Consider the following 56,038-nt stretch of genomic DNA (forward strand, 5'->3'; position numbering starts at 1 on the left):
AAACAATTACCGGCTCAGGAGGTTCGCATGGCGGGATATGACGATCGTGACGGTGTCATCTGGTTGGATGGCAAACTTGTACCCTGGCGCGAGGCCAATGTGCATATTCTGACCCACGCAATGCATTATGCCTCGTCCGTATTCGAAGGCGAACGGGCGTATAACGGCAAAATTTTCAAAAGTCGCGAGCATTCGAAACGTCTGATCGCCTCGGCCGAGGCGCTGGATATGCCCATGCCTTATGACGTCGATCAAATCGAAGCCGCCAAGGAAGAGGCGCTGAAAGCCAGCGGTCTTCAGGATGCCTATGTACGCGCACTGGTCTGGCGCGGTTCGGGTGACGATATGGGTGTGGCTTCGGCCAGAAACCCGGTGCGGATGGCTGTCGCGGTCTGGCCCTGGGGCGCATATTATGGTGACGCCAAGATGCAGGGCGCCAAGCTGGACATCGCCGAATGGAAGCGGCCCAGCCCGGAAACCATACCGGTTCACGCCAAGGCGGCGGGCCTCTACATGATCTGCACGATCTCGAAACACAAAGCCGAAGCCAAAGGCTGCTCGGACGCCCTGTTCATGGATTGGCGTGGGTTTGTGGCCGAGGCAACCGGCGCCAACGTGTTCTTCGTCAAGGATGGCGAGGTCCACACTCCGTTGGCCGACTGCTTCCTGAACGGCATCACCCGCCAAACGGTCATTCAGATGCTGAAGGACAAAGGCATTACCGTGCACGAGCGCCGGATCAAACCGGAAGAGATGGCCGATTTCGAGCAATGCTGGCTGACCGGCACCGCTGCTGAGGTCACCCCGGTTGGGCAGATCGGCGACTATACGTTCGAAGTTGGCGATCTTACCCGTGAAATCGCGGCAGACTACGAAGCCCTCGTCCGCGCCTAATCCCGAGCCCGAGAACCATTGAAACCCTCGCTTTTGGCGGGAGTTTTTCTTTGCAGGTTGTCCGGATTTCCTTGCTGAACGTTCAGCCGGATGGACGATTGCGCAAGGATGTGTACAGTGCTGTCATGTTGGACCTGCTCAGCGATATCCTCACACGCCTGTCCCTGCGCGGGACGTTCTATTTCCGCACATCCTTTACGCCCCCCTTTGGAATTCAGGTTCCGGCCTTTGAAAACGTGGCTCGGTTCCATTTCGTGCAACGCGGGGAATTGAAGGTTCATGTGTCTTCAACCGGAGACACATTGCGCCTCAAACAAGGGGATCTGATCCTTGTTCCGCATGGGGCGGCCCATGCGTTGTTGTGCAACGAGGTCAGACCATTCGATGCGCTGCCACTGGAGCAGGTGCTGCAGCAGTCCGGCTATCAGGGTGACGGTGTTCTGGTCTATGGGGGCGAGGACAAGGATCGCGACACGCAGCTGATCTGCGGGCATTTCTCTTTCACCGCGCCACCGGGGCGACGCGGAACAGGACATATGCTGATTGATCGGCTGCCGCCCTATATTCTGATCGAAAATTACGGCGAAGAGGCGGGCGCCTGGATCGAGGCTACCCTGCGCATGATCGGGTCAGAAGTGAGCGGGGCCCGGATCGGGGGCGACCTGATCGCGCTGAAACTGTCCGAGGTCCTGTTTGCACAGGCAATCCGTGCCTATCTGGAACACCAAAGCCCCAGTAACGCCGCTCTGGCGGGATTTGCCGACCAGCGGGTTTCGCGCGCGCTTACCGCGTTTCACCGCGCCCCCGCACAGGAGTGGAGCGTGGAGACACTGGCCCGCGAGGCAGGAATGTCGCGCACGGCATTCGCACAGTTGTTTGCCGAGAAGATGGGAACGACACCCATGCAGTATCTGACCAACTGGCGCATGCAGATTGCCTGCCATGGCCTGACCGAAAGCCGCTGGAACGTCGCTGATGCCGCCGCCGAAGTGGGTTATGCCTCGGAGGCTGCGTTTTCCCGCGTTTTCAAAAAACAGATCGGCCTATCTCCCGCGGCCTATCGGGCGATGAACTAATACCTCGATCTGCTGAACGATCTGCAAAGAGCTGTGAACGCCAAGAGCTAATACGTCCTGAACTGCACCCTTATCTTGGGGCTACTCCAAGCAAGGAAAGGAAACATCATGTCTCTTCGTTTCGTAACGCGCACCGTGCACGCCTATCTTGATTACCCGGTCGCCCTGGCCCTTATGATCCTGCCTTTTGTTCTGGGATTGGGTCAATCAAACCCGATCGCCTTGTGGCTGTCCGTCACAACGGGCGTCGCCGCATTTGTTCTGACCGTTCTGACCGATCATCACCTTGGGATCTGGCGGGTCCTGCCCTACAAGCTCCATCTCACGGTGGACCTGATTGTCGGGATCACCTTTCTGCTGGCACCCAGCCTTTTTGGTTTCACCGGGCTGGACGCGGTCTTTTACTGGCTGAACGGTGCGGCCGTGGTTGTTGTCATTTCACTCAGCGCGCCCGAGCAAGGCGTCACCGCCTGAGTGCAAATTCAGACTTGAGTATTCCGACTAAAACAGTCAGATTATTAAGAAGCGCCGGATGCATCTGTTTCGGCATCAGGTTTCGGGGCGGTCTGCGAGCTTAGCGCAGCACAAGGTGACGGCACGCCACCGCCCCGAAAACGACTATGAGAGGTTTGGGATGTGTCGCCCGTTTGATGAACTCATGTCCAAACACGAGGCCGCGACCTCCTGCGGGTGTGGCTGCAATGAAGATTATGCCGCCTATCTCGATCAGAACGGGCCAATCAGTAAAGATACAGACACCCGAGTTTCCGAAGAAGAGTCAGCCCGTCTACGCGAGTCAGTGCGCCGTGTGTTTGAAGCCCGAGCCGCACGAAGCGGCCCGGTGAATGATTGACCAAACCGACCCCGTATCAGAAATCGACGCCGCGCTGGGCTTTGATACCGGCCTGAAACGGGTGTTTTTCCACGTTCATTTCGGTGACCAGATCGGCATAGTCCCGCAGCGCTTGAGGCGCGTCGCGACCTGTCAGAAAGACGCTGGTACGCTCTGACCGGTTCTTCAGCCCGTCGATCACCTGTTCGACCGAAAGGTACTCGTAGCGCAATGCGATGTTGATCTCGTCCAGCACGACCAGATCATAATCTCCGCTGCTCATCAGCTTGCACGCTTTGTCGAAAGCGGCGTTTGCGGCGGCGATATCGCGTTCCTTATCCTGTGTATCCCATGTAAAACCTTCGCCCATGGTGTGCCACGTCACCAGATCGCGCTCTTCGAAAAAGCGCCGTTCACCGGTTTTCCATTTGCCCTTGATGAACTGTACAACGGCAACCTGCTGACCCCAGCCCAGCGCCCTGATCACGACACCAAATGCGGCCGAGGATTTGCCTTTGCCCTTGCCTGTGTTGATCAGAACCAGGCCGCGTTCGGGATCGACCGCCTCGGAAACCTTCTTACGGTGCTCAGCCTGCACCTTTTGCATCTTTTCCTTGTGATCCTGTGCGTCACTCATCGGGAAACCTCGTTGTTTGTCGCGCCCAAACTAGGGAAAGATGGCGAAAGGTAAAGTCACGCTTTGGGGTCCGTGACAGATCTGGCCTTGCCGCGCTCCAGCCCCAGCTGATGCTCGCGCCAGATCACCACCGCATTGCCGGCGATGACCAGAACAGCCCCAAGCAAAATGGCCAGCGTTGGCAGCTCATCGAACCAGACATAGCCGATACCGATGGCAAACAACATGGTGGTATAGTCATATGGGGCCAGCATCGAGGCCTGTCCAAACCGGTACGAGGACGTCACCAGGATTTGCGCGACCCCCCCGGTCAGTCCCATCGCAATCAGTATCGCCAGCTGCTCCCATGTCGGCACGGCCCAGCCCCAGAATACCGTCAGCCCGGACAGGGCGGTCGCCGTAACCGAAAAGTAGAAAACAATCGCTGCCGGATGGTCCACCTGAACCAATTGCCGGATGTGAATCTGCACAAAGGCCCGCGCGATTGTCGCGCCCAGCACGCAAAGCGCACCAATTGTGGCCGCCAGTTCCAGTTCGGTGCTGCCAAGCCGCGGCCACAACATGATCAGAACACCCAAAAGGCCCAGAATGACGGCACCAATACGGATCAAACGGATACGTTCGCCCAACATGACCGCTGCGAGAACCAGGGTAAAAATCGGGGTCGCATAGCCAATGGCAGTCACTTCGGGCAGCGGCAGCAGGCTGAGCCCGGTGAAAGTCAAACCCATTGCGGTCGTGCCCAGAACACCGCGCCAGAAATGACCCATCGGCTTTTTGACCACGAAGCCCTGCGCCAGTTCCCCACGCGATATCAGCCAGATGATGATGACCGGAATGGCAAAGAGCGACCGGAAAAAAACCAGTTCACCCGGTGGAAAATCTTCTGACAATGCCTTGACCAGCGCCGACATCGAGGTGAACAGAAAAAGGGCGCTGAGTTTCAGCGCCACGGCCAGTACGGGTCGATGCGATGTTAAGGGTTTTGCCATCGGCGCGACCCTGCGCCTTTGCGGCGCAAAGATCAACGGCTGGAATCAGCGGTCTGTCCAGCTTGGCGGCAAGGTACTGCCGATCTCTTCCGCGAATTCTTCAAGAAAACGGATCATCCGGCCGATCCGCTGCTGCGCGATCTGTTTTCCGGTCTCGGTCAGCATGTCATTCGGCAGGCTGAGAAGCTTGACTTTCCAATGGTCGACCGAGAAGTGCAGGTCATCCAGAGGCCGGTGTTCTGCAAACGGGTCGGCCGGATCATAAAGCGACCGCCCCAATGCGCCGGAAACAGAAAAGTTGCGGGCTACGCCGATCGCGCCCAACGCATCCAGCCGGTCGGCATCCCGCAGAATACGGGCCTCATCCGTTTCAGGCGTGATGTTGGCCGAAAAGCTGTGGGATTCAATTGCGTGCTGAATGGCGCGGATCTGATCCGGGCGATAGCCCAATTCCCTCAGAACAGTCTCTGATTCCGTCGCGGACCGGCGCGAGGCCAGATGCCGGCAAGGGTCATCTTTTGGCAGGTTCACCAGATCATGCAGATAGCTTGCGGCCAGAAGCACGGCCATATCCGTTTCGCGATCCGCGATGGCCTGCGCATTCACCCAGACCCGGTCTAGGTGGGCCAGATCATGGGCAGGGTCGGTCTCCATCCGCTGCGCAACGATGCCGCGCAGGCGTGTCCGCAGATCAGCCGATCCGTCCACGGTTCTCTCCGATCTGGCCGCGGTGCAGCAGCAGGTGGTCTAGGATCACGCAAGCCATCATCGCCTCGCCTACCGGGACAGCGCGAATGCCGACGCAGGGGTCATGGCGGCCTTTGGTGATGATTTCGGTCTCTTCCCCGGATTTGGTGATCGTTTTGCGAGTGGTCAGGATGGACGAGGTCGGCTTGACCGCGAAACGGACCACAATGTCCTGTCCGGTCGAGATACCGCCGAGAATACCGCCCGCGTGGTTCGAACTGTATTGCGGGCCGTTCTGGCCCATGAAGATCTCATCTGCATTGGCCTCTCCGGTCAGTTCCGCCGCGGCCATACCCTCGCCGATCTCGACGCCCTTGACCGCATTGATCGACATCATCGCGGCGGCCAGATCAGTGTCTAATTTGGCATAAACCGGCGCACCAAGACCGGCAGGAACGCCGCGCGCGACCACTTCGACCACGGCACCAACCGAGTTTCCGGATTTGCGCAGATCGTCCAGAAAAGCCGCCCAACCCTCGGCCGCGTGCGCATCCGGGGTCCAGAACGGATTTTGTTCGATCTGGGACCAGTCGAAATTGTCGCGATTAATCTTGTGGGGTCCGATCTGCGTCATGTAACCGGTGATCTGAACATTGGGGGCAATCTGTTTGATCGCCTCACGCGCCAGACCTCCGGCCGCAACACGAGAGGCCGTTTCGCGGGCCGAACTGCGCCCACCACCGCGATAATCGCGGATGCCGTATTTCTGCCAGTAGGTGATATCGGCGTGGCCCGGGCGGAACTTGTCCATGATGTCGCCGTAATCTTTCGAGCGCTGATCGGTGTTTTCGATCATCAGCTGCACGGGGGTCCCGGTGGTCTGGCCTTCGAACACACCCGAGAGGATTTTCACCTGATCCGGTTCACGCCGCTGAGTGGTGAACTTGTTCTGCCCCGGTTTGCGCTTGTCCAGCCAGTGCTGGATCATTCCCTCGTCGATCGCGACGCCCGGCGGGCAGCCATCGACGGTCGCACCCAAAGCGGGTCCGTGGCTTTCACCCCAGGTGGTGACGCGGAAAAGATGGCCAAAGCTGTTCATCGACATGAGGCGTGCTCCTTTGCGCGATGTGATTAGCGGTCGCGGGGCCCGGCCTCAAGCGGATTTGCTGATTGGTCCGGGGGGCGCTGCCCGATGGGCAGCGCGTTTTGAGTATTTTTGAAAAGATGAAGTTCAGGCGACTTGCGCAATCTCTGCACGGGATTCGGTGATCTTGAGAGCGGCCTGTGCGGCTTCGCGCCCTTTTTTAACGAAATGCGCACGATAGATGGCGTTGTGGTGGTCGGTTTCCTGATACTGGTGCGGCGTGAGCGAGACCGAGAGGACGGGAACGCCCGTGTCCATTCCGGCGCGCATCAGCCCGTCGACCACGGCCTGTGCCACGAAGTCATGCCGGTAGATGCCGCCATCCACGACAAAGGCGGCGCAGGCAACAGCGGCGTAGCGCCCGGTTTGGGCCAGATCGCGGGCCAGCAGAGGCATCTCGAACGCGCCCGGCACGTCGAAAACATCGACCTGATCGGCAGGGATCAGTTCCAGAAACCCGTCGAGCGCCCGGTCAACGATGTCCGAATGCCAGTTGGCTTTGACGAATGCATAGCGGGTGTGTGTCATCAAGATCTCCTTTCGGTTTGGTTGCCAACTGGCTGTCGCGAGAACCGGTTCCCACTTTTCGCTGCCAGCCCGGCATGACACGTCACCCAAGGCGATCACGAGCCGCCGCGCCGTTTGGCGGCGCGCCAGCACGTTCTCTTTCATCCGGACTGTAACCGTCGGCTCTGGCCTCTCACCAGATCTGCTGACACCCCGGTCGCCGGGGCCGCTCGCGGGCTTGCGGGTCGTGACCCGCATACCGCCGGTGGGGAATTCCGCCCCGCCCTGAGAACGCGCGGACCTTGCCAAGGTGCAGGCGGTTCTGCAAGAGATTTCGCAGGAGGATAGACATGCACCCGAACCCTGCCTTCCGCGCTGAAGACACTGCGCGCCATATCGCCTTTGCCCGAGAACGGGCGTTCGGGGTTCTGACCCTTTCCACGGATCAGGCGCCGTTGCTCAGCCATGTGCCTTTCTTAATTAGCGAAGATGGGGCCGTTGCCGACCTGCATCTGGTGCGATCGAACCCGATTGTGCACGCACTGAAACAGCCGCGTGTTGCCCGGATTGCCGTGTCCGGGCCGGACGGGTACATCTCACCCGATTGGTACGGGGCCGAGGACCAGGTGCCGACATGGAACTATGTCGCCGTGCACCTGACAGGCCGGATCAGGGTACTGCCACATTCTGAATTGCGGGATTTGCTGGATCGCCAATCCGCTTTCTACGAAGAGCGCCTGCGGCCCAAGCCGCCCTGGACCGCCGGAAAGATGAACTCGGACGCGTTGGAGCGCATGATGCGGATGATTGTCCCGTGCAGACTGCAGGTGGACGACATTCAGGGCACCTGGAAGCTGAATCAGAACAAAACCGACAAGATGCGGCATTCTGCGGCCGATTACGTTGAAGCGGATGGTTTTGGCAGCGAGACCGGATTGCTGGCCACATTGATGCGGGGAACATGACCAGCCGGATCGGTCATTCGCTGAAGGTCGCCAGATAGGCCGCGATATCGTCGGCGCCCTTTTTCAGCCTGACGCTCATGTTCGGACGCGCGGTTTCGTCATTAAGGTACTCCCTGATAAAGCCAATCGGATCTTGGGAGTAGGCAGAAATGTTCTCTTCGGTCCAGACCAGCCCTTCTTCGCCCGCCCGTATCATGTCGTCAGTAAACATGCCGATCGGCAGACGCTCGCTGCCATAGCGATAATCATTTTCGGCTCCGGCAACGCGACCTACGACACCAAAGAGATTCGGACCGGTTATGCCGCCTTTGACCAAAACCTCGCCATCTTTGATGATTGCGTGGCAAGAAGAACAGCGGTTGTAGAGTTTTTCGCCTTTTTCCGGATCGCCGGCGGCAGTGGCCTGAGATGCAGCGGCCAGCGCCAGGGTCACGACGGTTGCAAAGAGCTTTGACATAGAGAACGTCCTGTTGCGGGTGAGGTTTCCCCTGCCCTTCCGGGATTCCCGTTAAAAGTGCAATCGAAAACAGCCACATCTATGCGGTTGAAAAATATGTATTTTCAACTCAAAATTTACGTGACGGTGGAGGCCCTTAAAGTGGAAATTTGTGCGGCGAAATCTGGTCAGGAGTATGCAGACCGGGGACCTTGTGGCACGTCCGGTGTCAGCATCAGGACAGGTTCCCCGTTTCGATATGTGACCCCGAATCACGTTGCGCCCGATCTGCGGTGATCGGCAAATTTCCCCGCTTAACCCCACCGCTATCTTGAAAAAATGCCCCTTCGTTGTGACATGAATGCCCAGATGCGGCGTAGTGCGCGCCTATGACCGCTGGACGAACCGTTTTCTCCCGGATAGATAGCCGCGATGAGACGCCGTATTTGATGCGGTGCTGATGCATGTTTGCCCGGTCCACCCGGGCGTCGGAATCGGAGAAAACCTCGTGTCCCACGCAGAAGACCACGAAGGCACCCGCAGAGATTTCCTCTACTACGTCGCTGGCGGCGCAGGTGTCGTTGCAACGGGGGCGGCCGTCTGGCCCCTGGTCAACCAAATGAACCCATCGGCAGACGTTCAGGCGCTGTCCTCGATCCGCGTGGATGTCAGCGGGGTTGAGCCGGGTACGCAGCTGACAGTCAAGTGGCTGGGCAAGCCCGTGTTCATCCGTCACCGCACCGGTGCCGAGATCCAGGAAGCGCAGGAGCAGGACGCCGAAGGCGTTGACGCTCTGCCGGATCCGCTGGCCCGCAACTTCAACCTGAACGCTGATGCGCCGGCAACCGACGCCAACCGCGTCATGCCTTCGCCCGAAGGCGAAGCACCGGGCGCATGGATCGTTCAGATGGGCGTCTGCACCCATCTGGGTTGCGTACCTTTGGGTGATGCCGGCGATTTTGGCGGCTGGTTCTGCCCCTGCCACGGTTCGCACTATGACCTTGCCGGTCGTATCCGCAAAGGCCCCGCGCCTGAAAACCTGCCCGTTCCGCCCGCGGAGTGGACGGATAACTCCACCATCAGACTCGGCTAAGGGAGACCCAGATGTCCGGAATTCCCCACGATCATTACGAGCCGAAGACAAACGGCGAAAAGTGGCTGAACAGCCGCCTTCCCATCGTCGGCCTGCTGTATGACACCCTCATGATCCCGACCCCCAAGAACCTGAACTGGTGGTGGATCTGGGGCATCGTTCTGGCGTTCTGCCTGGCGCTGCAAATCGTCACCGGCATCATCCTGGTGATGCACTATACTCCGCATGTCGATCTGGCCTTTGCCAGCGTCGAACACATCATGCGCAACGTGAATGGCGGCTACTTTATCCGCTATCTGCACATGAACGGCGCGTCGCTTTTCTTTGTCGCGGTCTATATTCACATGTTCCGCGGCCTGTTTTATGGCTCGTACAAAGCCCCGCGTGAGATCACGTGGATCATCGGTATGCTGATCTACCTGATGATGATGGGCACTGCCTTCATGGGCTACGTTCTGCCCTGGGGTCAGATGTCCTTCTGGGGTGCGACCGTGATCACCGGCCTGTTTGGCGCGATCCCGTTCATTGGCGATGCGATCCAGACCTGGCTGCTGGGCGGACCCGCCGTAGACAACGCCACGCTGAACCGCTTCTTCTCGCTGCACTACCTGCTGCCATTCATCATCGCGGCGCTGGTCATCGTGCACATCTGGGCCTTCCACACCACCGGAAACAACAACCCCACGGGTGTTGAGGTGCGTCGTGGCTCGAAGGCCGAGGCAGAGAAAGACACGCTGCCGTTCTGGCCCTACTTCGTGATCAAGGACCTGTTTGCGCTGGCCGTGATCCTGGTAATCTTCTGGGCGATCGTCGGTTTCATGCCGAACTACCTGGGCCACCCGGACAACTACATCGAAGCCAACCCGCTGGTTACGCCTGCGCACATCGTTCCCGAATGGTACTTCCTGCCGTTCTACGCGATCCTGCGGGCGTTCACCGGTGAGGTCTGGGTTGTTCAGTTCGCCAGCTTCATCACAGGCGGTATCGTCGACGCCAAGTTCTTTGGTGTGATTGCGATGTTCGGTGCGATCCTGGCAATGGCTCTGGCACCCTGGCTGGACACGTCGACCGTGCGTTCGGGCAAGTACCGCCCGATGTTCAAATGGTGGTTCTACCTGCTGATCATCGACTTCTTCGCCCTGATGTGGCTGGGTGCGATGCCCGCGGAAGAGCCTTACGCAACCTTCTCGCTGATCGCGTCCGCCTACTGGTTCGCCTATTTCTTCGTGATCCTGCCGATCCTGGGTGTTATCGAAAAACCCGAGGCGCAGCCGGAAACCATCGAAGAAGACTTCAACGCGCATTATGGCAAGGCAGACGCCGACGCCACGCCGGCCGAGTAAGAAGAGGGACCGGAAACATGTTCAAGAAACTTGCAATCGGTGCCGCGTTTGCCATCGCCCTTACCCCTGCTGCGTCCTTCGCGGCAGGCGGCGGCGAGCAGCACATCGAAGACTTCGACTTCTCGTTCGAAGGCCCCTTTGGCACCTGGGATCAAAACCAGCTGCAGCGTGGTCTTCAGGTCTACACTGAAGTCTGTGCGGCCTGCCACGGCCTGAGATACGTACCCCTGCGCGACCTTGAGGCGCTGGGATATTCGGAAGAAGAAGTCATCGCCTATGCGGCTGGCAACTTTGAAGTGTTCGATCCCGAGCTGGATGATTTCCGTCCGGCAATCCCGACGGACCACTTCCCGGCCAATGACGGCGTTGGCGCACCGGACCTGAGCCTGATGGCCAAGGCCCGTGCCGGCTTCCACGGCCCTTACGGGTTGGGCATCAACCAGCTGTTCAAAGGCATGGGTGGTGCGGAATACATCGCCTCGCTGCTGGATGGCTATACCGGTAAGGAAAAGGAAGAGGCAGGTGCGGTTCTGTACGAAAACACCGCCTTCCCGGGTGGCTGGATTTCGATGGCACCGCCGCTGGCCGAAGATCAGGTGGAATTCGCCGATGGCCACCCTGCCACCGTCGAAGCCATGTCCGAGGACATCGCCGCCTTCCTGATGTGGACCGCCGAACCGAAGATGATGGATCGCAAGAATGCCGGTTTCGTTGGCGTTCTGTTCCTGTCGGTGCTGTCGGTTCTGCTGTATCTGGTCAACAAGCGCCTTTGGGCACCCCACAAAGGCAAGAAGCTGCACTAAGCACTGACCCGCAAAGAACGAAGAAACCCCCGCGCCATTGGCAGCGGGGGTTTTTTGTTGTGATCGGAGTGAAGGGGCCAGCCCCTTCTTGGCCTGCGGCCAATTCAACCCCGGGATATTTCTGGCCAGATGAAAAGCGGATCAGGCTGTCAGTTGAGTGTCCGTGTTGCCCCTAATGGTGGCGGTCACGATCTTGCCTTCGGTTTGCGGTGTGGAAAACGTCACTTCGGTGAACTGCTCGGTCCGGCCCATGTTCGGGTTCTCCATCAGGATGTGATGGGTTCTGCCGATCTGGGCGGTCAGGTGTTTGGAGACCTGAACCGCTCCTGCCGCGCGTAAACGGGCGGCGCGGTCTTTGATGACATTGCCGTTGATCTGCTGCGGTATTCGGGCCGCCGGAGTGCCATCGCGTTTGGAATACGGGAAGACGTGCAGCCAGGTCAGGTCGCAATCTTTGACCAGCTTCAGCGAGTTCTCGAAATGCGCTTCGGATTCGGTTGGGAAACCCGCGATGATATCGGCGCCAAAGGTCATATCGGGGCGCAGTTTGCGGGCCTCTTCCGTGAAGCGAATTGCATCATCGCGCAGGTGGCGGCGCTTCATGCGCTTCAGGATCAGATCGTCGCCATGCTGCAACGACAGGTGCAGATGCGGCATCAGGCGCGGCTCGGTCGCGATCGCTTGCATCAGGTTTTCATCCACCTCGATGGAATCAATCGAACTTATCCGCAGGCGCGGCAGGTCCGGTACCAGCTTCAGAATGCGCATCACCAGATCACCCAGCTTGGGCTGCGCCGGCAGGTCTGCCCCCCACGAGGTCAGGTCTACACCCGTCAAGACAACTTCGTTGTACCCCCGCTCCACCAGCCGTTTGATCTGGTCGACCACAACGCCCGCCGGGACGCTACGCGAATTGCCACGGCCATAAGGGATGATGCAGAAAGTGCACCGATGGTCACAGCCATTCTGGACCTGCACATAAGCGCGCGAGCGCGTGCCGAACCCGTCGATCAGGTGCCCGGCGGTTTCGGTCACGGACATGATGTCGTCGACCTGCACGGATTCGGTCTCGCCGATGAAGTCGGCAGCCATGCTTTTCCATGTCGCGGGCTGCATTTTTTCGGTATTCCCGATCACCGCGTCGACCTCGTCCATACTGGCAAATGTCTCGGGCTCGGTCTGGGCCGCACAACCGGTGACAATCAGACGCGCATTGGGGTTTTCGCGCCGAAGCTTGCGGATTTCCTGCCGTGCCTTGCGCACCGCCTCGGCCGTGACCGCACATGTGTTCACGACAACAGCATCTGTCAGCCCTGCCTCCTGCGACAGTTCTTTCATCGCCTCGGTTTCATAGGCGTTCAGGCGGCAGCCCAGTGTGGTGAATTTGGGCGGGTTCATCCCAGCGACCCTAGGAATTCGGGCGTCAACGTACCCGAGAAGACATGGCAGGTCGGCCCGGTCATCCAGACGCCATCCTCGCGCCAGTTGATCCAGATTGTTCCGCCGTCCAGTTCGATCTGAACCTTGCGCCCGGTCAGGCCCCGGCGCGCTGCCGAAACCGCCGTCGCGCAGGAGGACGAGCCCGAAGCCAAAGTGATACCCACGCCACGCTCCCACACGCGCATACGCAAGTGATCCGGACCGATGACCTGCACCACCTGTACATTGGTGCGTTCGGGGTAAAGGGGATGATGTTCGTATCGCGCGCCGAACTCCGTCAGGGGAATCGCCTCGGCATCCTCGACAAAGAAGGTACAATGCGGGTTGCCCATACCGGTGGCGCTCGGGCTGCCCTCGATCGGCAGTTCCAGCGTATCGACCTCTTCTGCGAGCGGAATCTCATGCCAGTCCAACTGCGGAGGCCCCATGTTCACTGCAGTCAGCCCGTCGCCCACATCCCGCGCAACAAGCGTGCCGCGTTCTGTTGTCAGGGTCAGGTTGGATTTTCCGGTCTCCTCCATCAGAAACCGGGCAATGCAGCGGGTGGCATTCCCGCAAGCCGCAGACGTCGACCCATCTGCATTGTAAAACACCAGATGCGCGTCTTCTTCACCTTGCTGAATGACGGCAAGCTGGTCGAAACCCACACCCATCTGACGATGCCCGATTCCCCGCGCCAGGGCGGGCGTCATCTCCACCGACGCCGCACGTGCGTCGAGAATGACGAAGTCATTTCCCAGCCCGTGCATCTTCATGAAGGGCAATCCGGTATCGAGTCTCAGCTGCATGGCGCGCATATAACCCTGCGCAGGACATGAATCCAGTCTGACAGGGAGATTCGTAAAAAAAGGGGTTGACCCCCCTGCGCCACCTGCCTAATTAGGCCGCCTATCGGGTCGCCTGAAACACTGATTTTTCAAGCGGAACGAGGTGCAAAAAAGGTCTTGAACCCAACCGGGAACTTGCCTTAAAGAGCGCCACGGATCGACGAGATCCAAAAAAGAGTGGGCCGTTAGCTCAGTTGGTAGAGCAACTGACTTTTAATCAGTGGGTCGCAGGTTCGAATCCTGCACGGCTCACCACTGTTTTCAAAGACTTACGAGGCGATCTCATGCCTAACACTCGCTTCGGGTAAGCGCAGGGTAAGCGAAGGCCGCCATTTTTCCCTTTACATTCGCCTGATGGTTGAATGACTCTTCAGGCGAGGGAGGAACGGATGGGACACATCAGGCTTGGCACTTTGCCTCGATCCAGGAAGTGGCGCGAGGTCGTTGATCTGATCGCAACCGATGCGTCAGTCGAAGAGATCGCCGAGGCCGCAGCGGATGCATCTGAGAGCGATCTCGCACGGGCGAGTCGTGACCCCAGGTTTCAGTTTGTAAGTGATCTCCTCGTGAGGCTGCCTTTGCTTGCAAGGGCTCCTGGCTTCGAAGACGCTTTGGCTGACTTGGGCATTGCGACGTCGGAGCTCGGTTCAGTGACCGGCTTGCTGGCCGGTTTGGATCGTGCCATTGATCGCAACAGCTTCGATCTCCGAAGTTCCTCAGATGCAGGAGAATTGGCGAAGGTCGCGCTCTTGGAAAGCCTTTCCGTTCAGCTGCACGACCGGTTGCCATCCCTGTTTGAACCGACACCGCAAGAAATTCGCCAAGCACTCGCGAGCTTCGCCTCGGGTGATGCATTTGCGAGACTCTCGCGGGATTTCTTTGCCCGGCTGACATACCGCTCGCTAGACTATTATCTGAGCCGGGAACTCGCCAATCACACTGGCGAGGATCGACGCTTTTCCACCGATGCACAGCGAGTGACATTTCAAAAAGCCCTCGCCCAGCACACATTTGAAGTGTCTAGAATTGTCGAAGAATATGCAGGCGGCTGGTATGGCAAAACCGTCTGGCAGAAGCAGGCGCTTGATCGCGATGCAATAGACAAGTTCACAGCTTACGCGTTCAAAAAGATGCGCTCGGAGTTTGGGCGCCGTCGCGCCGTTGTCTGAAGTTGAAGTCAGATGGTTGCCGCCGCTGACAAAAAGCGGCGGTGATGAAGTCCTGCGTCTCGACATTGCTGGCCGCGAAGTCGCAATGACGCTGCGGATTGGACAATTGAACCGTCAATTGGTCGAGGCCCTGCAGGATCGTGCACTCGATTTGCTGGAGATTGCCGCGCTTGTCTATTGCGCGGACGCGGCAGTCAGCCGTGGTGGCCCGGCGGATCAGAAGATGGGTGAGAAGTGGCACAGACGGTTCGTAGCCACCATGCCGGTACGCGATCTGGATTTCTGGCAACGTGAGAGCGTAATACAGGCTCTGGAAGAAACGTTGATGTTTCTATCCGGCGACCGCTTTGAATTTTCTTTTTCGACCAAAGACGAACCGGATGCAGAGCGATCGCGCTTCTTCAAATTCGGCCGAAATAGTTCATGGACGCCCCACCGCGTCCTGATGTTTTCCGGCGGGCTCGATTCCTTTGCGGGTGCTGTGGAAGAAATCGTAGAACAGAAGCATCGGGTTGCTTTGGTCAGTCATGCCTCTTCCACGAAAATAGCGCCAGTCCAGAAACGGCTGATCTCAGCGTTGAGCAAACGGTACGGACCGGAAACGTGCCGTCACATTCCCATGACCGCCCAGTTGAAGAGCCGATCGACCGCGGAAAGAACGCATCGCACACGCTCATTCCTGTTTGCGGTACTTGGGTCGATCACTGCAACGGCCTTTGGACTGGACCGCGTGTCGTTCCATGAAAACGGGGTCGTGAGCCTCAACCTACCGCCGGTCGGCAACGTCGTTGGAACACGAGCGACGCGAACCACGCATCCAAAGACACTGAAGCTGTTCACCGGTCTTCTGCGGCTTGTTTTCGAGAAGGATATGCGGGTCGACAATCCATTCTTCGCGCGCACAAAAGCAGAAGTCGTGGAACGCATTGCGCAACTGGGGATAGCAGACCAGATTATCGAGACGCGTAGCTGCGTTGATGTGCATAATCAAACCCATCAATACTTCCATTGTGGGCGCTGTTCGCAGTGTATCGATCGGCGGTTCGCGATGCTTTCAAAGGGGTTGGAGCGATTTGACCCGGAAGATGCCTATCGCGTGGACCTTATGTCGGACGCTCGACCGAACGGGACCGACCGGGAGATGGCGTTGTCCTATGTGCGCAATGCAGTGTTGTTTGAAAACGCCACGCCAGATGCACTGATCCGAAATTTCCCCGTTGTGTTGGATGCGGTCAATCACCTCGACAATCCGCCAGACACAGCCATGGTGATGATCGCAGATTTGCTGAACCGCCATGGAAAGGCGGTCACATCGGTGATGCGCAGAATTCTTGAAAGCAAGTCACCCGGTGAGTTCCCTGAACAGAGTTTGCCAAGACTATATGGTGCGATGCAGAGCGCCTTGTCCTTGCCTTTCGTGCCGGCTCCCTCAGTTGATAAAAACGAGAAAGAGAAACCACCGCTGACCATAGAAATCGACAAAACCTCACGTTTGGTTTTGATCGGCGAACATATTGAGCTTAAGAAAAACGCCACAGCGGATCTGTTGATCGTTTTGGCTGAAGAGTGGCTCCGTGCGGCAGGCAAAGGTCTCGAACCTTTGGAGTATCCCTGCTTGAAGTCTGGCGACCTCGTCGAAAAATTAGGCGTTGAAACCAGCGAAGTCGTTAGGCGGAGAATACTGACCGCGCGAAGAACGATTGCAAAGAGATTCGAGTCCGCTGGTCTGTCAGTTGATAAGCCCCAAGAGTTGATCGAAAATCTCTCTTGGAACGGATACCGGCTTGCTCCCGAGCGCGTGGTCGTTCGGGTCCGTCACCGGAGTTGATCATTAATCAATAACCGCGTCCTCGTCTGGCAACGGTCCACGGCGGCGAAACCGCCCCATCAGTTCGACCTGACGGCCAAGTGAAACAGAACCATAGGAGCTGAACGTCGTCATCACGTCGTCGTGTCCCATATTCTGCGACCAGGCTTTATAGTCCTCTGGTGTCCTGCAGTGAAGTTTTGCCAGCTCTGCGATCGTATCTCGCACGCGGTGCGGCGAAAACGGTGGCAGCCCGGCGTTGACGAAAGATTGCTTGAAGATCCTGGCCGCAGACGACGGGCCGGCCCACGGCTCGCGCGCGATACCTACTGCCTCAAACCGTCTGGACGGGCCAACAGCGACGCGTGTCTTTGGGAACAGAGGATCCGTGTCCGAGAAAAGATGGTCCTGACGAAGCTCCGTGATCCAGTCTCGCAGAATCCTTTCGACATCATCACCGAAGGGAAAGAAACTGGTCGTGAAGGACTTTCCAAACTTTGTATCCACGGAACGGCCGTCAAACTGAACGCATTTATTGGCTAGATCGACATGACGCAGCCGCACGGTGATGGCGGCACCTTCACGTGATCCGGTCAGAAGCAAGAAGGCGATCAGCGCACGATCACGGCGCTGGATGACTGTTTCTATGGGCATCTCAGACAACAGGCGTTCAACCTGTTCGGGAGACGGATGCGGTTTCCAAAGGGTGCCGCGACGGGCCTGTTCCGATTTGCGATCCGGTGTGAGATAGGCAATGTCGGCGCGGGAGATCCTGGACTTGTACCCCGGTTGGTCCGCCATCCAGTCAAAGAACTTCATGACGTCGCGCAGCACGCCGTTGATCGTGGCAGGCGACAATGAAGCGCCTGTGCGGTCATTGCGTAGACCTTGCAGATGGCGTTTGAACGCGCGCGCCCTTTCTGAATGGAACGCCCTGTAATCCTTACCTTTGAGCCATCTGTCATAGATGGCAATCGACGCTGCGGCTTTGTCGATCGAAGATTGCGACAACCCCTTTGCGTCCTTCAGCCAGACAAGGTGTTTGCGCTTGATGCGCAGGTTATCCGAGGTGTGTTTTGGCATGGGTCTCGGGCTCCTCTTTCAAGGTCACTCTTGAATGGGGTTCGGTACAGGACACTAATCTTGGGGAGGCTTGTTGAAGTGTGACCTCCAGTTTGGCCTGAATGGCTTCCAGATCTGAACGGCGAATGATCTTGTTCATGACCGCACCACACGTCGGACAGAGGGCTGTTAGGCGGCCGCTGGAAGCTGTTTCCTGAACATAGTCAGCGATCTTGCCGTCGGGTTCGCGCGGACCTCTGCAGCTGAGGCAGTAGCAGTGATGCAATGCCAACTTGCACCGCGGCTTGCGTTGTCTTTGTCCGAGGAAGTCCTTGATCACATGTCCTTCGATCAACCAGGGCTTGCTGCTGGTATCAGCCGCAAGTCCGTTGTTCCCAATCCAGCGAATGACGGTCTGGCGATGACAGCTCAAAACGTCCGCCACCTCCCAGACTGTGTAGACAAGGTGCGATTTGACTTTGTGTGAGGGGAAGGACTTTGCCATTACACACCCTCCCCGGAAATCGGTCCGCATGTATTCTGGCAGACCTGCGCCTCCTCAAAGGCTTCGATCACGCCTTCATCGTATAAAACGCGCGCGCCGATCTTCAAAAACCTGGGGCCCTTTCCGAGCCAGCGCCACTGCTCCAGCGTCCGCGGCGACATGTGCCACCGCTCCGCCAGCTGATCTTGTGTCAACTTGGGCATATCAACCTCAATTGCTCACTGCGGCACGAGGAAGTTCGGTCCGCTTCTGTTGAACAAAGTGAGGGATCGGATCTCTAAAATCTGTGGCCGCCGCCAATAAAGGCGTGACACATGCCAGGGCTAAATCATTGATATTATGTGACTTGAATCAGAAAGGTGTGACCCATCCGCAAAATGCGTAACCTTGCCACCCAAATCGCAGGGAGTCAGCGGCTGCAAATGACCCGAAAGCTGACGTTAATCAAAAATGCTTGGAAGACGGCTTCGAGCCCGAAGCAGCCTTAGCCGCGCAGGGCGCCAATGGCGGCTTTCTTCGCTGCCTCTTCGGCAAAACATGGATTTGGCGGTCCCGGCATCCCGGAACCGCCCACGAGTTGACAGACCGTTTAGCCAGGCAGGTCGACAAGCCGCTCCCGGCTGGAGCCCGCTGTGCGCATCGGCTTAAACGCGGCGAGCAGAATGGCTGCGATGATGATCTCAAACGCCAGAGCGCTGATCACGCTGCCGGACGGCATGCCATCCATGACAATGCCCACGATGCGCCCGAGGGGGAAGGCGAGGAAGACCGTGAGCGCGACAGCAAGCGCGATTGGAGCCATGGCCACGCTGACGACGCCTGCCAGCATAAGTGCCCCAAATACCGCCAGTCCTGCGCCGGGTGCGCGAAGCTCGTTCAGTAGGTTGGGGTCCTGTCCAAGCGAAATGCCGTAGCCGGCATAGAAGGCATGAGGCGCCAGAGTGATCAAGGTGCCGATAGCCAGTGCCGTGAGGCCGCTGATCCCGAGAGTGATCTTCTGAAAACGTGTAAGTTGCATGTTTCTTGTTCCTTTTGGTTTGACTTCGTTAGGCCGCCTTGGCCCATTTGCCCGCTGCTGCAGCGGCTTGTGCGAATTCGGTGAAGTCGCGGGGTGCCCGACCGATGGCGCGCATCACGCCGTCGCCGATCTTGGCATTCCGACCGTCGAAGGTTTCGCGCGCGATGCTTGTGACGATATCGGCGAAGACGGTTCCGCTCGTCGCCTCAAGCTCGGCATGGAAATCCTCGAAAGAGATCGGCAGATAATCGACACGCCGCCCCATCGCACCGGACAGTATGTCGGCGACCTCAGCGAAGCTCAGCAACCTTGGACCCGTGCATTCATAAGTCTGGCCGGAGTGGCCAGCGCCCGTTAGTGCCTCGACAATGACATCAGCAAGATCATCGATATCAATAATGGGCTCTTCAAGATCACCACCGGGCATCGGGACGACACCTTCCATTGCCGGCTCCCAGAGCGACCCTTCCGAGAAGTTCTGCGCAAACCAGGCAGAGCGGACGATAGTGAAGTCCAGACCGGACTTGGCAATCACCTCTTCGCCGAGTTGCGCATGGTGTTCGCCACGGCCGGTGAGGATGACCAAGCGCTCGACACCGCACGACGCAGCGACACGGGTGAAGCGCGTCAGGTTCTCTACGGCGCCCGGGAATGCGTAGTCTGGATGATAGTTGACGTAGACCGCTCCCATGTCACGCATGGCATTCTCCCATGTTGTTGGATCGTCCCAGTCGAAGGGGGGCTGCGCTTTGCGCGACCCTAAGCGGGCATCGTGCCCCGCCGCCTTGAGCCGGGCCAGCACGCGGGACCCGGTTTTTCCGGTCGCGCCTGTAACGAGGATTGGTTTGGATGTCATGTTTGGTCTCCCTTGATTGACGTGATGACCAAGGGATAGCCGTCGCTAGGCGCGACCGTATTTGCATCGGACGCCAGTGTTTGGGCTCAAGACGCCAACGCCAATTCGATGGTTTGAGTTTAGACTTAAGCGCCGCGACGATAGTTTGCTGGCGTTTCTCCGCGCCAGCGTTTGAAGGCCCGAGTGAACGTGCTCTGATCAGAGAATCCGGTCAAAAAGGCGATCTCTGCTAAGGCATAATCCGTGCGCCGCAGCAGTTGCTCGGATAGTGATTTCCGCGCGTCTAGCACCAAGTCTTGGTAGGCCAGACCATCTGCGGACAGACGGCGCTGCAAAGTCCGGGTACTCATACCCAAACGCTCTGCCACCTCCGCAAGCGTGGGCACACCTTCGCTGAGCGTCTCACGGATCTGATCCAAAATACGCCGCTCAAGCTCGGACGTGTCATTGATCTGGCTAAGCTGGGTGTCGAGATGTGTCTCAAAAAACTTGGACATGCCATCGTCAGACAATCGGTTTACCTGGCTTGCTGCTGCCGTAGTGACTTCAAGTGCGTCGCGCCCAGCATTGAAATGAATTGGACAACGAAAGTGCTCTTGATACACGCCGTCATCCTCGGGACGGTCCGCCAAAAGATGAACGGCGACTGGGGAGAACTCATCGCTGCCGACTTCCCGGCTAAGAGACAGCGCTGCGGCTAGAGCCAGTTCATTGGTCATCCTGAGGCCAGGACGCCTGTCCCGTCCTTGAATGACTTCCATAAAGACCGACGTCCCCGACCGTTCTACGCGGAAATTGGCAATCGAGGTCACGACCTTCCCGTAGCGTTCGACACGAGCATAGGAGCCGAGAAGATTAGGGGCAGATTTGAAGGCAAGCCCAAAAGCGCCGTAGTCATCGCATCGCATTGACGCGCCCACGTATATCGGAACGGATCGACCGAGATCACCAAGGTGCGCGATGCGCTCTAGTAATCCAAAAAAGTCGCCATCCAAGATCATCGCGCTGGGATCAGCTGGAGCCGACGGGTCCAACCCAACGCTTGCGAAAAGTGCCAACCGTTCATCTGTATCGACGCATTCAAGAGCGACCGCAGCATTTAGTGCTTTGTGTACGAAGACCGTCGAAATCCATCCCATTCGGCGAGGATAACTGAAGACGCCCAAGCTGCAAATTGGCACCCATAGCACAAACTCTCGCGGTTAGTGCCTTTGCTTGCGTTCTCGCGCCTCAGCAGAATTGGATGAGACAGAAGAGAATGGTCGACATGGGCTTACTCCAGTTTGCGGGTGGTGCGGCAGGAGCGCAGAGTCTCCCGCCGATTGATCTGGGGTGGATCAGGCAGCCGCAGACCAGGCGCCTGCTTCCATGGCGGTCGCGGCGAATTCTGCGAAGTCACGCGGCTTGCGACCCAAGGCGCGCTCGACCCCGTCCGCACTATGGGCGTTGCGCCCGTCGAGCGTTTCACGCGCGATCTGTGTGAAGACGTCGGCCACGAAGTCCCCGCCAGCAGCTGCGACATTGGCGTGGAAGTCCTCGAACGCGATGGGGATATGCTGGATCGGGCGGCCCAGAGTGGTGGAAAGGATGTCAGCCATTTCGGCAAAGGTCATCAGACGCGGGCCAGTGACCTCGTACCGTTCACCCAAATGCCCCCCTTCGGTCAAAGCGGCGACAACCACATCGGCAATGTCGTCGATATCGATGATCGGCTCCGCAATGTCGCCACCTGGCATCGGCAGCACACCGCCAAGGATCGGGTCGCGCAGATAGCCTTCGGAGAAGTTCTGCGCGAACCAGGCCGCGCGCACAATGGTAAAGGGAACGCCAGAGTTGCGGATCACGTCCTCGCCCATGCTGGCGAAGTGTTCTCCTCGGCCGGACAGCAATACGATGTGTTGCAGGCCGGTCTCCAGAGCGACCTTGGCAAAAGCCTCCAACTTTTCCACCGCGCCCGGGAAGGCAAGATCGGGGAAGTAGGTGACATAGGCTTTGGATACGCCGGTCAGGATCGGGGCCCATGTGCTTTGGTCTTCCCAATCGAAGGGGGTTTCAGAGAGGCGCGTGCCACGACGAACGGGCAGGCCCTTGGCTTCAAGCTTGGTTACAACGCGCGATCCGGTTTTTCCGGTGGCGCCAATTACGAGGATGGGTTGGTTGGTCATAGTCATCTCCTATGGTGAGCTGAGAGCTCGTTGGTTGTGTTGAATTGGAATGGAGTTGGTCGGATGGCTGCTGAGGTTAAAGAAACTCAGCGGCCGCCAGTCCCATCGCGACAAAGCAAACAAGCGATGGGAGATAGATCACGTAGAACTGGACTTGCGATCCCCGGTGCAGACGCGAATTGCGGACCAGCTGCCAGCGTTGGGTTCTATGAGTTTCGCGGCGCATCGCTAAACACTCGCCCGAACTTGGCCGACTAGGATCGACCAATCCATGCCCAAGGCGCTATAGACGTCACCGGCCTGCGCGTTCGCATTATCTGCAAGAATTTCGATCATCAGGCTGGCACCATCCGCGATGACAACTCCGGCTTGTGTAAGCCGGTGCAAAGCCGTCTCACGCTTTGTCATGTTAAACGTCCCGCTGGCATCGACGGCGATGTAGGCGTCGAACCCTTCGCGCACGGCCCGCATCGCGGGAAACGCGGCGCAGACTTCCAGCGACAGCCCGGCGAAGATCAGTTTGCTTCGCCCGGTTGCGCGAATGGCCTCTTCCACCCGTGGATCGTCCCATGCGTTGACCGTTGTTCGGTCGATAAAGGTCTGATCTGGCAAGGCTTCCTGCAATTCCGGAATAGCAGGCCCCCATAAAGTCTCTGACGATGTCGTAGTCGTGACAATCGGCAGGCCGAGCGCCTTTGCGGCTTTGGCCAAGCCGACGATGTTGAGTTTGAGGTCCGCGATAGAATAGTCGCGGATTCCAGTCATCAGTCCCACCTGATTGTCGACAAATACAACGGCGGCATTGTCACGGGTAAGGGGTTCCGGGTTGTTCAGTTTCGTCACGGTCTTCTCCTTTTAAGGTTGTTGTTGGGTGGTGTTGGTTTCAGTCAATTGATCCAAGGCGACCGGCTCGGTAGTCAGCCTCGACAGCGTCAAGCTCTGCCGCGTTGCCCATGGCGAATGGACCCCGTTGAACAAAGGCTTGGCGCAGGGGGTGTCCTCGAAACAGGACGGCATGAGCGCCCTCTTCGGAGGAAAATGAGATGTCCGCGGCACCTGCAAATGCGATGGCTTTGCCAGGTTCGAGGTCGGCAGACCCTGCGTTCCAGGTCACAGTGGAGGTGCCGGTGATGGCCAAGACCCAGGCGTGTTGGTCGCTGTTGCCGTTGTGCGTGAACTGACCGCCGGGCTGCATGTTGATATCCAGGAGCGTAAGCGGAACGTCGGGCGCGACCCCACCCATGACACCGTTGCTGTCCCCAAGTATCAGCCGCGCGGTAGAGCGGTCGCCTGCAAGCTTTGGGATGTCCTTGGCTGCGAGGTGAAATGCAGATGGCGCGTCGTGCCGGTTCTCTGCGGGCAAGTTGACGAAGACCTGCAATGCGTGGGTTCTGGCATCGGGCCCCGGCGCTTCGTCATGTAGGGCGCCGCGCGCGGCCTTGAACCAATAGAGATCGCCAGGCGCCAGCTCGAGGTCATTGCCAAGGGAGTCGCGGTTGCGGAACGCGCCTTCGCTGTCCTCAAACATCACGGTCACAGCAGACAGGCCTGCGTGCGCGTGGGGCCCGAACGTGGGCTTTGTCGCGTAGAAGTGGTCCACCATGATCAGCGGGTCCATCAGCCCCTGGAAGTCCGCGTGCTGGTAGCTTTGAGCCACAAAGCCATCGCCGATGGTGATCTTGCGACCGTCGCTTTGTGCATGTGTTTCACAGGGGGCGCCTGCGAGTGTGTCGATAAGTTGCTTGGTCATGTCAGTCTCTCGCTTCTGTTGAATTTAGAATATGAGCGAGACAATCAGCGGAAAATCGGTCAATATCAGGACTTATCGTTCTACACATGGAACAATAGGATGAGGCATAGCATGGACCTTAACGACGCCTTCTACTTTGTTCATGTTGTTGAAAAGGGCGGATTTTCCGCCGCAGCCCGGTCGTTGAACATTCCCAAGTCCCGGCTCAGCCGCCGTGTGCGGCAGCTTGAGGAAGACCTTGGCGTGCGCCTTTTGCAGCGCACATCGCGCATCGTCACGACGACAGAGATCGGCGAAGACTACTACCGCCACGCGCAAAAGGCCCTCGCACAGTTCGAAGTCGCCGAAACCGCCGTCCGTCGCAAAACCAACAGGATCGAAGGCACTGTGACCGTGTCCTGTTCCGTGGGGATGGCGCAGTTCGGTCTGGACCAAATCTTACCGCGTTTTCTTCAGGACAATCCTGGAGTGACCGTTGTCCAGCGCGCCTCGAACCGGATGGAGGATTTGATCAAAGGGGGGATCGATATGGCGATCCGCGGACACATGGACACTCTGCCCGACTCGAGCCTCATCCAAGTGCGACTGGCACGGGTGAAATGGCACTTGTTCTGCTCGCCGGACTACCAGATCACACTCGATCCGTCAGATGATCCGGCCGGGCTTGCAAATCACCCGGCCCTGGTTCTTGGCAGACCCGGAGCGACGCACCAATGGCTGCTGAGCGATCGTGACGGGCAAAGCGCATCGATCCCCTGCAAGGTGCGCTTTGCAAGCGATGATATGTCAACGCTCAAAAACGCGGCGGCTTTGTCCTTGGGGCTTGTTGCCCTGCCTTCCTACGTGTGCCAACAAGAGGTTGAAGCCGGATCACTTGTGCGCGTATTGCCGGGTTGGACGGCGGGAACCCCACAAATCAGCCTCCTGATGCCTTCGCGGGAAGGATTGTTGCCTGCGTTTGAGGTGTTGCTTGATTTCTTGAAGCGTGAATTACCAACCGTTCTGGCCGGCGATGCACCAGCGGACACGTAACAGCGGCTCCAACGGGATTGAACCTCCCGCGTCCAGCTGTAGCATTTCACCTTCCTTTGCGGCTGAGCTTGGTAATTCTCGTTCAGAGAAGGAAAACAAGCAGACATTAGAGCGGGGGAGATCAATGGCAGTTTTGTCCGCACAGCAGGCATTCAGATGAAATCCGCGAATGACCGCATCGAGTCCAAAGCGGACCAGCACCAAAACCCGTAATGTTCTCGCACGGACGAAAATTTCAAACGCTGGTCAATTTTACCATAGTAGCAGGCTTGCTTTTTGCGCCTCGAAACCTTTTGGCGTCGGAAAAAGCGAGCGCATCCTGGCAACAAGTTCGATCTCACCATCCAGCATCTTTCGGACAGTGGTTAACCAGTTATTGAAGGTTTCAGATTCCCAATGATCTTGGACCGCGGCTTCGTTCCTGAACACTTCGTAGAAATAGAAACGATTTGGGTTTGTTTCATCCACCATAATATGAAACTGGAAAACTTCGGGTTCTTCACTGACAACATTTTGCGCTTGGAAGATGCTGGCGTCCAAAAAGGGCTGCCGATATTCAGGTTTTACGTTGATCACGAAGAACCCACCAAACATTGCATCGTCCATATTTGTCTCCTTCATTGACCTAAAAGCGGCGAAGGTCGCAAAACACACCTGTCCTGCTGGAAGGCGTTAACCTACAGCACTGCGATACCCATGAACCTAAGCGGGTATCCTTTCTTTATCTGCTTCACCCCATCCTAGCGCGCGTGCAAGTTCGTGTGACATTGTGGTAAGTGTATGGCCAATCTTTTCTCGCTTTGAAGGTGTAAACACCCGAAGAGACGCCGTAGCGCCGATTGAAAGCGTCGCACCAACACCTGTCTTAGTCAGTGTTGTTGCGACAGAACTGATCCCGCGCTCGAGCTCTTCAACACACATAGCATACCCTTTGGCTCGAATGACATCGAGTTCCGCGGCCAGTTCCTTAGGGTCTGTAATCGTGCGATCTGTGTACCGCTTAAGCTGTCCATCCAATCTGTCTTGAGACAGCAGCTCAGGCGACACGGCGGCGATTGCCTTGGCGCAAGAGCACGCATGCATTGGTCGTTTGCCCATACCTGGATGAAGAAAAGACACGCCCGTCTGCGGTGTCTCCACATGAATAATCTCAACCCAATGGCCCCGTAGCCGAGACAAAAAAAACGCAGCGCCATAGTCATTCGCGGCGCCAGAGAGGACAGGCGCAATCACTTGCAAAAGAGCGGGATCAGAGTGATCGCTCAACGTGATACGCTTTAGCCTGGTCCCAATCGCGAACTCACCTCGGGTTGGTGATTCAAGGAGGCCGGATGAAACAAGGTCTTGAACCAGCCTGTAGGCCGTCGGTTTAGGTATATCGGACTGGGCGCAGATATCCGCTACGGACGCACGTCCTTTTTGACCCACGATTTCCAAAATCAGCGCTAATCGTTCGAGATGCATTTTTCTCACTTTATGATAACTAAGTTTTCGATATACGATACAATTTAGGGAATCAAGGGAGGAGCACTCGATGGATGGACAATGCTGTGGACCGGGCTTCAAGAGTCCGCAAGAAGCCATTAAAGCCCCCCGAGAAAAGCTACTCTACACGATCGCTATCTACACCGGGACAGGGATCCAGAAACCTGATTACCTTGCTACAGTGGATGTCGACCCTGACAGCCCGACCTATTCTCAGGTAATCCATAGGCTGGAAATGCCGGGGATTGGGGACGAGCTTCACCACATGGGGTGGAACGCCTGTTCGTCCTGTCACGACGACGGCTCGATGTCCCGCAAATACCTGATCCTGCCGGGCGTACGCTCTAACAACCTTCACATCGTTGATACAGCCACTGACCCGCGTGCGCCGCGGTTGCATAAGATCATCAACGGGGCCGAGATCAAGGCCAAGGCAGATTTGTCGGGTCCGCATACGGTGCATTGTTTGGGCTCGGAAATCATCATTTCCTTCCTTGGAAATGCCAAGGGTGAGGCTCCTGGAGGCTATCTGCATCTCGACAAAGAGTTCAACATCGTCGGTCGCTGGGAAACCTCGATGGGCGATATCAAGTTTGGCTACGATTTCTGGTACCAACCGCGCCACAACGTGATGGTCAGTTCCGAATGGGCTGCGCCCAATACCTTCATGCCGGGCTTCGATCTGGAAGAAGTGGGACATCTGAAATATGGGCGGGAACTGCATTTTTGGAATTTCGAAAAGCGCGAACCGGTCGAAAGCTTCTATTTGGGTGAAGACGGGCTGTTGCCACTGGAAGTCAAGTTCCACCATGACCCCGACAGCACGCATGGGTTCTGTGGCGCAGCTCTTTCGACCAATGTGATCCATTGGTGGCAAGACGATGCTAAAAAGTGGCGGTGGGAAAAGATCATCGACGTGGAAAACGAGATGCACCCCGAATGGCCGATCCCGTTGCCGGGGGTTATGTCGGCGATCCTGATCTCGATGGACGACAAATACTTGTACCTGAACAATTGGCTGCATGGAGATATGCGCCAGTATGACATCACCGACCCGCATAATCCCAAGCTGACCGGCCAAGTGTTTATGGGGGGCCTTTTGGGTAAAGCTCCGATCGTTAACGATGTCGAGGTCGCGGGTGGTCCGCAGATGTTCCAGCTCTCTCTCGACGGACGAAGGCTTTATGTCACGACCTCGCTGTTCTCGACTTGGGATAACCAGTTCTATCCCGAGATCCGCGAAAAGGGCGGGGTTATGGTGATGATCGATTGTGACCCTGAAAACGGTGGTATGAAGATCAACGAGGATTTCATTGTGGACTTTGGCAAAGAACCGAATGGTCCATCGCGCTGTCACGAGAGCCGGTATCCGGGCGGTGATTGCACAAGCGACATCTGGCTATGACTATGTATACCGTGACGATCGCGAACAGAGATGGCGCGCAATACTGTGTGGATGCGCGGCGTCCACTTCTGGAAACGCTGAGAGAACAGGGCGTCGACTTGCCTTTTGGGTGCAAGTATGGCGGCTGCATTACCTGCGCGGCAAAACTACAGACTGGCGCGATCGATCAACGCCGACAGGTTGCGCTGAATAATCGGCAAATCGCGAACGGCTATGTGATCCTTTGCGTGGCACGTCCGACATCCGACATCACGCTTGAGATCGGGGTCGAGAGCCATGACAAGCTGTACCGCAATCCGTTTCTCGACCCTCTCAAACCCCACGAACTCAAGGCTGACATTGCGACGCCGAAGGAAGGTTAACCGATGCCCGAAGCAGATATCGACCGCATCTACGATTACGACCCCAAATACCTCGCCGAAATCCTGCAGTCGGTTAAAACCATTGCAATGGTGGGGGCTAGCGCGGACAAAACGAAATTCAGCTATGGCGTTCTGCGACAGCTGAGTGAAATCGGCTATGATATTCTACCGGTGAATCCTAACCCGAATATTTCGGAAATTAGAGGGCTCAAGGTCTACCACTCGCTGGAAGAGATCGAAAAACATGTTGATATGGTAGACGTTTTTCGCCCGAAGGAAGAGTTTTATGCCTTTGCCGAGAAGGCTATCGCAATCGGGGCAAAAGTTCTTTGGGGTCAAATCGGTGTGTACGACGACCAAGCAGCGCAACTCGCCGAAGCGGCGGGCCTTAAAGTCGTGATGAACCGATGCCCCAAGATTGAACTCTTCCGCCCTTTTTGGAAGCCGCGCCTGGACCTAAAGATATGATGGAAATTCGATTGGTAGCGGCCTCCTCAGCATCCAATGAGGGTGCAAATTGAGATATTGCGCTTACGGAAGATAAGACCAGTAATCCTGTCACTCTACACAACCGCCTAGTCTAAAAACAAAAATGTCCGATTTGTTCGGAGAACCAAAGGCCGCTTTGTCCGCAAAGCAGACGCCCAACGAGCTCTTTTTGATGGCTGCTTCTGACCTCACCAACGCGTATCCTACGCTCAATTTCGATTGGTTGTTAAGGCAATGCGACCGGGTTTTCATCGAGTGTCCGGAGGTAAGAAATCAAGTCTGCGCGATCCTGATCAAACCAAACTCCATCTAAGTCCATCTTTGTTCCCGGAATGTATTCTCGTGGACGCCCAAGAAACGAGTTGAGATTGTCGTAGTCCCAGACACCTGAAGTCGCTGAGAAAGCCGTCGAGTACTCGTAGCCATCGTACGAGCCAATGGTGCGCCCGAGAACCCCCCAAAGTGGCGGACCTTCATTGGCTTGAACTTGCCCATTGTTCTCCAGGCTGTGACAGGCTTTGCAGGCACCTGCCAGAGTTTCTCCTCGGCCCCTATCGGCATTACCAATCAAGTGCTTCACACTAGGGATACTTGTACTTGTAGGTACGCCAGCATCCAATAGCATGGTCACGATTTCGTCGTGCCCACGCAACGAGGCGAAATGCAGTGCTGTCCCAAGCCAAGGATCCACGACAGTTGGATCAGCACCGGCTTCCAAAAGCAATCGAACAACTTCTGTGTGTCCGTTGCTTGACGCAGCATGGATTGGGTATGCAAAAGTTTTTTCGTACTCAGCATTGGGAAGAGAGTAGTTTGGGTCGGCCCCAGCCTCCAACAGGGCCGTGACCACGTCTGTACGACCGAACCGAGATGCGACTACGAGTGGTGACGAACCTTCAAAACGAGCGCCTGTGGTGCTCGGCAGATCCACCGGCACTCCTTTTTCGATTTCTGACATAACTTTTGCGACATCGCCTTTTCGAGCCATCAAGTGGATCATTTCAGCGGAACTTGTCGACATGGTGGCGCATAGCGCAGCCACCCCCGCGAGAAATGTTTTCCAAGTTCTGTTCATTGCGGCATCCCCCCGGTTGTGGGAGCCTTAATACCACAACTAGTCGTCAATTTCATTTCTTGCAAAGAGTGGCCGCTTTGTCCGCAAAGCAGACTTTGAGCGATTTTCCCCAAATGACCGATATGCGGACGAAGCGGACCTTGATGGTCACATACTGAACGTCGGCATCTGGCATTGTTGCGTGTGATCTTCCTACAGTGCAATTTGAAACTGGCGGTCCGTTTCGAGCAAACTCACAATGCCGGACAATACTTTTATTCTATCTTCTTCTTTCCGACAAGAATTGCATGTTCCCGCTCTATAACCTTTTCCCAATCGCCTCGCGCTTTCAGACCGGTCGAGGAGTCACCCATCAGCGAAGTAACCATCAATCTTCCACGCGCTTTCGCCTCTTCTTTCGAAAACCCGGCCTGTTCAAACATCCAGGCGGCGAACTGGAATCGTTTGCCGATGGTTCTTTGATACGCCTCTCTTACTTTCTCATCGGTATTCGCCCACACTGAGACAGCGTGATCTGGCAAGGCGGCGTTCTCTTCTATGACCTTTTTCATAAGAAGAAGAATGCGGTCTTCCGGGGGACCGCCAAATGTCTTTGCCTGTGCGATCACTTTGTCAGTCAGTTCCTGCTCCCAATATCTGAGAACCTCATCCAAAAGCTCACGGACGTTCTTGAAATGCCAGTAAAAGCTGCCGCTTGTCAGGTTCAGTCGCTTTGCCAATGGCACGACCTTTATTGCGGAAACGCCGCCCTCATTGAGTACGTTGTACGCTAGCAATATCCAGTCTTCTTTGGTCGCGGCGTTTTTTGGTGAGTTGCGAGTGATAGATTCTGACATTCAGATTACAGCATTCTTTATTTGACATAGAGCAGTTTATGGACTTACCGTAGAGATGTCTATGGTGAACGAGAGACTCACGGTTTCGTGTTCTCTTACGAGGCTTCGCTTTGAAGGGGGGATCAATGAATAACTTAATGAAAACCGCAGCCGGTACATTGATGGCATTAGGCGTGACACTGGCTGGCACTGCCACGGCCCAAAACGCCTTGCCGACGGGTCGGAGTGCCACTGAAATCGAAAACGGTGTATATCCCGCGTCTTACTTTCCTAACACTGAAATCCTCGGCGAGGATGAAATGCGTATCACGGCATTGGGGACGGGTATGCCTAACCAAACCAAGGCAGCCGTTTCGATTTCGTTTTATGTTGAACTGGGGAATGGAGACGTTTTCCTGTTTGACGTGGGCACGGGTGCAACTGGAAACTTGTTTTCGTTGCGACCGGATTTTGCAAAAATCGACAAGGTCTTCTTCAGCCATTTGCATGTCGACCACGTTGGAGATTTCATGGGCCTCCACGTTGGGGGGTGGCTTTCAGGCAGATATACCCCGCTCCGCATCTTCGGCCCGTCCGGATCAGAAGATGAACTGGGCACTAAAGCCTATGTTGATGGCATGTCCAAAGCTTACGCCTGGGACTTGGCCACGCGAACGGGCGCGCTGCCGGATGACGGCGCCAAGCTTGAAGTCACTGAATTCGATTACATGCAGGAAAACGAGATCGTTTTTCAGGAGAACGACGTCACGATCCGGTCTTGGCCTGCTATCCACAGCTTAGATGGCTCGGTAAGTTATTCTCTGGAATGGAATGGACTGAAATACGTCTTTGGCGGAGATACTTACCCAAACAAATGGTATGTAGAATATGCCAAAGGTGCGGACATCGCTTCTCACGAGGCGTTTCTTCCACCTGATGCTTTGGCCCCGTATTTTGGCTGGGACATGAAACAGGCGACGTATGTAGCTACGCGCGTTCATACCGAACCTGCGGCCTTTGGCAAAGTCATGTCTGCGGTCGAGCCGCGTATGGCCCTCGGATATCACTCTGTTCTTTCACCAGAAAATTATCAGGCGATTTTGGAAGGCGTCCGTTCGACTTACGATGGGCCTCTGACGCTCGCGCTAGATCTACAGGTTATCAACGTGACCAAGGACCAGATCGTTGTTCGGGAAGCGAGTGTTGATGACTATGCGTTGCCACCCGCTGTGAGCGATGAGTACATCAATGCCCCGCGTTCAAAAGAAAAAGAGCCGTCCGACAAAGTCAACGCGGGAAAATGGGAGGGTTACACGCCACCGCCAATGCCGGATAACTAACCTTCAGGGGTGAACAAAATTCCGATCTGGCAGTATCTGTACCGAGTATTCCTGACGCTGAGCCTGATGGCCTCAGGTGCACAGGTCGTTTTGGCGGATGTCGTTCTGACAAACGGGTCAGAAGTTGCCCCCAATATTGCTGTCTTTCATGTCAAAGATGATGCCGTCTACGTCGACCTTGAGATCTATGTCGAAGATATTCCGTTGTTTGCGGATATGTTGCCAATAGGATGGTCATCAGATTTCGTCGGGGGTGAGCCGGAGGCTGAACAAGAAACCAATCAAGGTTATGCGCAAGCCGAAAGCCGTGCGCTTTCGATTGTTGGGAGCGACGAACGGACCCTAAACGCTGAAATCAGAAAGATAGAATACCGAACGCGCAAAGATAGGGCCTCGCCGCTTGCAGGTCAGCGCGATCCATTCTCGGGTCAAATAGTTCCCAGCCCGCCAAAAGATTCGCGTGTTCTCTTCGTCGAACTGTTCTTTCCGTTTCAAAACTCAGTTCCCAAGGAGCTGACTATAGTGCCTCCATCGCGGGATGGAGAACCGCTGGTGACTATTGGGATGCAGGTTTTTGACCGTGAGGTTCCGGTCACGGATTTCAGTTTTTTGTCAAAGCCGGCAGAGTTAAAGATTCACTGGCCTGATCCGTGGGATAGCCGCTTTTCTGCTGAAAGCCTGAATCGAAAAGCTCAGGACGGGACGTCCACCTTTCTTTACATCGAACCTCGTGAAGTTCGGCATGAAACGCTGATCCGCTTGCGTGAACTGGCGCCTTGGATTGGTGAAACTTTCGAAGTGGGGCAAACGCTTTCACCACAGCGTAGCGCCTTGATCGAAAACTGGGCGGCGTCCTTTTTGGCTTCTCGTAACCCGGTGTCAATTGATGGCAAATTAGTGCAACCGTCAAACGCTACAGCAAAACTCTTGGAGCTCACATCGCAGGGTTTTCAGGTTGTCCAGCCCGGAAAGCAAGTGTCCGTGAACAATGCGTTTATCGGAGCCATCCTGTCTTTCTCTTCGTCGGACCTTCCCGATCAGGTGACGGTCACATGGGATATGTTTGACGAGGAAATTTCCCGCGTTGCGACCATTTCAAACGATATCGCCGGGCCATTCTTTGGAGCTTTGACACCAGCAGACCCTCAGTTTCATTGGCAGAACCACTTGCTCAAATACGAAAGAGCATCTGTTACTCAGATTCCAGTTGAGCATCAGACACGGCAGAACCCGGCAATGACTTTGATCTCCGGGATGATCAGTGCCGCCTCACTTGGCTTTTTCCTGCTGTGCAAGGGCAAAGTTGCAAAGCGTGCCAGTTGCGTGACTATGATTGCCGCTGCTTCGGCAACGTTTGTATTTTCGGGATATTTGCCGGAATTACTCTGGAATAAGCCAGAGCCCCCTGAGCAGCAGGTTGCGGAAGACATACTGCGCTTGATGGTCGAAAACTTGACCACGGTGACGCTGGAAACTTCGCCGGCAGCAAGAAAGGCAGAGCTGGCCCACATTGTAACGGCAGCATCTCTTGGCGACATCGCAACAGAGGTAGAACGTGGCCTCGCAATCCGAACGCCAGGTGGCAGTCTTGCTACGGTTACTGATATAAGAGACCTGAGTTTAGAGCGCGTTGACCCGACCCTCAAACCGGGTGGATTTAGCACTCTGGCCAAATGGACAGTGAAAGCCCAAGGCGGTCATTGGGGGCACGCCCATATGCGCGCCGTTACGTTTCGGGTGCTGGCCGAGGTGATACCTGAGTCAGGGCAATGGAAGCTGGATGGATTGACTGTAATCGAGGCTCGCGATCCAAATGCATAGGTGTTTAAGGCCAAAGTTTTTTGCTTTCGGAGCTCTGTTTGTCGGTGTGTTTTTGTTACTGACGCCGTCAGCCTCGGCCCATTTTCTGCTTAACCTCAACGTTCGAATTTCCCATGTCGAGCATTCCGAAGATGGTCTGCGTGTCTACATCCGTACGCCTATGCCTTATCTGGTTGCAGACAAGGTCGGTGATCAGAATGGTGATGCCTTGCCGAAAGCTGCACCATTCACGACTAATGCCATGAGCGACGATCAGTTGGTCCACTTTGTCGACTTGCAGGCTGTCATGAGCGAACCTAATGGGCTGGGGCAATTCGCTGAAGGTGGGTTGCATCTGTTGGTCGACAATCAGCGCTTAAGAGGAACTGTTAAGTCCGTTCGCTTGCATCGCGTTGGAAATGAGCCCGGATTTGCAACTTTGGCCGAGGCTCAACTGGCAGTAGACACCGAAACGGCCTTAGCGCCACCGCTTTATGTAGGTGACACGATTGTTGATCTTGTCCTGTATTATGACACTATCGGCCCGGTGCAATCGTACAGCATTGCTAGCGTGCTAGACCCCGGCTTGCCGGATCAGGACCAAACGGCCAACCTTATTCTCGACTACGCGTCAGACACACCTCAGATTTTCCGATCTCGGGGTCTGATGACTGAACCATTGGTGATTCAGAAGAAGGGGTATGGAGGATTCCTCAGCTTCGTCTGGGAAGGCATACGACATATCCTCGAAGGGTTGGATCATGTTTTGTTTGTTGTGTGTTTGGTCATTGGAGCGCAGACCCTCAGGGCGCTATTGCTGCGTGCAACCGGTTTTACCGTTGGGCATAGCGTAACGCTGTCGCTGGGGTTTTTCGGGTTTATACCATCGGGCGCGTGGTTTGTTCCTGCCGTAGAAACCGGGATCGCGCTATCTATCATTTTTGCTGCCGTCGCAGCGTTTATGAGTTTTAAGGACAGCGCGCGCTCTGAGGTCACGATGGTGCTTCTGACAACGCTGATTGGCCTCTTGCACGGGCTTGGGTTTAGCTTTGTGTTGCACAAGATTTTGCAGGTTGCATCCCCAAACATCTGGCAGAGCTTGCTTGCATTCAATCTTGGCGTCGAGCTTGGCCAGGTCGCCATTATTCTTGCGCTCTGGCCTGCCTTGATAATGTGTCGACGCGTGAACTCCAGTTTGTGGATGTCCCTACGAGTGGGCTTAGCCGGTGGATGCGCGGCTATCGCCTTCTTCTGGACCTTTCAGCGAGTTGCCGAGGTTTACTCCACGCTGGCTTAAGGTCATTGCGATGGCGCGTGCCGTGATGGCCGCCTGGGAGAAAAGCGCACATTCGGCTGTTCCGTAGCATAAGACAGATTGGGCTTATACCGGTCAGTCAGTGAATTCTGCTCAAAGTCTACTTTGCAGTCAAAGCAGCCGATAGATTCACACAGCACATTGCAGACTAGTCTCCGCTAAGATTTAGGCGACCTGCATTAAGCCAAGCCGTCACATAACTCGCATTTATTTGACGTGCGATCTGTCTGCAAATTGTCGAAACGGCTCCCAACATTTGTTGGGAGCCCCAATTTTTGAAAATGGATGGAGTTGGAAAGTCAGGCGTGACCACCACCGATCAAGCCGATACCCGAAGTCAGACCGAACCAAGCTTTAACCCGTAGACCGACCGCCTTGATGATACCCATGGCCTGAATCCCGTGGGCGACAAGTGTTCCTTCCATTTCGCCTTCAAAATTGGTGGTGTAGGATTGTACAATGCAACCGCTACCTGGAACCAAAAGTTCGCGGTGCTCTGGGTGCACCAGATCGAGATGCACAACGATCTGACCCCGTTTCGCCTTTTCACTGGGCTCAATCAGGCGACCGCTAGGCGCTAGCTGACCGGAAGAAATCTGCTCCTGAATACGTACGATCCTTGCAGGAAGAACGGTATTGCGCATCGAGATGTTGAAGTTGCTTTCGCACGCCACCTCTGCGGCCATTCCCTCGTACAGTTCGGTGCGAGAAACCTGCGAGAAACCAGCAACGATGCGTCCTTTCTCTGCATCTTTCCGATCCGGTACAATCAGCATTGCGGGGCTCATCGCTGCTTGCGCTGCGCGCGAACCGACATTCAGGGTGACTTGTTCAACAACGCCGTCGACAGTGCTGTGTGTCAAAGTCTTGGACAGCTCGACCTGGGCCTGCTTCAGCGACGCGCGTGCTGATGCAAGCTGGGCCGGAAAAACGGCAGTCGCCTGCACCTGAGCCACACCAAGTTGCGTTTCCGCAGCCTCAACCTCTGCTTCCCGAGTGCTCAAGGTAGCTTGGGCGCGTTCCAACTGGCTCACTTGAAATGCTGCAGAGCCCTTTGCTTGAAGTGCCTCGTGATCCATCAGCACCAGCTCAGCCTGTTCTCTGGCGGTAACTGCGGCATCCACCACGGCCTGAGCAGTTTGGACCTGCAATTCAGCTGCCAGTTTCGCGCTTTCTATCTCCTCAACTTTACTGGTTGCAAAATCTACTGCTGCTTGTTCCGACGCATTCTCGACTGCAAACAGCGGATCGCCCGGTTCTACACGATCACCGCCCTTTACGTAGATATCTGTTACTGTTCCACCGTTCTCGGCAACGACCGGAACAGTTCTGAATGGCACAAGACCAGTGTAAGATTTGGGGTAGTAGTAGAAAACTGCGAAGAACACGATCAGTGCCAGGACGAACCACATGAAAAGCGCTCGGTGAACGTTGTACAGAGTGACCGGTAGCCCGCGCCACTTCAGATAGATCACGCGCAGTACAAACGGAAAGGATGTGACGAGCAGTTCGATCATTTCACCAACTCCTCATTCGACGGGCGCCACCACAACATAAAGTCGCGGGCGATTGCGGTCAGGATTAGGGCGCCCGGCAGTAGATTGCTGAAGTGGCTGAGGGCCGGCATCAGCTCATACGCCAAAGCTACTGTAAGCATCGTCGGAATAGTTGTACGCAGCGGAGTGCCGATTGATTTGTGTTCGGTGTAACGTTCAAAGCGCGCATAGAGGTGAACGACCAGCAGGATCGCAAGGGCGAGAACGACCAAGCCGACCCATGCATAGGTGTCGGTTTGATTGGGCGCGACCCACCATCTGGGATCGCCACCAGCGGCAAAGGCCGGAGTTGAAATGACGCCAACTAAGGGCGCCATCAGGAACGCGGGTGGTTTCATGTTTCAGGTCCTTTTGTTGCGCAGCCAAGCTGCGCGTGTAGGTTTCAAGTGTCTTGAGAACGTCAATTCTCGGTTGGTTGTTGTGTGGTTTCTGAGGGCTGTTCCTGCGGGGCGTAGGGTGGATCCCAACGACGTCCGTTCGGTGTTTTCTCGCCAAGTGGCGCACTGTGTAGACCGTGGATATTTCCCCCGGACCACTCTTGCTTGGCGGAATTTTGGATTGCCTTCAGTACGCGGTAGTACCTTGCGAAGTAGATCATGGTCGTTTCCTTTCCGATGACCGGGACCTAACCGTCATCGCGCCTGCGATCCTGAGGGTTCTGGACATTTGTTATTGGCTTCTGGACAATTCCAGTAACTGCAGGGAGTTGCGTGCAAGTCAGGGGAGGACGTAAGAATGCCACGCATCAGCGCTTACAGACTGCAAAACGTTGGGCTGCGTTATTCGCAAGAACCCGGAGCGCGCATTCCGTTTCCTGAGGTCTTGGAGATGGCTGGGGTGCCCGTTGATATCGGCAGCAGCCCAGACGCCACCGTCGAGCTGCTTCATGAGGCGGGTACAGTCGAAACTGCGTGCCGGGTTCTGGAAGACAAAACCTTTGCAGCTCGCGTGGGGCTGTCGGCACAGGGTCCTGGTACCCTTCTGGCTTACATCGTGCGGGCGGCCGAAACGGTGGAAGACGCGCTGGCTTTGACGCAGCGCTTTTATGCAATGCAAGACCCCGACCTGCGCCTGGACGTCGTAGGAGCACCTGGTGAGCCAAGGATTACGCTGGAAAGCAATGTGATCCCAGCACATCAATACCCGCGCCACCGCGAAATGCTGATCTTCGGCCTTTATAAACGCGTCAAACAGATCACCTCGGGTGGGCTTGCCCCGATCTCGATTGAACTGGAAACGGACGATACCGAGCATTGCAAGAAGTTGGCCGAACTTGCTGGCTGTCCCGTCGAAGGGCTCAAAGCCGGATATGCCCTGGCCCTGCCCCCAAACGGCATGAGTTTTCGGATCCCGACTGCGGACCCCACGTTGTTGGGGCATTTGCGTCGGCACGGGGAAGAACAGCTGAAGGCTCAACCCGGTGCCGTCCGCAGTCTGTCCGACCGCATTATGGACATGCTCGGGGAGCGTCTTCCTGGGCCGATACCAAACGGCGACGATATAGCCGGAGAGCTTGGCTTGACGCGACGCACCATGACCCGGCACCTGTCTGCCGAGGGAACAAGCTTTAAGGCTCTTCTGGAAGGTGTGCTGTGCGACCTGTCCAAACGCATGCTGCGTAGCGGTGAAGGTGTTGCCCGCGTAGCCTTCATGCTTGGATTTGCGGATCAGGCCGCCTTTTCGGTGGCGTTCAAGCGCTGGACAGGTGAAACGCCTGCCAGATTCCGAAAAGCTGGCCGCTAGAGGGACTGGCGCCGGGGGTCGAAAGATGTCCAATATCCACAAAACCTTGTCCCGCTTCCAAAAGAAAGCGTGCCATAGGGTCACCTAGTTCACTGGCACACAGCAGCCGCAGTAGTTGCTAACCCAGAACAAGGATGAACCCTATGAAGACCTCGAAAAAACTCTTTATCGCTCCGATCTCAGGCGCGCTTCTGATCACCATGGCGGCCTCAGCTCAAGCTGATTACGTCACCGACAAAGCCATCAAAGGCGCAGTTGTCGGCGCCACCGTGGCCGGTATTGCCGGTGAAAGCATCGTAGGTGGCGCGGCAGCCGGTGCTGCGGTTGGCGCCGTTGGCGGCGCGATCCAGAAGGACAATTTCGAAGATGCGCGGGACGAAGCACAAGAGCGCCGTGACGATTTCAAAGAAGACCGCAGAGACTGGAAAGACTGAAGCTCGACCGCCAACGAAACAGAAATAGGAGAAACACAGCCGAACAGACCTGACTGGTCAGCATGCGCTGCTAGCATCCAGACGCAGTTTGACTGACCATCCCGCACAGAACTCGCACAGTTTCTGATAGGTTGCCATTCGGCTCGAGAAACGAGCCGGGTGGCAACTTTGTTTTGGACCCTCAAATGTCGCACGTTTGCGGAAGCAGCGGTTCCGAACTTCAGTCGCCAATCTCGCCCCCGGTTTTGTCCAAAACCCAAAAACAACCGTCCAGAACCCAAACGAACTGAAACCGGCACCAACCCAAGTCTGGCTCACCTGAATGACATCGACGAGTCGGCAGTCTAGGTACTTCTGTTCACTGCCGCACTTTGCAACCCAATGCCAAAGGACACGGCAATGAACCTGTTGACAAACTTCGACGCAGAGACCCTGGCACGCATCCAGTTTGCCTTTACTGTGTCGTTTCATATCATCTTCCCGGCCTTTTCCATTGGCTTGGCAAGCTTCTTGGCCTTTCTCAATGGCCTCTGGCTATGGCGCAAGGACAAGGTCTACCTCAACCTTTTCAACTACTGGAAAAAGATTTTCGCCGTAGGCTTTGCCATGGGTGTCGTCTCTGGCATCGTTATGTCCTACCAGTTCGGCACGAACTGGAGCGTATTCTCGGACACCGCAGGTCCCGTAATCGGACCCTTGATGGCCTACGAGGTCATGACGGCCTTCTTTCTCGAAGCTGGGTTCCTCGGCATCATGCTCTTTGGTCGTGAACGCGTCGGTCCCGGTTTACACATGATGGCCACGGCGATGGTCGCCCTCGGCACTCTGATTTCGGCTACGTGGATCTTGTCGGTCAATTCCTGGATGCAGACCCCGGCCGGGTTCGACATCAACGAACTGGGGCAGTTCATTCCCGTCGACTGGTGGTCGATTGTCTTCAATCCGTCTTTTCCCTACCGCCTGACACACATGGTTCTTGCCGCCTATCTCACCACTGCTTTTGTGGTAGCCGGGGTTGCGGCCTGGCACCTGCTACGCCGCAATCGCACGGCGGAGGTCACCCGAATGTTCTCGATGGCAATGTGGTTGGCCGTTCTGGTTACCCCTCTGCAGATCGTCGCGGGCGACCTTCATGGTTTGAACACGCTGGAGCATCAGCCGCAGAAAGTAATGGCGATGGAGGGTCACTTTGACAGCCATCCCGAAGGTGCGCCGCTGATCCTGTTCGGTATTCCAAACGAAGATGAAAAGCGCGTGGACTATGCCATCGAAATCCCGAGACTATCATCGCTGATCCTGAAACATGATCCCAAAGCGCCGCTTGACGGGCTGGACACTATTCCTGACGACGAAGAACCCCCGGTTGCGATCGTCTTTTATAGCTTTCGCGTCATGCTCGCTATTGGCTTTGCCATGCTGAGCGTTGGCTTGTGGTCGCTTGTTCAACGGGTTCGCGGCCGCCTCAACGAAGATCGTTGGTTGCACCAGACATCCGTTCTTTTGGCACCCAGTGGGTTTGTGGCGGTGCTGGCCGGTTGGGTCACCACCGAAGTGGGGCGCCAACCCTACACGGTGTATGGGCTGATGCGGACATCGGACTCACTCTCACAAGTGGATGCACCTACAGTTGCCGCATCTCTGATAGCCTTCATCGTCGTATATTTCGCGGTTTTCGGAGCAGGCACGTTCTACATGCTGCGCCTCATAGGAAAACCACCTGTCGAAGGTTTCCAGCAAAGTCACAAACCCATTGAAATCTCTACTTTGGCGGAGGCAGCGTAATGCTTGAACTTTCGACAATCTGGGCAGGTATCATCGCCTTTGCTGTTCTGACTTATGTGATCTTGGACGGGTTCGATCTTGGAATTGGAATCCTCTTCCCATTCGCGAAAACCGACAAAGATCGCGATGTCATGATGAACTCGGTCACGCCTGTATGGGACGGGAACGAGACCTGGCTGGTCATGGGCGGCGGAGGGTTGTTTGCTGTTTTCCCGATGGCTTATTCCGTGGTGATGCCCGCTATCTATTTGCCCGCTATCGTGATGCTTCTTGCGCTTGTCTTCCGCGGTGTTGCCTTCGAATACCGCTGGCGAACCGTGCGCGGGCGCTGGCTGTGGGATGTTGCGTTTCATGGGGGGTCAACCGTAGCCGCCCTCTGCCAAGGCATCGCGCTTGGCGCTCTGGTTCAGGGTATCCCTGTCGAGGATCGGCTGTACGCAGGTGGACAGTGGGATTGGCTGACGCCGTTCTCTGTCTTGACGGGTGTGGCCTTGGTGATCGGGTATGCCTTGCTGGGCGCGACCTGGCTCAATATGAAAACAACGGGCGGAATACAGCACCAGATGCGTTCCTATGCACGTCCACTGATGCTCATGACGCTCGGGTTGATTGGCCTCGTTAGTCTTTTGACCCCGTTCCAAGATCCAATCTACCTGATCAGATGGTTTTCGTGGCCAGGTATTGTTTTCGCTGTGTGTGTGCCGGCTGTTGTTGCTCTCATTGCTTGGATGCTTGATCGCAGCCTGAGGGAACAGCGAGACTATCAACCCTTCTTCTGCGCGATTGTCTTGTTCGTCGTCTGCTTCATTGGCATTGGGATCAGTTTCTATCCCTATATGCTACCTCCAAGCCTCTCGATTGCTGAAGCCGCCGCGCCGGACAGCAGTTTGGCCTTTGCTCTGGTCGGAGCCGTCGTTCTGTTGCCCATAATCCTGGCCTACACCGCCTACACGTATTGGGTTTTCCGCGGAAAGGTCGATCCAGAGGAGAGCTACCATTGAAACTGTTAAAGCAAGTTTTCTGGTTCAGCGCGATCTGGTTCGGCAGCGTCTTTTGCCTGGGGACTGTCGCTTACGTGATCAGGTTGCTCATCACCTGAAATGGCGAAGATACCAATGCGCGCGTCGGCATGTCCAACTCGCGCAAACATTAGTCCAAGAGCCGAAAGAAACCCCGTTCCAGCTTACCAGATTCCCAATAACACGCGGCTTGCTGGGTCGTCTCATATCTAACAATTCAAAGGGGCTATGATGCTCTCTCGTCCAAAATCAATGTCCTTGCAGTGGGATCAGATCGATCCGGCTCTGCCCGCTCCACCTAAGCAAAAGAAACGTGGCGCTAGCCGCTCGTCTGGCATGTTGCCAAAGTTGCTAACTGGTCTCCTTGCTGCAGGGCTTGCGACCTTCGTTCTGATGCCCTTCACCTCAGCCCTTACAGGAACTGTCACGAAAGACCTGTCCCCCATTGTGGACATGTTACTCGTCCTGCTCTCTGCGCTTGTCGTTTTTGCTTCCACAGCCGCAATAGTACTGAAAGGATCAACGCTTCGGGCCGTCTTCGGCCGAGGATTGACCTCTCTCGGCGCAGCGCTAATAATTTCGCCTGTGGGGCTATCGGTCCTGTTCACACTATACCTTCAAGAATGGATATCTATCGTAGCAGACACATCTATCGAACAGGCGGGAAGAACAGCGATATCCCTGTTTGGCGGAGTATTCGTTGCCAATGCCCTCGCAATGGGATTGGCGTCTGGATGTTTATCTCTTCTACTTGGGACTAGGCTAATGCAAAATCGTCCAAAACCACTCTTTTCACCTTAGGCGAGTGAACTTCCGCTTTGGGCTCGAAGCGGAAGATTAACGGGAGATTCCGAAAGTCTGCTTGGGAGCGGCGAGCGGACGATCCCGCCCGCCTAAAAGGTTAAAGATCGATGCGTTCGGCAATACTAAGCGCGTCTTCAAGCTCGACGCCAAGGTAACGCACCGTACTGTCCACTTTGCTGTGACCGAGCAGAAGTTGAACGGCACGTAGGTTTCCGGTCTTTCTGTATATCAATGCCGCTTTGGTGCGCCTAAGCGAATGCGTGCCGTAGCTGGTCGGATCGAGACCAATCGCTGACACCCATTCCCGGACAAGCCTAGCGTATTGCCGGGTCGAAAGATGCGGCAAAGCATGCATACGACTTGGAAACAGATACCGTTGTCCATGCATATATTGAGAAGAGACCCATTGCGACACGACTTCACGTGTATTCTCCGTCACTTCAAATTGCACTGGCTTCGCAGTTTTACGTTGAACAACGGATACCCGATCGCGAACAGAATTGCCGACGGCGAGATCGTTAACCCTCAGGCGGACGAGATCGCACCCGCGCAACTTGCTATCGATGGCAAGATTGAACAATGCCAGGTCTCTCAGCTTGTTTGCAAGTTCGAGCCGAGCGCGAATGGCCCAGACTTGCTTTGACTGCAATGGCCGCTTCTGTCCGACTAGTCTGCCTTTGTTCCAAGGCGGACGACGCGTTGTGACAACGGGAAGTAGAGATTTGGACATCTTAGATCTCCGTCCATTCCCTTCCGTCCCAAACATCGACACTGTGCCGACAGCTGCAGTCTAATTGCCGCTCGCGTGTCTTCAGCACAGGAAATTCTCAGGTTTCAGGAACTGCCACCGCTGACCTTCTTACCCATCACATCCGCTGCCTGCCGCAACGGGTCATCTGCGAGATGCGCGTAGCGTTGCGTGGTAGACGGGTTCGTGTGTCCAAGCAATCGACCAACTATAGGCAGACTCAGACCGCTGGAAACGAGATGCGACGCATGCGTATGCCGATTGTCGTGGATACGGTAGTCTTGAAGGCCTGCTGATGTAGTGACCGAGCTCCAAAATTTCTTCAGATCTTTGTACGGTTGGTCCGGAGAGCGTCCCGGAAACAACCAACGACTTTCAGGAGATGCCCCTGCTTTCATTGCCGCAAGCAAATCACAGGTTGCTGACGAAATCGGCAGGTGCTCTCGTCGCTTTTGCTTTGTGTGGTGCGACGGCTTTGTCCAGACCGCGCGGTCCAAATCGAAGTCTTCCCATTTTGCCTTCAGCACTTCGCCGATCCGTGCGCCTGTCAGGAGCTGCAGGCGAATAGCGTTCGCTGCAACCTGATTTGGATGCTCTGACAGAGCCACCAAAAGTCTTTGCAGCTCACCGTCTGACAACCAGCGGTCCCGCTTTTCCTCGGGGAACTTTTCTATGCCGCGCGCCGGATTGTCAGAACGCTGACCCCAGCGCACAGACAGTTCAAACATTTTCGACATAAGCGCCAGAGTGCGATTGGCTTGATAGGGCGTATCACGCATTTGATTGTGAAGCTTCTGAACATGCTGATGCGTCACTTCAATGACTTTAAGATCCCCAAGCTTGGGGAGAATGTATCTGTCCAGCATTGACCGATCATTCCGAACGCTACCGGGACGTTTCTTCGGTTCCGCATGTTCGGTCATGTATTGCGTGGCAAGTGAGTTCACCGTTGGTGAATGCCTTAGGCTTTGAGCATCGGCGACAGGATCTGCGCCACGTACCACGTCAGCAAGAAGCGCGCGTGCTATTTCGCGGGCGGTGCCCAAAGACAAGGTCGGCCCATATCGCCCAAGTGTCTTGCGTTTCGACCGACCGGTTTGTTTGTTGCGATATTGAACTAAGAAGCTTTTGACGCCGGTCGTTTTCACGCGAAGTCCAAAACCCGGCAGACCGTCGTCCCAATATATCGTGTCCCGGTTTGTAGCTGAAAGGCGATCGACACTTGATTTTGTTAATCTGACGTTGGGCATATTGGTCTCGAACGGCTTGGGTAAGCACAAGGTAAGCAAAGTGCGGAGAATTGGGAAGGGTCTTATAGAAACCTATGCACGTTAAAACTTTTGTTATTTAAGAGAATATACTGTTCAATCGAATTGGCTATAATGCTATCGAAAATGGGATAATAAGACTTTTAATCAGTGGGTCGCAGGTTCGAATCCTGCTCGGCTCACCACTTTTTCAAAATCAGGCCTGCACGCAGATGGCTGAGGTGAAGTTGAAACCCGGTCGCTCCGCGTCGTGAAAGCCAGCTTCCGAAAGTTCACGCCTTTGGTCTTGATCAAGCCCTGTTTCCCAAACTCCGAACTCGTAGTGCCCAGCTTTCCTTTCGATTTGAACGGCATCCGAGCCATATAATCCGCCTCGAATTTGAATGCTGTGTGATACCTATCTTCTTCGATTGACCCTAAGTTTTTGTCATTATCCGGCGGGGGTGTGCCAGCACCTCTCTCAGAATTCAGCCATGATGACATCAGTTCAATTGGCATTTTCCCTCAGTAATGGCTCTCTGAATTTGTAAGAGTCCGCGTCAGACGGCTGTCACTGCGGGAATTCACATCTAAACATCTGAAGTTCATAGTTACTGTGACAGTGCGCTTCTGAAATTTTTCAAGATCGCCAATTATTCGTAAATTTGTTTACAAAATTTTGTTTCAAATCCAGTTATTTATTGTGAAATTTTCCACCCGCTTTCCATTATTGAAATGCACATAAGTGCGCTTTCGTCTGCTGGAAGAGGAGCCAGACGGCGAAAGAAAGGGAAATGGGAGGAATTAATGACCAACAAATCTGTCACACGCCGCGGCGTGCTGAAGTCTGGTGCCGTTGCAGGTACCGGTCTGGCCCTGCCTACGATCTTCACGGCTTCGTCGGCTGCTGCTTTTACCAACGAACCGACGGGGTCATCCGTCACTTTGGGCTTCAATGTCCCACAAACCGGGCCTTATGCCGAGGAAGGCAATGACGAACTGCTGGCGCAACAGCTTGCGGTCGAGCATCTGAACGGTGAGGGTGATGGCGGCTGCCTGAACACCTTTACGTCCAAGGCACTGAAAGGGAACGGCATCCTGGGCAAGAAGGTCGAGTTCGTCACCGGCGACACGCAGACCAAGTCAGACGCCGCACGCGCATCGGCAAAGTCGATGATCGAAAAAGACGGCGCGATCATGATTAACGGTGGTTCGTCCTCGGGCGTGGCCGTTGCCGTTCAGGGTCTGTGCCAGGAGGCAGGCGTGATTTTCATGGCGGGTCTGACCCACGCCAACGACACGACAGGCAAGGACAAGAAAGCCAACGGTTTCCGCCATTTCTTCAACGCATACATGTCGGGCGCAGCACTTGCACCCGTGCTGGCAGCGGAAATGGGCAAGGAACGCCGCGCCTACCACCTGACGGCCGACTACAACTGGGGCTGGACCCAGGAAGAGTCGATCGTCGCATCGACCGAAGCCTTGGGATGGGAAACGGTCAACACGGTCAAGACACCACTCGCGTCAACGGACTTCTCGTCCTACATCACGCCGGTTCTGAACTCGGGCGCAGACGTTCTGGTCCTGAACCACTACGGCGGCAACATGGTGAACTCGCTCACCAATGCGATCCAGTTCGGCTTGCTGGACAAGGTGGCCAACGGCAAGGACTTCAAGATCGTCGTGCCGCTGTACTCGGAACTGATGGCCGCCGGTGCGGGCGAGAACATCAAAGGCGTGCTGGGTTCGATGAACTGGAACTGGCAGCTGCAGGATGAAGGCACCAAGGCCTTCGTGAAGTCCTTTGGCGAAAAGTACGGCAAACCTCCGTCCAACTCGGCACAGACCTGCTATGCGCAGGTTCTTCTCTATGCGGATGCCTGCGAGCGTGCGGGTACTTTCAATCCGTGCGGTGTTGTTGAAGCTCTGGAAGACTTCGAGTTCGATGGTCTGGGCAACGGTCCAACCTGGTATCGCGGTGCAGACCACCAGTGCTTCAAGGACGTGCTGGTCGTTCGCGGCAACGAGAACCCGACCAACGCTTACGACACGCTGGAAATCGTCGAGATCACGCCGCGTGCGCAGGTCGAGTACGATCCGGAGCATCCGATGTTCGCCGGTGGCGCACTCGGAGAATGCAACCCGGGCGCGTAAGCCCCTGTGTTTGAGTCTGGCCGCCCCATCGGCGGCCAGACATTCGCGGCAGGGCTGATCCTGTCGCACCACACTCCACACTGACCAAGCCTGAGGTGGGCCAATGGACGCCATCCTACTGCAAATCCTGAACGGTCTGGACAAAGGCTCGGCCTATGCACTGATTGCCTTGGGACTGACCCTTATTTTCGGAACGCTGGGCGTTGTGAACTTTGCCCACGGGGCATTGTTCATGATCGGGGCGTTCTGTGCCGTAACCTTGCAAAAGCTCATGAACCTGAGCTTCGTGACCATCGACGAAACCCAAACCGACTTTCTGGGCAACCCGCTGAAGGTCGAAACACCCTATGTCGAGGCCTGGTTCGGTCCCGAGTTCGGCGCGACGATCATCGACTGGTCTGTTCCGCTGGCCATCCTGTTCGCGATCCCGATCATGCTGTTCGTCGGCTATGTGATGGAGCGCGGGCTGATCAAGCATTTCTACAAGCGCCCCCACGCGGACCAGATCCTTGTCACCTTTGGTTTGGCGATCGTGTTGCAGGAAATCGTGAAGTATTTCTTCGGCGCCAACCCGATCCAGACGCCGCCGCCCGACGCACTCAGCGGCTCTGTCGACCTTGGCACAATGATCGGCTTCGATCCCAACGCGATCATCTATCCGATCTGGCGCCTGGTTTACTTCGGATTTGCCGTCGCCATCATCGGTGCCGTCTTCTCATTCCTGCAGTTCACGACCTTTGGCATGGTTGTCCGCGCCGGAATGGCCGACCGCGAGACGGTGGGCTTGCTGGGTATCAATATCGACCGCCGCTTTACCATCATGTTCGGCATCGCGGCCGCTGTGGCTGGCTTGGCCGGTGTAATGTACGGGCCGCTCAACCCGCCAAATTATCACATGGGGATGGACTTTCTGGTCCTCAGCTTTGTTGTGGTTGTTGTCGGCGGCATGGGTTCGCTGCCCGGAGCGGTGCTGGCTGGCTTCCTGCTGGGCGTTCTTGAAAGCTTTGCCTCAACGACCTGGGCCACCACAACAATCCCCGGAATCAACCAAATCATCATCTACCTTATTGCCATTATCGTGCTGCTGACACGCCCGCGCGGGTTGATGGGACGCAAAGGCGTGATGGAGGAATAATCGATGTTGGGACTGAACAAGAAAGACACCAGCCTTCTGATCATCGTCGGCCTTCTTACCCTGCTGGCCCCCTTCATCCTGAACCCGTTCCCGGAAGGCAGCGCCATGGCGCAGTTCAACGCGGGCTATCCGGACCTGATGCAGCGCTTTGTTATCTTTGGCATCTTTGCCATCGGGTTCAACATCCTGTTCGGTCTGACCGGATACCTGTCCTTCGGTCACGCGGCCTTTTTGGGCGTGGGGTCGTATTCGGCCGTGTGGATGTTCAAGCTGCTGAGTTACAACATCATCCCGGCCATAGCGCTCAGCGTAGTGGTGGCAGGGCTATTCTCGCTGCTGATCGGCTTTGTCAGCTTGCGCCGGTCCGGCATCTATTTCTCGATCCTGACGCTGGCCTTTGCACAGATGAGTTTTGCGCTGGCCTATTCGGTGCTGTCGAACCCCAAGTTCAACCTGACAAACGGGGAAACCGGTCTGCAGGTCTATGCCGACGATCCCCAAATTCTGCAGGGGGCCAACGCGCCGGATCTGCCACACTTGTTCGGCCTGCCGATGCGCGCGACCTACACGATGGATGTCGGCGCGTGGAGCTTTGACTTCAACGCGGGCTATTACCTGTGTGCAGTAATCATGATGGTTGTGTTTTATCTTTCGATCCGTATTTTCCGCTCGCCTTTCGGAATGATGCTGCGCGCGGTGAAATCGAACCAGCAACGGATGAACTATACCGGCCTGAACTCCAAACCTTACACCCTGGCGGCCTTTGTCATCTCGGGCATGTACGCTGGCCTGGCCGGTGGTCTGATGGCGGCAATGGATCCGCTGGCAGGGGCCGAGCGGATGCAGTGGACCGCCTCGGGCGAGGTTGTTCTGATGACCATTCTTGGCGGCACCGGCACCTTGATCGGTCCGGTTCTGGGCGCTGGATTCATCAAGTATTTCGAGAACATCTTCTCGAAGATCAACGACAACGTCCTGCACAGCTGGTTCGCCTTCCTTCCCGACGGGCTGGAGGACGCGGTGGTGTTCCTGATCCATCCGTTCATCGGCAAAGGCTGGCACCTTACGTTGGGCATCCTGTTCATGCTGGTGGTGATCTACCTGCCGGGTGGCCTTGTTGAAGGTGGTCAACGATTGCTGAACCGCTTGAAGCGCAAGAAATCGGGTACCGACGATGCGCCGTCGGGCAAAACGGAACCGGCGGAGTAAGGGGCGGACCATGGCAATACTAAGAGTCAAAGATGTCAGCAAACGCTTCGGTGGCCTCAAGGCGCTGACGGATGTGAACCTCAATGTCGAGGAGAACACGGTTCACGCAATCATCGGACCCAACGGGGCGGGCAAGTCGACCCTGCTGAACTGTCTGGTGGGCAAACTGATGCCGGACACTGGTTCGGTGCTGTTCGACAATAACTCGGTGCTGGGGCTTGAACCCTTCCAGATCAACCAGATGGGCATCAGCCGCGTGTTTCAGACGCCGGAGATTTTCGGCGAACTGACGGTGATGGAAAACATGCTGATCCCGATCTTTGCAATGCGGGACGGCGCGTTCCGGATGCACGCCTATGAGACCATTGCCAACGAAAAGGCCATAGTCGAACAGGCCGAGGCGATGCTGGAAGAGATGAACATGGCCGACAAGCGCGAGATGCACGCTGCCGCACTGTCGCGTGGCGACAAACGGCGGTTGGAGATCGGCATGTGCCTCAGCCAGAATCCCCGACTGTTGCTCCTGGACGAACCGACGGCGGGCATGGCGCGGGCCGATACCAACAACACGATTGATCTGCTGAAGCAAATCAAGGACGAGCGCGACATCACCATCGCCATCATCGAACACGACATGCACGTGGTTTTCAGCCTGGCCGAGCGCATCACAGTGCTGGCGCAGGGCACGCCCCTTGTTGAAGACACTCCGGAAAATATCCGCGGAAACCCCAAGGTCCGCGAAGCCTATCTCGGCGAAGCTGCGTAAGGAAAAGCTATGAACGAGAAACCTGACTTCTCAAAAAACGCCAATTTGGCCAGCACTGCGCCTGCATTTCTCTCGGTGTGGGACATGCACTCCTACTACGGAGAAAGCTATATCGTGCAGGGCGTCAGCTTCAACGTGCACGAAGGCGAAATTCTTGCCCTTCTCGGGCGCAACGGTGCAGGAAAGACTTCGACACTCCGTTCCATTGCCAGAGTGGGCGAGCCGGAAGTGCGGCATGGCGAAATCTGGCTGGACCATCAACCGCTCCACAAAATGACAAGTTACCAAGCGGCGGCGGCTGGCCTTGGTCTGGTGCCTGAAGACAGAAGAATCATCCCAGGCCTGACTGTCGAGGAAAACCTGCAGCTTGCGCAGATTGCGCCGCCAATCGGCTGGTCACTGGACCGGCTTTACGAGTTGTTCCCACGACTGGGCGAGCGCCGGAAACAAGAGGGAATAACCTTGTCGGGCGGTGAACAGCAAATGTTGTCAATCGCCAGAGCCTTGGCCAGAGACATCAAGGTCCTGCTTCTGGATGAACCTTATGAAGGTTTGGCCCCGGTCATCGTCGACGAAATCGAAAAAACGCTGATCCACGTCAAGCAGCAGGGAATGACTACGATCATTGTCGAGCAGAACGCAGTTCGTGCTTTGGAATTGGCGGACCGGGCCATTATCCTGGATACGGGAACCATCGTATTCGACGGCACCGCCAAAGAGGTGCTTGAAGACACCAATCTTCGTGAAGAGTATCTGGCGATCTAAATTTGCCTCGAGCTTGAAGGCAGGCGCAATTTTCGGACTACGAGCGGGATTTCTCGAAAGCTCTCGATCCCGGGTCCGGACTGTTCTAGTTTCCTCGGCAGACTGGTATCAACGCGACAACAGCGATGGCTGAAAGACAGGCTGTCGGGGACGTGTCATTGTTTGTTCGTGCGCAAACCTGATCAGTTCAGGCGAAACTGAAACCTGGTTCTCGTGACGAAATCAGGGTCTGCTTTGAGCTGATTCTGAGCACGATTTTGGTACGCGGACCGTCTGTTATGCGGGCGCAGCTGCATATTTTGCGCACGCGCCTTGCTCAGCCAAGATCAACGCATTGACAGTTTTGAATAAGTTTTTTTCACTTGTTGAGCCCGCATCCTGGGTTTTTTGCAGAGCTACGGAAGGAAATTTTCAATGACAAGATTCAGCATATTTACTTTGCTGGGCGCAACGACTTTGGCGCTTTCTGCGTGTGACGAGACCAGTGGCACAAGCGGGTCCACCGAAGTCACTCCTGCGCAACAAGCCTGTTTGCGCGACGTGGCCGCCGCAACCAACAACACGCAAGTTGTTGTGCTTTCGTCCGAGTTCAGCGAGGCCGGAACCCTGGTAAAAGTTGGCGTGGGTCCGGATCAGGCACCATGGAATTGTATCGCTTACAGCGATGGTGCAACGGCGGGTATTGAATCGCTCAGCGACGAAGGCGCGCTTTGAACGTTTGCGTGACTGTCGCAACTTCGAGGCTCGGTCTAGCCGCATGAGACCGTGCTCTTGGCTTTCCAACCCCGGAAAGACGAAGCGAGCGCTTTTGCGGCCTCGCAGGTGCGACACGCTTCGCCGCGTGAACGCGTCGGGACAACCTGTCCGCCAAACAGAAGGGAATTGTGATGTTTAAGAAGTTCTTTTGGGCGCTTGCATTTTTCCCAATGCCCGCGTTTTCCGACATCTCTGATGAGGCGAACGCTTGCATCGATGAGTTGATATCCCGCTTTGGCAATGTGGGCGGTGAGGTCCTTGGCCAGGAATTCAGCGAAGCCGCCATCATGGTCCGGCTTCGCGATGGCAACGGTGTCGAGTATGAGTGCATCGTTTGGTCCGGACCCGAAGTCGCCGACTTGCGACGCGTGGGTGAAGACACTGACACTGCCAATGATGGAGGCGGCGCATTGAATGGTGCCTCTGACACTGCGCCGACAGTTTCAGGGGATCAGGTCGTCAAGTTTGATGCCGGCACAAGTGGCACGACCCTAAGCGCCACACTTCAGGCCGGCACGTCCGTGCGTTACATCCTGGGGGCAAACGACGGGCAATTTTTGAACGTGGATGTCGGATCACATGATGGCGCTCTGGACTACAGGATCTTCAATCCCGACGGCACTTTTCTGTTGGACTTGATTCCTTCGGAGACGCCGTATCAGGGTCAGCTATGGCAGTCGGGCGAACATATCATTGAAGTTGTGAACGCGGGCGCACAACCGGTTGCCTTTGACATCGGGATCGGCATCAACTGACGCCGGAACGACTTGAGCAATTTGGCGCACTATCAAAGTGCGCTCCCCCCAAGAATAATGATGAAACCGCCTGTTCTTGCCTAAGTCGGGGCGGAATGTGACTATCCCCAGAATGCCTTCTGCACCTCGGCCCGCCGATCCCCGGTTGGAGTTCGAACCTCAAGCACCGTCCCGGCGTCCCAGTGGCTGGCATCGACCATGCCAATTGCGACATTTGTTTCGAAATCAGGCGACCAGGCGGCGGACGTGACCTGCCCAACCCGCTTTCCGTCTTTGTACAGCGGCCAGGCCGACCGGGCCGGCGGCACCGGATCACCGGGGATGGAAATCGCGCGAATTTGCCGCGCCGGACCTGCGGTGGCCTCGCGCGATAGCGCGTCCCTGCCGATATGGTCGCTACCCTCTGACGGATTGCAGAATTTGCCCAATCCGCATTCCAATGGCGAGTTCTCCATTGTCATGTCGTTGCCATAGCTCAGCAGGCCGCCTTCGATCCGTTCGATCAGGTTCGGACAGCCGGGGCGCACATTCAGATCTTCGCCCGCCTCGAACAAGGCGTTCCACAGAGGCATCCCATAGGCACCATTTTCAACATAGATCTCGTAACCGCCTTGTTTGGAATACCCTGACCGCGCCACCACAAAGGACGTGTCCTGAAAGGCCAGCCGCTTGTAGCGGAAAAAGCGGATGTCACGCACCTCGTCTCCAAAGATCCGCGCCATAAGGTCATCCGACTTTGGCCCCTGAACGGCCAGGGGTGAGACGTCAGGCTCAAACACCTGCACGTCCATGCCCGCACCCACAGCCAGCCCCTTGACCCACAAAAGCAGGTCGCTGTCCGCAATGGAAATCCACCAGCGATCATCGCTATGCTTGATCGCCACCGGGTCGTTCAACATGCCGCCGTTCTCATCAACGATCGGCACGTAATAGCACTGGTCTTCCTGCATCTTCTCCAGGTTGCGGGGGGTCAGCCGACGCATCAGCCGGCCAGCATCCGGACCGTTCAGCTCGATCTGCCGCTCACAGGACACATCCCAGACTTGCACATGAGATTTCAGGTGCCGGTAGTCGGCCTCGACGCTCTCAAACACCGTGGGCAACAGCATCCGGTTATAGACGGTGTAGGCGGTGACGCCCTTGTCTTCGACCCCTTCGGAAAAGGGCGTCTGGCGCAGGCGGCGGGATTGGGACAGCAGACGCATATCAAAGGTCCATTGATTTGATGCGATCCCGAAGCTGGAACTTCTGGATCTTTCCGGTGGAGGTTTTGGGAAGGGTTTCGAATACAACAGCCTTGGGGGCCTTGAACCCGGCAAGGTGATCTCGGCAGAACGCAATGATCTCGTCAGATGTTGCCCTGGCGCCTTCACGCAGTTCGACAAACGCGCAGGGGACTTCGCCCCATTTCTCGTGCGGCATTGCTACCACGGCCGCAGCCTGCACGGCGTCATGACGATAAAGCACCGCTTCGACCTCGACGGATGAGATGTTTTCTCCGCCCGAGATGATCACGTCCTTCAGGCGGTCGCGGATCTGTATATAGCCGTTTTCGTGTACGACCGCACCATCACCAGACCAGAACCATCCGTCTTCGAAGGCTTTGGCGGTGGCCTCGGCATCCTTGTAATACCCCGCCATGACCGTGTTGCCCCGGATAGCAATCTCGCCCTGCGTGGACCCATCGCGCGTGACCGGCGTGCCGCTGGTGCGGTCGATAACCGAGACGTCTTCGACCATAGGAAAGGCAATGCCCTGCTGCGCCTGTAAATCGGCCTGTTCTGCGGGGCTAAGATCGTCCCACTCATCCTGCCAGAGACACTGTGAAATATGTCCGTAGGTTTCGGTCAGGCCATAGACCTGCATGACGTCAAATCCCATGGATCGCGTCTTTTCCAGCACCGACGGTGGCGGCGGCGCTCCGGCCGTCAATACGCGGATCGCGGGATCAAAGGGGGCCGCACCGCTTTCGGCTTCGGCCAGCATCTGCAACACAATGGGCGCCGCACCAAAATGGGTCACACCATGGGTGCGGATCGCATCCAGAATACGGTCTGCTGCCGGAACGCGTGTGAATACAACCGTCGCCCCAAGCATGGCCATCAACCAGGGGTGCCCCCAACCGTTGCAGTGGAACATCGGCACCACCGACAGATAGACCGGATAGGGCGGCATCTGCCACGCTGTCCCGGTGCCAAGCGCCATCAGATAAGCTCCGCGGTGGTGATAGACGACGCCCTTGGGGCGCCCGGACGTGCCTGAGGTGTAGTTCAGCGCGATCGCATCCCACTCATCTTCGGGCAGGTCCATCGGCAAAGGGGCGGCGTTGGTCAGCGCCTCATAGGTCTGGCCACCAAGGCTTTGGCCTGCTGCAGCGGGATCGACGATCTCGACCACCGGCAAGGTCCGACCAAGCAGATCAAACGCTTGGGACAGAAGCGGCACAAGCTCCCGGTCCACGATCGCCAGTTTCGTGTCCGCGTGATCCAGGATGTAGGCGATGGTTTCCGGCTCCAACCGTGTATTCAGAGTGTTGAGCACTCCGCCTGTCAGCGGTACGGCAAAGTGCAACTCGAACAACTCTGGGATGTTCGGGCTGAGCACCGAAACCGTATCACCTTTCTGCACACCAAGTGCCGCCAACCCACCGGCCACCGCGCGAACGCGGGTGGTGGTCTCAGCCCAACTTCGCCGGATGTCGCCATAGATTACCGCCGTGCGGGCTCCATGCAGGTTTTCGGCGCGGTGCAGAAAAGACAACGGCGACAGAGGCACATGGTTGGCCCGTGTCTTCTGAAGAGCTTCGAAATGGTGACGCATCCCGGTACCGCCTTTATCAGCTGTTAGGCCGCACCCGAGCGGCGGTCTTGTTGGCGAAGGCTTCCAGCCGTTCGCGGGCGGCGGGCTGGGTATTGACCACTCCGCCCACCACAGCTTCTGCATACGCCGCGTCCATGCCGGACATGTTGTTCAGGTGGCTGATTGCCGAGCAGATTGCAAAATTGGTCAAAGGCAGGTTCTGCGCAATTTGTCCCGCCAGCTCCATCGCCTTGGCCATGCTGCCGCCTTCTTCGGTTATGTATTGCGCCAACCCCAGATCGACGGCCTCTTGCCCCTGATAGACACGGCCGGTCAGGATCATGTCGATCATGCGGTATTTGCCGATCATATCCGAAACCCTGATGGTTGCTCCGCCCCCAGTAAAAATCCCGCGCTGGCCTTCAGGCAAGGCAAAATAGGTGCCGGGGTCGATCACACGGATATGCGCCGCGCTGGCCAGTTCCAGTCCTCCGCCCACTACCGCGCCCTTCAGCGCGGCGATGATCGGCACACCACCATATTCCATCTTGTTGAACGCTTCATGCCAGCGCAGACAGACATGCATGAAGTCATCCGGGCTGCGGTCGGCCTTCCAATGCTCGACCAGATCAAGGCCCGCGCAGAAGTGGTTTCCTTCGCCGGCCAGAACCACAGCTCTGACACCGGCCATACGCGCGCCGCTGAAAAAGCGGATCAGTTCCTCGATCGTGGCCACATCCAGTGCGTTGCGCTTAGAGGGACGGTTCAGGGTCACGACGTACAGACCGTTCTCACGCTCGGAAATCGCAAGGTTCTCATATGTGTCGGGGTTCACGACGTCATTCATGGGTCAGATCCTATCCAAGCGTTATTCGGGGAAAACCGCGTCAAGCAGACTGCGCGAGCCATGCAGGATGCGGGCGTGTTCGGTGGCACATTCAGGCAGAATGTGCTGAGCAAAGAACAGGGCTGTGGCGATTTTCTGGGTCATGAATTGTGTATCCTGCCCGGCGTCCAGCGCGCTTTGCGCAGCCACGGCACCTTTTGCCAGTTTCCACCCCGCCGCCAGTGTCCCGGCCAGCATAAGGAACGGGACAGAGCCTGCAAAGGCCGCGTCGATGTCCTTTCGGCTGTTTTCCAGCAACCAATCCAGCGCGGCCTCAAATGCGCCGCGCGCCTGAGCAAGACTTGCGCCAATTGCCTGCGCGCTGGCATCTCCTTTTGCCAGTTGCGCTTCAGT

Annotated in this window: 57 protein-coding genes, 1 tRNA gene and 1 riboswitch (1 of these 59 only partly in view); of the genes, 29 read left to right on the forward strand and 29 right to left on the reverse strand. The window is 56.3% G+C overall.

The genetic code is table 11. The annotated features are described in order from the left end of the window. Positions 1-27: 27 nt before the first annotated feature. From ACR3EQ_RS13635 to ACR3EQ_RS13645, 3 genes are all read left to right on the forward strand, one after another. Entirely contained in the window at positions 28-894 is an 867-nt protein-coding gene (locus ACR3EQ_RS13635; protein ID WP_170612547.1) for a branched-chain amino acid aminotransferase, read from the forward strand. Between the two features lie 125 nt (positions 895-1,019). After that, complete coding sequence (locus tag ACR3EQ_RS13640) at positions 1,020-1,970, forward strand: AraC family transcriptional regulator (protein WP_170613139.1); 951 nt, start codon at positions 1,020-1,022, stop codon at positions 1,968-1,970. Between the two features lie 108 nt (positions 1,971-2,078). Further along, positions 2,079-2,444 carry an SPW repeat domain-containing protein gene (locus ACR3EQ_RS13645; RefSeq protein ID WP_170612549.1) on the forward strand — a complete coding sequence of 122 codons (366 nt, stop codon included), beginning with the start codon at positions 2,079-2,081 and terminating at the stop codon, positions 2,442-2,444. 395 nt (positions 2,445-2,839) lie between these two features. On the opposite strand, the gene cobO is transcribed toward ACR3EQ_RS13645, so the two are convergent. The 5 genes from cobO to ACR3EQ_RS13670 all read right to left on the reverse strand — a co-directional run bounded on the left by cobO (position 2,840) and on the right by ACR3EQ_RS13670 (position 6,790). Next, positions 2,840-3,439 carry a cob(I)yrinic acid a,c-diamide adenosyltransferase gene (gene cobO, locus ACR3EQ_RS13650; RefSeq protein WP_170612551.1) on the reverse strand — a complete coding sequence of 200 codons (600 nt, stop codon included), beginning with the start codon at positions 3,437-3,439 and terminating at the stop codon, positions 2,840-2,842. 56 nt (positions 3,440-3,495) lie between these two features. Further along, positions 3,496-4,431 carry a DMT family transporter gene (locus ACR3EQ_RS13655; protein WP_170612553.1) on the reverse strand — a complete coding sequence of 312 codons (936 nt, stop codon included), beginning with the start codon at positions 4,429-4,431 and terminating at the stop codon, positions 3,496-3,498. Between the two features lie 45 nt (positions 4,432-4,476). Beyond that, positions 4,477-5,139 (reverse strand): HD domain-containing protein, encoded by a 663-nt coding sequence (locus tag ACR3EQ_RS13660; protein WP_170612555.1) that lies wholly within the window; start codon positions 5,137-5,139, stop codon positions 4,477-4,479. Further along, a complete protein-coding gene (gene aroC / locus ACR3EQ_RS13665) occupies positions 5,123-6,223 on the reverse strand; it encodes a chorismate synthase (protein ID WP_170619049.1) in 1,101 nt (366 codons plus the stop codon). The genes ACR3EQ_RS13660 and aroC overlap by 17 nt, the downstream gene beginning before the upstream one ends. Before the next feature lie 126 nt (positions 6,224-6,349). Continuing rightward, positions 6,350-6,790, reverse strand: a complete 441-nt coding sequence (locus tag ACR3EQ_RS13670) for a 6,7-dimethyl-8-ribityllumazine synthase (RefSeq protein WP_170612559.1) — start codon at positions 6,788-6,790, stop codon at positions 6,350-6,352. Between the two features lie 128 nt (positions 6,791-6,918). Then, a riboswitch (FMN riboswitch) is annotated at positions 6,919-7,066 on the reverse strand. A 53-nt stretch (positions 7,067-7,119) separates the two neighbouring features. On the opposite strand from ACR3EQ_RS13670, the gene ACR3EQ_RS13675 reads away from it, so the two are divergent. Beyond that, positions 7,120-7,734 carry an FMN-binding negative transcriptional regulator gene (locus ACR3EQ_RS13675; RefSeq protein ID WP_170612561.1) on the forward strand — a complete coding sequence of 205 codons (615 nt, stop codon included), beginning with the start codon at positions 7,120-7,122 and terminating at the stop codon, positions 7,732-7,734. Between the two features lie 13 nt (positions 7,735-7,747). On the opposite strand, the gene ACR3EQ_RS13680 is transcribed toward ACR3EQ_RS13675, so the two are convergent. After that, positions 7,748-8,191, reverse strand: coding sequence for a cytochrome c family protein (locus ACR3EQ_RS13680; RefSeq protein WP_170612563.1), 444 nt, complete (start codon positions 8,189-8,191; stop codon positions 7,748-7,750). A 487-nt stretch (positions 8,192-8,678) separates the two neighbouring features. Between ACR3EQ_RS13680 and petA the strand changes: the two genes are divergently transcribed. From petA to ACR3EQ_RS13695, 3 genes are read left to right on the forward strand one after another with little or no spacing between them, the layout of a single operon-like run. Continuing rightward, entirely contained in the window at positions 8,679-9,263 is a 585-nt protein-coding gene (gene petA / locus ACR3EQ_RS13685; RefSeq protein WP_170612564.1) for a ubiquinol-cytochrome c reductase iron-sulfur subunit, read from the forward strand. Between the two features lie 11 nt (positions 9,264-9,274). After that, positions 9,275-10,606, forward strand: coding sequence for a cytochrome b (gene petB, locus ACR3EQ_RS13690; protein ID WP_170612566.1), 1,332 nt, complete (start codon positions 9,275-9,277; stop codon positions 10,604-10,606). 17 nt (positions 10,607-10,623) lie between these two features. Further along, entirely contained in the window at positions 10,624-11,409 is a 786-nt protein-coding gene (locus ACR3EQ_RS13695; RefSeq protein WP_170612568.1) for a cytochrome c1, read from the forward strand. 141 nt (positions 11,410-11,550) lie between these two features. Here the strand turns inward: ACR3EQ_RS13695 and mtaB are convergent, their stop codons facing one another. Continuing rightward, positions 11,551-12,807, reverse strand: coding sequence for a tRNA (N(6)-L-threonylcarbamoyladenosine(37)-C(2))-methylthiotransferase MtaB (gene mtaB, locus ACR3EQ_RS13700; protein ID WP_170619050.1), 1,257 nt, complete (start codon positions 12,805-12,807; stop codon positions 11,551-11,553). Further along, positions 12,804-13,646, reverse strand: a complete 843-nt coding sequence (gene dapF / locus ACR3EQ_RS13705) for a diaminopimelate epimerase (RefSeq protein WP_170612571.1) — start codon at positions 13,644-13,646, stop codon at positions 12,804-12,806. Before dapF ends, mtaB begins: the two co-directional genes overlap by 4 nt. A 209-nt stretch (positions 13,647-13,855) precedes the next feature. Between dapF and ACR3EQ_RS13710 the strand changes: the two genes are divergently transcribed. From ACR3EQ_RS13710 to ACR3EQ_RS13720, 3 genes are all read left to right on the forward strand, one after another. After that, positions 13,856-13,931: transfer RNA gene (locus ACR3EQ_RS13710), tRNA-Lys, on the forward strand. A gap of 134 nt (positions 13,932-14,065) precedes the next feature. Beyond that, complete coding sequence (locus tag ACR3EQ_RS13715; protein ID WP_152459508.1) at positions 14,066-14,845, forward strand: hypothetical protein; 780 nt, start codon at positions 14,066-14,068, stop codon at positions 14,843-14,845. After that, a complete protein-coding gene (locus tag ACR3EQ_RS13720) occupies positions 14,838-16,673 on the forward strand; it encodes a 7-cyano-7-deazaguanine synthase (RefSeq protein WP_254705321.1) in 1,836 nt (611 codons plus the stop codon). The genes ACR3EQ_RS13715 and ACR3EQ_RS13720 overlap by 8 nt, the downstream gene beginning before the upstream one ends. A 3-nt stretch (positions 16,674-16,676) precedes the next feature. Here the strand turns inward: ACR3EQ_RS13720 and ACR3EQ_RS13725 are convergent, their stop codons facing one another. From ACR3EQ_RS13725 to ACR3EQ_RS13765, 9 genes are all read right to left on the reverse strand, one after another. Next, positions 16,677-17,735, reverse strand: coding sequence for a tyrosine-type recombinase/integrase (locus tag ACR3EQ_RS13725; protein ID WP_480490932.1), 1,059 nt, complete (start codon positions 17,733-17,735; stop codon positions 16,677-16,679). Then, positions 17,713-18,219: a helix-turn-helix domain-containing protein gene (locus ACR3EQ_RS13730; RefSeq protein ID WP_480490934.1), complete on the reverse strand. Its 507-nt coding sequence runs from the start codon at positions 18,217-18,219 to the stop codon at positions 17,713-17,715. Before ACR3EQ_RS13730 ends, ACR3EQ_RS13725 begins: the two co-directional genes overlap by 23 nt. Then, positions 18,219-18,422: a helix-turn-helix domain-containing protein gene (locus ACR3EQ_RS13735; protein WP_058272705.1), complete on the reverse strand. Its 204-nt coding sequence runs from the start codon at positions 18,420-18,422 to the stop codon at positions 18,219-18,221. The genes ACR3EQ_RS13730 and ACR3EQ_RS13735 overlap by 1 nt, the downstream gene beginning before the upstream one ends. A 386-nt stretch (positions 18,423-18,808) precedes the next feature. Continuing rightward, on the reverse strand, positions 18,809-19,237 hold the full coding sequence (locus ACR3EQ_RS13740) for a DUF4345 domain-containing protein (RefSeq protein ID WP_171103612.1): 429 nt from the start codon (positions 19,235-19,237) through the stop codon (positions 18,809-18,811). A 28-nt stretch (positions 19,238-19,265) separates the two neighbouring features. Next, a complete protein-coding gene (locus tag ACR3EQ_RS13745) occupies positions 19,266-20,093 on the reverse strand; it encodes an SDR family oxidoreductase (RefSeq protein ID WP_171103614.1) in 828 nt (275 codons plus the stop codon). Between the two features lie 125 nt (positions 20,094-20,218). Then, positions 20,219-21,232: an AraC family transcriptional regulator gene (locus ACR3EQ_RS13750; RefSeq protein ID WP_171103616.1), complete on the reverse strand. Its 1,014-nt coding sequence runs from the start codon at positions 21,230-21,232 to the stop codon at positions 20,219-20,221. Between the two features lie 198 nt (positions 21,233-21,430). After that, entirely contained in the window at positions 21,431-22,258 is an 828-nt protein-coding gene (locus ACR3EQ_RS13755; protein ID WP_171103618.1) for a Rossmann-fold NAD(P)-binding domain-containing protein, read from the reverse strand. Between the two features lie 228 nt (positions 22,259-22,486). Then, the gene (locus ACR3EQ_RS13760) at positions 22,487-23,101 is read right to left on the reverse strand and encodes an isochorismatase family protein (protein ID WP_171103619.1); all 615 of its coding nucleotides are present in this window, start codon (positions 23,099-23,101) and stop codon (positions 22,487-22,489) included. 40 nt (positions 23,102-23,141) lie between these two features. Next, entirely contained in the window at positions 23,142-24,008 is an 867-nt protein-coding gene (locus tag ACR3EQ_RS13765) for a pirin family protein (protein ID WP_171103621.1), read from the reverse strand. Between the two features lie 111 nt (positions 24,009-24,119). Here ACR3EQ_RS13765 and ACR3EQ_RS13770 point away from each other — a divergent pair, with 111 nt between their 5' ends. Continuing rightward, positions 24,120-25,040 (forward strand): LysR substrate-binding domain-containing protein, encoded by a 921-nt coding sequence (locus ACR3EQ_RS13770; RefSeq protein WP_217350601.1) that lies wholly within the window; start codon positions 24,120-24,122, stop codon positions 25,038-25,040. A 252-nt stretch (positions 25,041-25,292) separates the two neighbouring features. Here the strand turns inward: ACR3EQ_RS13770 and ACR3EQ_RS13775 are convergent, their stop codons facing one another. Together ACR3EQ_RS13775 and ACR3EQ_RS13780 are read right to left on the reverse strand one after the other, a co-directional pair. After that, complete coding sequence (locus tag ACR3EQ_RS13775) at positions 25,293-25,646, reverse strand: antibiotic biosynthesis monooxygenase (protein ID WP_170547276.1); 354 nt, start codon at positions 25,644-25,646, stop codon at positions 25,293-25,295. Between the two features lie 96 nt (positions 25,647-25,742). After that, positions 25,743-26,504, reverse strand: coding sequence for an IclR family transcriptional regulator domain-containing protein (locus ACR3EQ_RS13780; RefSeq protein ID WP_170547279.1), 762 nt, complete (start codon positions 26,502-26,504; stop codon positions 25,743-25,745). Positions 26,505-26,574: 70 nt separating this feature from the next. On the opposite strand from ACR3EQ_RS13780, the gene ACR3EQ_RS13785 reads away from it, so the two are divergent. Genes ACR3EQ_RS13785 through ACR3EQ_RS13795 form a run of 3 tightly spaced genes read left to right on the forward strand, consistent with a single transcriptional unit; the run spans position 26,575 to position 28,760 of the window. Continuing rightward, positions 26,575-27,930, forward strand: a complete 1,356-nt coding sequence (locus tag ACR3EQ_RS13785) for a selenium-binding family protein (RefSeq protein WP_170615115.1) — start codon at positions 26,575-26,577, stop codon at positions 27,928-27,930. Beyond that, positions 27,927-28,292: a 2Fe-2S iron-sulfur cluster-binding protein gene (locus tag ACR3EQ_RS13790; protein ID WP_010437915.1), complete on the forward strand. Its 366-nt coding sequence runs from the start codon at positions 27,927-27,929 to the stop codon at positions 28,290-28,292. Before ACR3EQ_RS13785 ends, ACR3EQ_RS13790 begins: the two co-directional genes overlap by 4 nt. Before the next feature lie 3 nt (positions 28,293-28,295). Further along, entirely contained in the window at positions 28,296-28,760 is a 465-nt protein-coding gene (locus ACR3EQ_RS13795) for a CoA-binding protein (RefSeq protein ID WP_170615114.1), read from the forward strand. A gap of 247 nt (positions 28,761-29,007) precedes the next feature. Here the strand turns inward: ACR3EQ_RS13795 and ACR3EQ_RS13800 are convergent, their stop codons facing one another. After that, positions 29,008-29,856, reverse strand: a complete 849-nt coding sequence (locus ACR3EQ_RS13800; protein ID WP_170682824.1) for an ankyrin repeat domain-containing protein — start codon at positions 29,854-29,856, stop codon at positions 29,008-29,010. Between the two features lie 254 nt (positions 29,857-30,110). Then, positions 30,111-30,692: a TetR/AcrR family transcriptional regulator gene (locus ACR3EQ_RS13805; protein WP_480490940.1), complete on the reverse strand. Its 582-nt coding sequence runs from the start codon at positions 30,690-30,692 to the stop codon at positions 30,111-30,113. 137 nt (positions 30,693-30,829) lie between these two features. On the opposite strand from ACR3EQ_RS13805, the gene gntH reads away from it, so the two are divergent. The 3 genes from gntH (at position 30,830) to ACR3EQ_RS13820 (ending at position 35,108) form a co-directional block, all read left to right on the forward strand. Further along, positions 30,830-32,011: a guanitoxin biosynthesis MBL fold metallo-hydrolase GntH gene (gene gntH, locus ACR3EQ_RS13810; protein ID WP_480490942.1), complete on the forward strand. Its 1,182-nt coding sequence runs from the start codon at positions 30,830-30,832 to the stop codon at positions 32,009-32,011. Between the two features lie 9 nt (positions 32,012-32,020). Further along, positions 32,021-33,832: a hypothetical protein gene (locus ACR3EQ_RS13815; RefSeq protein WP_480490943.1), complete on the forward strand. Its 1,812-nt coding sequence runs from the start codon at positions 32,021-32,023 to the stop codon at positions 33,830-33,832. 160 nt (positions 33,833-33,992) lie between these two features. Then, positions 33,993-35,108: a HupE/UreJ family protein gene (locus ACR3EQ_RS13820; RefSeq protein WP_480490945.1), complete on the forward strand. Its 1,116-nt coding sequence runs from the start codon at positions 33,993-33,995 to the stop codon at positions 35,106-35,108. Between the two features lie 317 nt (positions 35,109-35,425). Here the strand turns inward: ACR3EQ_RS13820 and ACR3EQ_RS13825 are convergent, their stop codons facing one another. Both ACR3EQ_RS13825 and ACR3EQ_RS13830 read right to left on the reverse strand, forming a co-directional pair. Then, the gene (locus ACR3EQ_RS13825) at positions 35,426-36,643 is read right to left on the reverse strand and encodes an HlyD family secretion protein (RefSeq protein WP_170613854.1); all 1,218 of its coding nucleotides are present in this window, start codon (positions 36,641-36,643) and stop codon (positions 35,426-35,428) included. Next, a complete protein-coding gene (locus ACR3EQ_RS13830; protein WP_170613811.1) occupies positions 36,640-37,020 on the reverse strand; it encodes a hypothetical protein in 381 nt (126 codons plus the stop codon). Before ACR3EQ_RS13830 ends, ACR3EQ_RS13825 begins: the two co-directional genes overlap by 4 nt. A 397-nt stretch (positions 37,021-37,417) precedes the next feature. Here ACR3EQ_RS13830 and ACR3EQ_RS13835 point away from each other — a divergent pair, with 397 nt between their 5' ends. From ACR3EQ_RS13835 to ACR3EQ_RS13855, 5 genes are all read left to right on the forward strand, one after another. Beyond that, positions 37,418-38,425 carry an AraC family transcriptional regulator gene (locus tag ACR3EQ_RS13835; protein WP_170613853.1) on the forward strand — a complete coding sequence of 336 codons (1,008 nt, stop codon included), beginning with the start codon at positions 37,418-37,420 and terminating at the stop codon, positions 38,423-38,425. 143 nt (positions 38,426-38,568) lie between these two features. After that, positions 38,569-38,859: a hypothetical protein gene (locus ACR3EQ_RS13840; protein ID WP_170613852.1), complete on the forward strand. Its 291-nt coding sequence runs from the start codon at positions 38,569-38,571 to the stop codon at positions 38,857-38,859. A gap of 399 nt (positions 38,860-39,258) precedes the next feature. After that, on the forward strand, positions 39,259-40,641 hold the full coding sequence (locus ACR3EQ_RS13845) for a cytochrome ubiquinol oxidase subunit I (RefSeq protein WP_480490947.1): 1,383 nt from the start codon (positions 39,259-39,261) through the stop codon (positions 40,639-40,641). After that, positions 40,641-41,642 carry a cytochrome d ubiquinol oxidase subunit II gene (gene cydB, locus ACR3EQ_RS13850; protein ID WP_480490949.1) on the forward strand — a complete coding sequence of 334 codons (1,002 nt, stop codon included), beginning with the start codon at positions 40,641-40,643 and terminating at the stop codon, positions 41,640-41,642. Before ACR3EQ_RS13845 ends, cydB begins: the two co-directional genes overlap by 1 nt. Beyond that, a complete protein-coding gene (locus ACR3EQ_RS13855) occupies positions 41,639-41,740 on the forward strand; it encodes a DUF2474 family protein (RefSeq protein ID WP_480490951.1) in 102 nt (33 codons plus the stop codon). The genes cydB and ACR3EQ_RS13855 overlap by 4 nt, the downstream gene beginning before the upstream one ends. 821 nt (positions 41,741-42,561) lie before the next feature. Here the strand turns inward: ACR3EQ_RS13855 and ACR3EQ_RS13860 are convergent. Both ACR3EQ_RS13860 and ACR3EQ_RS13865 read right to left on the reverse strand, forming a co-directional pair. Then, positions 42,562-43,194, reverse strand: a complete 633-nt coding sequence (locus tag ACR3EQ_RS13860; protein WP_170682752.1) for a tyrosine-type recombinase/integrase — start codon at positions 43,192-43,194, stop codon at positions 42,562-42,564. Between the two features lie 104 nt (positions 43,195-43,298). Then, positions 43,299-44,462: a tyrosine-type recombinase/integrase gene (locus ACR3EQ_RS13865; RefSeq protein ID WP_480490953.1), complete on the reverse strand. Its 1,164-nt coding sequence runs from the start codon at positions 44,460-44,462 to the stop codon at positions 43,299-43,301. An 804-nt stretch (positions 44,463-45,266) separates the two neighbouring features. On the opposite strand from ACR3EQ_RS13865, the gene ACR3EQ_RS13870 reads away from it, so the two are divergent. The 7 genes from ACR3EQ_RS13870 to ACR3EQ_RS13900 all read left to right on the forward strand — a co-directional run bounded on the left by ACR3EQ_RS13870 (position 45,267) and on the right by ACR3EQ_RS13900 (position 51,999). Further along, entirely contained in the window at positions 45,267-46,613 is a 1,347-nt protein-coding gene (locus tag ACR3EQ_RS13870; RefSeq protein WP_170612573.1) for a substrate-binding protein, read from the forward strand. A 103-nt stretch (positions 46,614-46,716) separates the two neighbouring features. Further along, entirely contained in the window at positions 46,717-47,748 is a 1,032-nt protein-coding gene (locus ACR3EQ_RS13875) for a branched-chain amino acid ABC transporter permease (RefSeq protein WP_170612576.1), read from the forward strand. 3 nt (positions 47,749-47,751) lie between these two features. Next, the gene (locus ACR3EQ_RS13880) at positions 47,752-48,957 is read left to right on the forward strand and encodes a branched-chain amino acid ABC transporter permease (protein ID WP_170612578.1); all 1,206 of its coding nucleotides are present in this window, start codon (positions 47,752-47,754) and stop codon (positions 48,955-48,957) included. Between the two features lie 10 nt (positions 48,958-48,967). After that, on the forward strand, positions 48,968-49,723 hold the full coding sequence (locus ACR3EQ_RS13885) for an ABC transporter ATP-binding protein (protein WP_170612580.1): 756 nt from the start codon (positions 48,968-48,970) through the stop codon (positions 49,721-49,723). Positions 49,724-49,732: 9 nt separating this feature from the next. Next, positions 49,733-50,488, forward strand: a complete 756-nt coding sequence (locus ACR3EQ_RS13890; protein ID WP_170612582.1) for a branched-chain amino acid ABC transporter ATP-binding protein — start codon at positions 49,733-49,735, stop codon at positions 50,486-50,488. A 414-nt stretch (positions 50,489-50,902) separates the two neighbouring features. Continuing rightward, a complete protein-coding gene (locus tag ACR3EQ_RS13895; RefSeq protein ID WP_170612584.1) occupies positions 50,903-51,202 on the forward strand; it encodes a hypothetical protein in 300 nt (99 codons plus the stop codon). Between the two features lie 173 nt (positions 51,203-51,375). After that, positions 51,376-51,999, forward strand: a complete 624-nt coding sequence (locus tag ACR3EQ_RS13900) for a hypothetical protein (RefSeq protein WP_170612586.1) — start codon at positions 51,376-51,378, stop codon at positions 51,997-51,999. A 101-nt stretch (positions 52,000-52,100) separates the two neighbouring features. On the opposite strand, the gene ACR3EQ_RS13905 is transcribed toward ACR3EQ_RS13900, so the two are convergent. The 4 genes in view from ACR3EQ_RS13905 to ACR3EQ_RS13920 are tightly spaced (at most 21 nt apart) and all read right to left on the reverse strand, a layout consistent with a single transcriptional unit that may run on beyond the window. Continuing rightward, positions 52,101-53,204, reverse strand: a complete 1,104-nt coding sequence (locus ACR3EQ_RS13905; protein ID WP_170612588.1) for a dimethylsulfoniopropionate demethylase — start codon at positions 53,202-53,204, stop codon at positions 52,101-52,103. Between the two features lies 1 nt (position 53,205). Continuing rightward, the gene (locus ACR3EQ_RS13910; RefSeq protein WP_170612590.1) at positions 53,206-54,819 is read right to left on the reverse strand and encodes an AMP-binding protein; all 1,614 of its coding nucleotides are present in this window, start codon (positions 54,817-54,819) and stop codon (positions 53,206-53,208) included. A 16-nt stretch (positions 54,820-54,835) separates the two neighbouring features. After that, positions 54,836-55,645 carry a methylthioacryloyl-CoA hydratase gene (gene dmdD, locus ACR3EQ_RS13915; RefSeq protein ID WP_170612592.1) on the reverse strand — a complete coding sequence of 270 codons (810 nt, stop codon included), beginning with the start codon at positions 55,643-55,645 and terminating at the stop codon, positions 54,836-54,838. Positions 55,646-55,666: 21 nt separating this feature from the next. Continuing rightward, positions 55,667-56,038, reverse strand: partial view of an acyl-CoA dehydrogenase family protein gene (locus ACR3EQ_RS13920; protein ID WP_480490956.1) — the 3' end only. Its footprint extends 1,392 nt past the window's final position; 372 of the gene's 1,764 nt are visible here — the last part of the coding sequence; its start codon lies off the right edge, out of view — the gene reads right to left on this strand; it ends in the stop codon at positions 55,667-55,669.

This window comes from Ruegeria sp. AN11 (genome assembly GCF_056536005.1).

Coding starts and splice junctions, on each gene's coding strand:
- ACR3EQ_RS13635 (WP_170612547.1), top strand. CDS start 28: ATGGCGGGATATGACGATCGTGACGGTGTCATCTGGTTGGATGGCAAA.
- ACR3EQ_RS13640 (WP_170613139.1), top strand. CDS start 1,020: ATGTTGGACCTGCTCAGCGATATCCTCACACGCCTGTCCCTGCGCGGG.
- ACR3EQ_RS13645 (WP_170612549.1), top strand. CDS start 2,079: ATGTCTCTTCGTTTCGTAACGCGCACCGTGCACGCCTATCTTGATTAC.
- cobO (WP_170612551.1), bottom strand. CDS start 3,439: ATGAGTGACGCACAGGATCACAAGGAAAAGATGCAAAAGGTGCAGGCT.
- ACR3EQ_RS13655 (WP_170612553.1), bottom strand. CDS start 4,431: ATGGCAAAACCCTTAACATCGCATCGACCCGTACTGGCCGTGGCGCTG.
- aroC (WP_170619049.1), bottom strand. CDS start 6,223: ATGTCGATGAACAGCTTTGGCCATCTTTTCCGCGTCACCACCTGGGGT.
- ACR3EQ_RS13670 (WP_170612559.1), bottom strand. CDS start 6,790: ATGACACACACCCGCTATGCATTCGTCAAAGCCAACTGGCATTCGGAC.
- ACR3EQ_RS13675 (WP_170612561.1), top strand. CDS start 7,120: ATGCACCCGAACCCTGCCTTCCGCGCTGAAGACACTGCGCGCCATATC.
- ACR3EQ_RS13680 (WP_170612563.1), bottom strand. CDS start 8,191: ATGTCAAAGCTCTTTGCAACCGTCGTGACCCTGGCGCTGGCCGCTGCA.
- petB (WP_170612566.1), top strand. CDS start 9,275: ATGTCCGGAATTCCCCACGATCATTACGAGCCGAAGACAAACGGCGAA.
- ACR3EQ_RS13695 (WP_170612568.1), top strand. CDS start 10,624: ATGTTCAAGAAACTTGCAATCGGTGCCGCGTTTGCCATCGCCCTTACC.
- mtaB (WP_170619050.1), bottom strand. CDS start 12,807: ATGAACCCGCCCAAATTCACCACACTGGGCTGCCGCCTGAACGCCTAT.
- dapF (WP_170612571.1), bottom strand. CDS start 13,646: ATGCGCGCCATGCAGCTGAGACTCGATACCGGATTGCCCTTCATGAAG.
- ACR3EQ_RS13715 (WP_152459508.1), top strand. CDS start 14,066: ATGGGACACATCAGGCTTGGCACTTTGCCTCGATCCAGGAAGTGGCGC.
- ACR3EQ_RS13725 (WP_480490932.1), bottom strand. CDS start 17,735: ATGCCAAAACACACCTCGGATAACCTGCGCATCAAGCGCAAACACCTT.
- ACR3EQ_RS13730 (WP_480490934.1), bottom strand. CDS start 18,219: ATGGCAAAGTCCTTCCCCTCACACAAAGTCAAATCGCACCTTGTCTAC.
- ACR3EQ_RS13735 (WP_058272705.1), bottom strand. CDS start 18,422: ATGCCCAAGTTGACACAAGATCAGCTGGCGGAGCGGTGGCACATGTCG.
- ACR3EQ_RS13740 (WP_171103612.1), bottom strand. CDS start 19,237: ATGCAACTTACACGTTTTCAGAAGATCACTCTCGGGATCAGCGGCCTC.
- ACR3EQ_RS13745 (WP_171103614.1), bottom strand. CDS start 20,093: ATGACATCCAAACCAATCCTCGTTACAGGCGCGACCGGAAAAACCGGG.
- ACR3EQ_RS13750 (WP_171103616.1), bottom strand. CDS start 21,232: ATGGGATGGATTTCGACGGTCTTCGTACACAAAGCACTAAATGCTGCG.
- ACR3EQ_RS13755 (WP_171103618.1), bottom strand. CDS start 22,258: ATGACCAACCAACCCATCCTCGTAATTGGCGCCACCGGAAAAACCGGA.
- ACR3EQ_RS13765 (WP_171103621.1), bottom strand. CDS start 24,008: ATGACCAAGCAACTTATCGACACACTCGCAGGCGCCCCCTGTGAAACA.
- ACR3EQ_RS13770 (WP_217350601.1), top strand. CDS start 24,120: ATGGACCTTAACGACGCCTTCTACTTTGTTCATGTTGTTGAAAAGGGC.
- ACR3EQ_RS13775 (WP_170547276.1), bottom strand. CDS start 25,646: ATGGACGATGCAATGTTTGGTGGGTTCTTCGTGATCAACGTAAAACCT.
- ACR3EQ_RS13780 (WP_170547279.1), bottom strand. CDS start 26,504: ATGCATCTCGAACGATTAGCGCTGATTTTGGAAATCGTGGGTCAAAAA.
- ACR3EQ_RS13785 (WP_170615115.1), top strand. CDS start 26,575: ATGGATGGACAATGCTGTGGACCGGGCTTCAAGAGTCCGCAAGAAGCC.
- ACR3EQ_RS13790 (WP_010437915.1), top strand. CDS start 27,927: ATGACTATGTATACCGTGACGATCGCGAACAGAGATGGCGCGCAATAC.
- ACR3EQ_RS13795 (WP_170615114.1), top strand. CDS start 28,296: ATGCCCGAAGCAGATATCGACCGCATCTACGATTACGACCCCAAATAC.
- ACR3EQ_RS13800 (WP_170682824.1), bottom strand. CDS start 29,856: ATGAACAGAACTTGGAAAACATTTCTCGCGGGGGTGGCTGCGCTATGC.
- ACR3EQ_RS13805 (WP_480490940.1), bottom strand. CDS start 30,692: ATGTCAGAATCTATCACTCGCAACTCACCAAAAAACGCCGCGACCAAA.
- gntH (WP_480490942.1), top strand. CDS start 30,830: ATGAAAACCGCAGCCGGTACATTGATGGCATTAGGCGTGACACTGGCT.
- ACR3EQ_RS13820 (WP_480490945.1), top strand. CDS start 33,993: ATGCCTTATCTGGTTGCAGACAAGGTCGGTGATCAGAATGGTGATGCC.
- ACR3EQ_RS13825 (WP_170613854.1), bottom strand. CDS start 36,643: ATGATCGAACTGCTCGTCACATCCTTTCCGTTTGTACTGCGCGTGATC.
- ACR3EQ_RS13830 (WP_170613811.1), bottom strand. CDS start 37,020: ATGAAACCACCCGCGTTCCTGATGGCGCCCTTAGTTGGCGTCATTTCA.
- ACR3EQ_RS13835 (WP_170613853.1), top strand. CDS start 37,418: ATGCCACGCATCAGCGCTTACAGACTGCAAAACGTTGGGCTGCGTTAT.
- ACR3EQ_RS13840 (WP_170613852.1), top strand. CDS start 38,569: ATGAAGACCTCGAAAAAACTCTTTATCGCTCCGATCTCAGGCGCGCTT.
- ACR3EQ_RS13845 (WP_480490947.1), top strand. CDS start 39,259: ATGAACCTGTTGACAAACTTCGACGCAGAGACCCTGGCACGCATCCAG.
- cydB (WP_480490949.1), top strand. CDS start 40,641: ATGCTTGAACTTTCGACAATCTGGGCAGGTATCATCGCCTTTGCTGTT.
- ACR3EQ_RS13860 (WP_170682752.1), bottom strand. CDS start 43,194: ATGTCCAAATCTCTACTTCCCGTTGTCACAACGCGTCGTCCGCCTTGG.
- ACR3EQ_RS13865 (WP_480490953.1), bottom strand. CDS start 44,462: ATGCCCAACGTCAGATTAACAAAATCAAGTGTCGATCGCCTTTCAGCT.
- ACR3EQ_RS13870 (WP_170612573.1), top strand. CDS start 45,267: ATGACCAACAAATCTGTCACACGCCGCGGCGTGCTGAAGTCTGGTGCC.
- ACR3EQ_RS13875 (WP_170612576.1), top strand. CDS start 46,717: ATGGACGCCATCCTACTGCAAATCCTGAACGGTCTGGACAAAGGCTCG.
- ACR3EQ_RS13880 (WP_170612578.1), top strand. CDS start 47,752: ATGTTGGGACTGAACAAGAAAGACACCAGCCTTCTGATCATCGTCGGC.
- ACR3EQ_RS13885 (WP_170612580.1), top strand. CDS start 48,968: ATGGCAATACTAAGAGTCAAAGATGTCAGCAAACGCTTCGGTGGCCTC.
- ACR3EQ_RS13890 (WP_170612582.1), top strand. CDS start 49,733: ATGAACGAGAAACCTGACTTCTCAAAAAACGCCAATTTGGCCAGCACT.
- ACR3EQ_RS13895 (WP_170612584.1), top strand. CDS start 50,903: ATGACAAGATTCAGCATATTTACTTTGCTGGGCGCAACGACTTTGGCG.
- ACR3EQ_RS13900 (WP_170612586.1), top strand. CDS start 51,376: ATGTTTAAGAAGTTCTTTTGGGCGCTTGCATTTTTCCCAATGCCCGCG.
- ACR3EQ_RS13905 (WP_170612588.1), bottom strand. CDS start 53,204: ATGCGTCTGCTGTCCCAATCCCGCCGCCTGCGCCAGACGCCCTTTTCC.
- ACR3EQ_RS13910 (WP_170612590.1), bottom strand. CDS start 54,819: ATGCGTCACCATTTCGAAGCTCTTCAGAAGACACGGGCCAACCATGTG.
- dmdD (WP_170612592.1), bottom strand. CDS start 55,645: ATGAATGACGTCGTGAACCCCGACACATATGAGAACCTTGCGATTTCC.